Annotated in this window: 53 protein-coding genes and 1 riboswitch (1 of these 54 cut by a window edge); of the genes, 32 read left to right on the top strand and 21 right to left on the bottom strand. The window is 71.9% G+C overall.

Annotated elements, in window-relative coordinates; genetic code table 11:
- Together FED44_RS01080 and FED44_RS01075 are read right to left on the bottom strand one after the other, a co-directional pair.
- Positions 1-331, bottom strand: the 5' portion of a protein-coding gene (locus tag FED44_RS01080) for a C40 family peptidase (protein WP_167521353.1). 173 nt of this gene lie to the left of the window's left edge; only the first 331 of its 504 coding nucleotides appear in the window; its start codon is at positions 329-331; its stop codon lies beyond the left edge, outside the window.
- Between the two features lie 130 nt (positions 332-461).
- Positions 462-622: riboswitch (cyclic di-AMP (ydaO/yuaA leader) on the bottom strand.
- Positions 623-960: 338 nt separating this feature from the next.
- Entirely contained in the window at positions 961-2070 is a 1110-nt protein-coding gene (locus FED44_RS01075; protein WP_138459459.1) for a hypothetical protein, read from the bottom strand.
- 132 nt (positions 2071-2202) lie between these two features.
- Here FED44_RS01075 and FED44_RS01070 point away from each other — a divergent pair, with 132 nt between their 5' ends.
- From FED44_RS01070 to FED44_RS01060, 3 genes are all read left to right on the top strand, one after another.
- Complete coding sequence (locus FED44_RS01070) at positions 2203-2781, top strand: helix-turn-helix domain-containing protein (protein WP_138459458.1); 579 nt, start codon at positions 2203-2205, stop codon at positions 2779-2781.
- A gap of 153 nt (positions 2782-2934) precedes the next feature.
- Entirely contained in the window at positions 2935-3504 is a 570-nt protein-coding gene (locus tag FED44_RS01065; RefSeq protein ID WP_138459457.1) for a hypothetical protein, read from the top strand.
- A gap of 353 nt (positions 3505-3857) precedes the next feature.
- Positions 3858-5687, top strand: coding sequence for a family 43 glycosylhydrolase (locus FED44_RS01060; protein WP_138459456.1), 1830 nt, complete (start codon positions 3858-3860; stop codon positions 5685-5687).
- Between the two features lie 245 nt (positions 5688-5932).
- Here FED44_RS01060 and FED44_RS01055 read toward each other — a convergent pair whose 3' ends face one another.
- The gene (locus FED44_RS01055) at positions 5933-7141 is read right to left on the bottom strand and encodes an FAD-dependent monooxygenase (RefSeq protein ID WP_138459455.1); all 1209 of its coding nucleotides are present in this window, start codon (positions 7139-7141) and stop codon (positions 5933-5935) included.
- Between the two features lie 83 nt (positions 7142-7224).
- Here FED44_RS01055 and FED44_RS01050 point away from each other — a divergent pair, with 83 nt between their 5' ends.
- Positions 7225-7806, top strand: a complete 582-nt coding sequence (locus FED44_RS01050; protein WP_111700594.1) for a TetR/AcrR family transcriptional regulator — start codon at positions 7225-7227, stop codon at positions 7804-7806.
- Positions 7807-7861: 55 nt separating this feature from the next.
- Here the strand turns inward: FED44_RS01050 and FED44_RS01045 are convergent, their stop codons facing one another.
- The 10 genes from FED44_RS01045 to FED44_RS01005 all read right to left on the bottom strand — a co-directional run bounded on the left by FED44_RS01045 (position 7862) and on the right by FED44_RS01005 (position 14927).
- Complete coding sequence (locus FED44_RS01045; protein WP_138459454.1) at positions 7862-8509, bottom strand: GOLPH3/VPS74 family protein; 648 nt, start codon at positions 8507-8509, stop codon at positions 7862-7864.
- A gap of 14 nt (positions 8510-8523) precedes the next feature.
- Positions 8524-8796, bottom strand: a complete 273-nt coding sequence (locus FED44_RS01040) for a type II toxin-antitoxin system antitoxin (RefSeq protein WP_208758782.1) — start codon at positions 8794-8796, stop codon at positions 8524-8526.
- Positions 8797-8798: 2 nt separating this feature from the next.
- On the bottom strand, positions 8799-9725 hold the full coding sequence (locus tag FED44_RS01035; protein WP_111700597.1) for an SPFH domain-containing protein: 927 nt from the start codon (positions 9723-9725) through the stop codon (positions 8799-8801).
- 85 nt (positions 9726-9810) lie between these two features.
- Positions 9811-10800 carry an NAD(P)-dependent alcohol dehydrogenase gene (locus FED44_RS01030; protein ID WP_138459453.1) on the bottom strand — a complete coding sequence of 330 codons (990 nt, stop codon included), beginning with the start codon at positions 10798-10800 and terminating at the stop codon, positions 9811-9813.
- Positions 10797-11030, bottom strand: a complete 234-nt coding sequence (locus FED44_RS01025) for a helix-turn-helix transcriptional regulator (RefSeq protein WP_138459452.1) — start codon at positions 11028-11030, stop codon at positions 10797-10799. Before FED44_RS01025 ends, FED44_RS01030 begins: the two co-directional genes overlap by 4 nt.
- Positions 11024-11452: a hypothetical protein gene (locus FED44_RS01020; RefSeq protein WP_111700600.1), complete on the bottom strand. Its 429-nt coding sequence runs from the start codon at positions 11450-11452 to the stop codon at positions 11024-11026. The genes FED44_RS01025 and FED44_RS01020 overlap by 7 nt, the downstream gene beginning before the upstream one ends.
- A 126-nt stretch (positions 11453-11578) precedes the next feature.
- A complete protein-coding gene (locus FED44_RS01015; protein ID WP_138459451.1) occupies positions 11579-12787 on the bottom strand; it encodes a hypothetical protein in 1209 nt (402 codons plus the stop codon).
- Positions 12788-12808: 21 nt separating this feature from the next.
- Positions 12809-13450 carry a DUF6879 family protein gene (locus tag FED44_RS01010; RefSeq protein ID WP_138459450.1) on the bottom strand — a complete coding sequence of 214 codons (642 nt, stop codon included), beginning with the start codon at positions 13448-13450 and terminating at the stop codon, positions 12809-12811.
- Positions 13451-13574: 124 nt separating this feature from the next.
- The gene (locus tag FED44_RS37955; RefSeq protein ID WP_259402009.1) at positions 13575-13700 is read right to left on the bottom strand and encodes a hypothetical protein; all 126 of its coding nucleotides are present in this window, start codon (positions 13698-13700) and stop codon (positions 13575-13577) included.
- Positions 13701-13817: 117 nt separating this feature from the next.
- Positions 13818-14927, bottom strand: coding sequence for a HesA/MoeB/ThiF family protein (locus FED44_RS01005; protein WP_208758781.1), 1110 nt, complete (start codon positions 14925-14927; stop codon positions 13818-13820).
- Positions 14928-15120: 193 nt separating this feature from the next.
- Between FED44_RS01005 and FED44_RS01000 the strand changes: the two genes are divergently transcribed.
- Positions 15121-16137: a lytic transglycosylase domain-containing protein gene (locus FED44_RS01000; protein WP_138459449.1), complete on the top strand. Its 1017-nt coding sequence runs from the start codon at positions 15121-15123 to the stop codon at positions 16135-16137.
- A 166-nt stretch (positions 16138-16303) separates the two neighbouring features.
- A complete protein-coding gene (locus FED44_RS00995; RefSeq protein ID WP_244301714.1) occupies positions 16304-18805 on the top strand; it encodes a DUF6185 family protein in 2502 nt (833 codons plus the stop codon).
- A 34-nt stretch (positions 18806-18839) separates the two neighbouring features.
- Here FED44_RS00995 and FED44_RS00990 read toward each other — a convergent pair whose 3' ends face one another.
- Both FED44_RS00990 and FED44_RS00985 read right to left on the bottom strand, forming a co-directional pair.
- Complete coding sequence (locus tag FED44_RS00990; RefSeq protein WP_138459447.1) at positions 18840-20672, bottom strand: glycoside hydrolase family 6 protein; 1833 nt, start codon at positions 20670-20672, stop codon at positions 18840-18842.
- Positions 20673-20918: 246 nt separating this feature from the next.
- Positions 20919-21755, bottom strand: coding sequence for an SAM-dependent methyltransferase (locus FED44_RS00985; protein ID WP_138459446.1), 837 nt, complete (start codon positions 21753-21755; stop codon positions 20919-20921).
- Between the two features lie 97 nt (positions 21756-21852).
- Between FED44_RS00985 and FED44_RS00980 the strand changes: the two genes are divergently transcribed.
- The 3 genes from FED44_RS00980 to FED44_RS00970 all read left to right on the top strand — a co-directional run bounded on the left by FED44_RS00980 (position 21853) and on the right by FED44_RS00970 (position 24062).
- Positions 21853-22815, top strand: a complete 963-nt coding sequence (locus FED44_RS00980) for a carbamoyltransferase HypF (RefSeq protein ID WP_138459445.1) — start codon at positions 21853-21855, stop codon at positions 22813-22815.
- A 211-nt stretch (positions 22816-23026) separates the two neighbouring features.
- Positions 23027-23416, top strand: coding sequence for a hypothetical protein (locus FED44_RS00975; protein WP_138459444.1), 390 nt, complete (start codon positions 23027-23029; stop codon positions 23414-23416).
- Positions 23417-23597: 181 nt separating this feature from the next.
- Entirely contained in the window at positions 23598-24062 is a 465-nt protein-coding gene (locus FED44_RS00970) for a hypothetical protein (RefSeq protein ID WP_138459443.1), read from the top strand.
- Positions 24063-24248: 186 nt separating this feature from the next.
- Here FED44_RS00970 and FED44_RS00965 read toward each other — a convergent pair whose 3' ends face one another.
- A complete protein-coding gene (locus FED44_RS00965; RefSeq protein ID WP_111700609.1) occupies positions 24249-24602 on the bottom strand; it encodes a hypothetical protein in 354 nt (117 codons plus the stop codon).
- Positions 24603-24861: 259 nt separating this feature from the next.
- Here FED44_RS00965 and FED44_RS00960 point away from each other — a divergent pair, with 259 nt between their 5' ends.
- The gene (locus FED44_RS00960) at positions 24862-25293 is read left to right on the top strand and encodes a hypothetical protein (protein WP_244301649.1); all 432 of its coding nucleotides are present in this window, start codon (positions 24862-24864) and stop codon (positions 25291-25293) included.
- An 81-nt stretch (positions 25294-25374) separates the two neighbouring features.
- Entirely contained in the window at positions 25375-25779 is a 405-nt protein-coding gene (locus tag FED44_RS00955) for a hypothetical protein (RefSeq protein WP_138459442.1), read from the top strand.
- A gap of 4 nt (positions 25780-25783) precedes the next feature.
- On the opposite strand, the gene FED44_RS00950 is transcribed toward FED44_RS00955, so the two are convergent.
- Together FED44_RS00950 and FED44_RS00945 are read right to left on the bottom strand one after the other, a co-directional pair.
- Positions 25784-26137 (bottom strand): DUF742 domain-containing protein, encoded by a 354-nt coding sequence (locus FED44_RS00950; RefSeq protein ID WP_111700611.1) that lies wholly within the window; start codon positions 26135-26137, stop codon positions 25784-25786.
- Positions 26134-28242 carry a sensor histidine kinase gene (locus FED44_RS00945; RefSeq protein ID WP_138459441.1) on the bottom strand — a complete coding sequence of 703 codons (2109 nt, stop codon included), beginning with the start codon at positions 28240-28242 and terminating at the stop codon, positions 26134-26136. Before FED44_RS00945 ends, FED44_RS00950 begins: the two co-directional genes overlap by 4 nt.
- Positions 28243-28416: 174 nt before the next feature.
- Here FED44_RS00945 and FED44_RS00940 point away from each other — a divergent pair, with 174 nt between their 5' ends.
- From FED44_RS00940 to FED44_RS00930, 3 genes are all read left to right on the top strand, one after another.
- Positions 28417-29403, top strand: coding sequence for an EamA family transporter (locus tag FED44_RS00940; protein WP_138459440.1), 987 nt, complete (start codon positions 28417-28419; stop codon positions 29401-29403).
- Positions 29404-29473: 70 nt separating this feature from the next.
- A complete protein-coding gene (locus tag FED44_RS00935; RefSeq protein WP_244301648.1) occupies positions 29474-30088 on the top strand; it encodes a GntR family transcriptional regulator in 615 nt (204 codons plus the stop codon).
- A 55-nt stretch (positions 30089-30143) separates the two neighbouring features.
- The gene (locus FED44_RS00930; protein WP_111700615.1) at positions 30144-30515 is read left to right on the top strand and encodes a hypothetical protein; all 372 of its coding nucleotides are present in this window, start codon (positions 30144-30146) and stop codon (positions 30513-30515) included.
- Positions 30516-30525: 10 nt separating this feature from the next.
- Here FED44_RS00930 and FED44_RS00925 read toward each other — a convergent pair whose 3' ends face one another.
- Positions 30526-31470 carry an LCP family protein gene (locus FED44_RS00925; protein ID WP_167521351.1) on the bottom strand — a complete coding sequence of 315 codons (945 nt, stop codon included), beginning with the start codon at positions 31468-31470 and terminating at the stop codon, positions 30526-30528.
- A gap of 497 nt (positions 31471-31967) precedes the next feature.
- Here FED44_RS00925 and FED44_RS00920 point away from each other — a divergent pair, with 497 nt between their 5' ends.
- The 7 genes from FED44_RS00920 (at position 31968) to FED44_RS00890 (ending at position 40592) form a co-directional block, all read left to right on the top strand.
- Complete coding sequence (locus FED44_RS00920) at positions 31968-33437, top strand: sugar transferase (RefSeq protein WP_138459437.1); 1470 nt, start codon at positions 31968-31970, stop codon at positions 33435-33437.
- A 1-nt stretch (position 33438) separates the two neighbouring features.
- Positions 33439-34503: a glucose-1-phosphate thymidylyltransferase gene (locus FED44_RS00915; protein ID WP_111700618.1), complete on the top strand. Its 1065-nt coding sequence runs from the start codon at positions 33439-33441 to the stop codon at positions 34501-34503.
- Complete coding sequence (gene rfbB, locus FED44_RS00910; RefSeq protein WP_138459436.1) at positions 34500-35456, top strand: dTDP-glucose 4,6-dehydratase; 957 nt, start codon at positions 34500-34502, stop codon at positions 35454-35456. Before FED44_RS00915 ends, rfbB begins: the two co-directional genes overlap by 4 nt.
- Positions 35457-35534: 78 nt before the next feature.
- Positions 35535-36395 carry a dTDP-4-dehydrorhamnose reductase gene (gene rfbD / locus FED44_RS00905; protein ID WP_138459435.1) on the top strand — a complete coding sequence of 287 codons (861 nt, stop codon included), beginning with the start codon at positions 35535-35537 and terminating at the stop codon, positions 36393-36395.
- A 1-nt stretch (position 36396) separates the two neighbouring features.
- On the top strand, positions 36397-37653 hold the full coding sequence (locus tag FED44_RS00900) for an MFS transporter (RefSeq protein ID WP_138459434.1): 1257 nt from the start codon (positions 36397-36399) through the stop codon (positions 37651-37653).
- 39 nt (positions 37654-37692) lie between these two features.
- On the top strand, positions 37693-38838 hold the full coding sequence (locus FED44_RS00895; protein ID WP_138459433.1) for a hypothetical protein: 1146 nt from the start codon (positions 37693-37695) through the stop codon (positions 38836-38838).
- Positions 38835-40592: a WecB/TagA/CpsF family glycosyltransferase gene (locus FED44_RS00890; protein WP_138459432.1), complete on the top strand. Its 1758-nt coding sequence runs from the start codon at positions 38835-38837 to the stop codon at positions 40590-40592. The genes FED44_RS00895 and FED44_RS00890 overlap by 4 nt, the downstream gene beginning before the upstream one ends.
- Positions 40593-40621: 29 nt before the next feature.
- Here FED44_RS00890 and FED44_RS37950 read toward each other — a convergent pair whose 3' ends face one another.
- Positions 40622-41467, bottom strand: a complete 846-nt coding sequence (locus tag FED44_RS37950; RefSeq protein WP_208758780.1) for a glycosyltransferase family 2 protein — start codon at positions 41465-41467, stop codon at positions 40622-40624.
- Positions 41468-41502: 35 nt separating this feature from the next.
- Between FED44_RS37950 and FED44_RS00880 the strand changes: the two genes are divergently transcribed.
- The 11 genes from FED44_RS00880 (at position 41503) to FED44_RS00830 (ending at position 56299) form a co-directional block, all read left to right on the top strand.
- The gene (locus FED44_RS00880) at positions 41503-42102 is read left to right on the top strand and encodes an acyltransferase (protein ID WP_111700623.1); all 600 of its coding nucleotides are present in this window, start codon (positions 41503-41505) and stop codon (positions 42100-42102) included.
- Between the two features lie 117 nt (positions 42103-42219).
- Positions 42220-43233, top strand: coding sequence for a TolB family protein (locus tag FED44_RS00875; RefSeq protein WP_138459431.1), 1014 nt, complete (start codon positions 42220-42222; stop codon positions 43231-43233).
- Between the two features lie 394 nt (positions 43234-43627).
- Positions 43628-47344 carry a DUF4082 domain-containing protein gene (locus tag FED44_RS00870; RefSeq protein WP_167521350.1) on the top strand — a complete coding sequence of 1239 codons (3717 nt, stop codon included), beginning with the start codon at positions 43628-43630 and terminating at the stop codon, positions 47342-47344.
- A 69-nt stretch (positions 47345-47413) separates the two neighbouring features.
- Positions 47414-48445, top strand: coding sequence for a Gfo/Idh/MocA family protein (locus FED44_RS00865; RefSeq protein WP_111700626.1), 1032 nt, complete (start codon positions 47414-47416; stop codon positions 48443-48445).
- A 49-nt stretch (positions 48446-48494) separates the two neighbouring features.
- Positions 48495-49487, top strand: a complete 993-nt coding sequence (locus FED44_RS00860; RefSeq protein ID WP_138459429.1) for an NAD-dependent epimerase/dehydratase family protein — start codon at positions 48495-48497, stop codon at positions 49485-49487.
- Positions 49484-50665 carry a glycosyltransferase gene (locus FED44_RS00855; protein WP_138459428.1) on the top strand — a complete coding sequence of 394 codons (1182 nt, stop codon included), beginning with the start codon at positions 49484-49486 and terminating at the stop codon, positions 50663-50665. Before FED44_RS00860 ends, FED44_RS00855 begins: the two co-directional genes overlap by 4 nt.
- A complete protein-coding gene (locus FED44_RS00850; protein WP_208758779.1) occupies positions 50662-51792 on the top strand; it encodes a DegT/DnrJ/EryC1/StrS family aminotransferase in 1131 nt (376 codons plus the stop codon). The genes FED44_RS00855 and FED44_RS00850 overlap by 4 nt, the downstream gene beginning before the upstream one ends.
- Complete coding sequence (locus FED44_RS00845) at positions 51789-53042, top strand: glycosyltransferase family 4 protein (RefSeq protein ID WP_138459427.1); 1254 nt, start codon at positions 51789-51791, stop codon at positions 53040-53042. The genes FED44_RS00850 and FED44_RS00845 overlap by 4 nt, the downstream gene beginning before the upstream one ends.
- The gene (locus tag FED44_RS00840) at positions 53039-54517 is read left to right on the top strand and encodes an oligosaccharide flippase family protein (protein ID WP_208758778.1); all 1479 of its coding nucleotides are present in this window, start codon (positions 53039-53041) and stop codon (positions 54515-54517) included. The genes FED44_RS00845 and FED44_RS00840 overlap by 4 nt, the downstream gene beginning before the upstream one ends.
- Positions 54514-55167, top strand: coding sequence for an acetyltransferase (locus FED44_RS00835; RefSeq protein ID WP_208758777.1), 654 nt, complete (start codon positions 54514-54516; stop codon positions 55165-55167). Before FED44_RS00840 ends, FED44_RS00835 begins: the two co-directional genes overlap by 4 nt.
- 25 nt (positions 55168-55192) lie before the next feature.
- The gene (locus FED44_RS00830) at positions 55193-56299 is read left to right on the top strand and encodes a DegT/DnrJ/EryC1/StrS family aminotransferase (RefSeq protein WP_208758776.1); all 1107 of its coding nucleotides are present in this window, start codon (positions 55193-55195) and stop codon (positions 56297-56299) included.
- A 450-nt stretch (positions 56300-56749) separates the two neighbouring features.
- On the opposite strand, the gene FED44_RS00820 is transcribed toward FED44_RS00830, so the two are convergent.
- A partial coding sequence (locus tag FED44_RS00820) for an NAD-dependent epimerase/dehydratase family protein (protein ID WP_138459880.1) occupies positions 56750-57671 on the bottom strand: 922 nt, incomplete at its 5' end.

Raw genomic sequence — 57671 nt, 5'->3', positions numbered from 1 at the left:
CCAGGGAGACCTTCTTCTTTACGGCGTTGAGCATCGACCACGTCGTACGCGGGATCTTGACGCCGGCCTTGCGCCAGGCGAACTGGACCAGCCCGGAGCAGTCGAACGACCGCGGGCCCGTGGCGCCCCAGACGTAGGGGTCGCCGATTTGCTTTTTCGCCACCTTGATAGCGAGTTCGGCCTTCTCCTGCTGGACAGCGGCCTTGGTGAGCTTCGTGTTGACGGAGGCCTCCGCCGTGGAGGCCGTGGCGGCCCCTCCGGCGTACGGGGTGAACGCCGTGACGGGGGGCTCGGGCGGAATGGCCGTCGAGTCCGGGGGCGGGGCTGTCACGGTCCCCGTGACGGCGCCGGCGGGCAGGGCGCCGAAGCCTGTCAGGGAGAGGGTGAGCGCTGCGCTACCGAGCGTGACGCAGGCAGCGCGAAGCAGAGTGGTGGGGTTGGCGGACAGAGGGATCTCTCCTAGGGTCTTCCGCTTGCGCCTACCGGGTTAGCTGACGGATTCGGGCAGGGAAGTCGCCCTACAGCGCTTGCGCGCCGATTCACCCCGGACCTTCGGATGGAAGGTCGATTGGTTCCCCGGCTCCGAGCCTCCTTGCTGGCACGGATTCGGCATCACCGGCGCCCAGGGGGGCGGGAGAGGACATGGCGCCGGTGACAGTGGATGCGCTTTCCGAACACGGGCTGGCCGGGTTCGTTGGGCAAGGAAACTACCAAGACACGCCATATTGCCGCAAAGGGTGCAAATGGGATTATGATCGCATAAAGGGATCATAAAGCGAGGAGCCGCAGGTCAGGGCGGGTGTGACAGCCGGAGAACGTGACGCTCGTCACACCGGCCGATCGGCCTTCCGCAGGTCGCCAGGGCGCGTGCATCCGGCCGACGGGGTGTCTTCCGCCGGCCGCGGGCGATCCCGAAGCACCGGCCACGCCGTCGGTGCACGGCGTGGCGAGGTCAGGCGGTCACTGCGTACGCCAGAACGTGCCGTTGGCCGAGGGGTCGTCGGGATCGCCCTGCGGGACGGTGAAGCCCGCGCCCCACATCGTCGTCGTTCCCGGCCTGCGGGCGACGGAGAACACGACGGCGTCGGTGCCGGACTTCCGGAGGAGCCGGGCCTGTCGCCACGTCGAGCCCGTGACCTGCCACAGGGTGGGGTTCCAGTTGCCCTGCAAGACCCAGACGCCGCCCCTGCCGTCGGGCTCCACCTCGGTGTACGGCTGGGCGTTGGCGGAGCCGATGGAGACGGTCCACGACCTGCCGTTCCAGTGCATCACCAGGGTGCGGCCGAAGTCGACGTCGTCGCCCTGCTCGTCCGCGCCCTCCCAGCTGACCCCGCCGACGGCCCACACGTTCTTCGATCCCACGACCGCGATGTCCTGGATGGTCACGACGGCGTCCGGCGCGGGAAGGGTGAGGGCCGGAGCCGGGACCAGGGTCCAGGACGTCCCGTTCCACCGCATGATCGAGGGACGGTTGCCCTTGACGCCCGCCGCCCAGGCCACGCCGGCCTTGTACGCGTCGACGGCGGAGGCGCGGCCCGGCAGCCGGACGCTCTTCCAGGAGGATCCGTTCCAGTGCCTCGCCGTGGCGGACGTCCCGGCGACCGCCCAGATGTCCTTCGCGCCCGTCGCGTCGGCGTCCGTCGCCGAGAAGCCGCCGCCCAGGGAGATCGTGGTCCATCCGCGGCCGTTCCAGCGCGCGGCCCGGCCCTCGCCGAAGACCCACGCGTTCGTGCCGGAGGTGGCCGTCACGGCCCGCAGCTCGTACGGCGGGCTGTTCGGGATGACCCGCCAGGATCGGCCGTCGAACCGCTGGACGAGACCCCGCTGCCTGCCGTTCACGACCCGGTGCCCGGCCGCCCACACCGACCCGTTGCCCAGGACCGTCACGTCGTTGAGCACGTCGTCCCCGGGCAGCGTGTTCACCCTGACCGGCTTCCACGTGGGCGCGGGCGCCTCCGCCTGGTAGCCCTGATAGCCCAGGTGGCCCTGGTGGGCCGCACCGGACGCCGCCGCGGGCGGCACGCTCGCCAGGCCGAGAACCATCACCCCTGTGACGACTGCGGTACGCATGACGCTCCCCTCCGTTCGCCCATATGACGTCCGATCGAGGACATTCGTTCACCGGGCGGCCACGCGACTTCCGGCGCGGAGGCGATGGAATCGGCCTGCCCGCGTGCGAAAACGACAAGTAGGATTGCCGGTATGGCAAACGACGACGCCGCCGTCCTGGCCTCCGTCGGTTCGCGGCTGCGTGCGCTGCGCAGGCAGAACGGCAGCACGCTGAGCCGGCTCGCGGAGTCCACCGGCATATCGGTCAGCACCCTGTCGCGCCTGGAGTCCGGCGAACGCAAGCCCACGCTGGAGCTGTTGCTGCCGCTGGCGCGGGCCTACCAGGTGCCGCTCGACGAACTCGTCGGCGCGCCGCCGGTCGGCGATCCCCGGGTGCGGTTGAAGCCCATCAGCCGCTGGGACTCGACGATCGTGCCCCTGACCCAGCACCCCGGCGGGCTGCAGGCGTACAAGATGATCATTTCGGTGGAGCGCTGTGATCCCGAGCCGCGTACGCACGAGGGCTACGAGTGGCTCTACGTGCTCAACGGGAGGCTGCGGCTGGTGCTCGCCGAACACGACCTCGTCCTCAGGGCGGGGGAGGCCGCGGAGTTCGACACCCGGCTGCCGCACTGGTTCGGCAGCACCGGCGAGGCGCCGGTGGAGATCCTCAGCCTGTTCGGCACCCAGGGCGAACGCATGCACGTCCGGGCGAAACCACGCGGCGCGTAGGAGGCGCCCGCTGAACCGTCTCAAGGACGAACCGCGGCTTTCCGCGCATAATGGGGACACCTGCAGGCGATCAAGGAGCGACGATGCGGCTCGCGCGGTGGTCGAACGCTCCCGGCCGGGGACGATGACCGGGTGAGGAGAGGCCGATGGGCCATGGCGGCGGCTCTCGGGCTCGCCTGCCTCGGCGCGTGCGGGTCGGTGACGGCCTCCTCCGGTGTGGACATGGATCACCTGCGGGAGCTGGGGGTCGCGCCCGACCTCGTCTATCTCGTCGATCTGCCGGGATACGAGATGGCCGAGCAGTCCATGGGCGGGGTCGGCGAGGAGGGGTTCGGCGTCTTCTACACCGCGCCCGGCGGACGTCAGGTGGAACTGCGGGTCGACCGGGGTGCCTTCGATGACGACATGTGCCGGAGCACTCCGATCAACCTCGCCACGCCTCCGGACGCGCTGGTCCTCTGCATCCACGACGAGGTGGGCTGGTATCGGATGGCCGGTGACCGCCACGAGTACGTCGCGCCCAGGGGAGACGTCCTCATCAAGCTGAGCGGAGGGGTGACGGACGTCAGCCGGGCGGCGCTGAAGGCGGCCGTCGCCGGGGCGCGGCGCGCCACCGGAGACGGGAAGGCCGGCACCGCACCGCCCCGCGTGCCGGTAGAACGAGGCGACCTGCCCACGGTGGGCGACGGCGCGCCGGACAACGAGGTCGGCCCGGGTGGCTGACCGGCGGATGGGCGGGTTTTCCGCCGCGTCGCGGAGCTGAAAGTTTCACACCCCGCACGGGTACGGAGGTCCCGGTCGCGGCGCTCCGGACACAGTTCAGGGCGGGTGGCCCGGGCGCGTGGCGCCGCCGGGGCACGGGCCCGGAACCTTGACCATCCCGCCCGCATGGGATTGGCTCCGCGCCGTGGCGATGTCCACGGTCGCCGCGGCACGCGTTGACGGAGACGGATTCCGTACAAGCGGGCGAACGGAATCGTGCGCCCGTGATTGTTAACGCTAACAATTGAGTAGTACTTGTCGCCGCTGAACGTGTCGATGCGCAAGTCGCGTGGTCACTACCCCAGGAGGTGAGTATGGGATCGGCGTTCACCCTTCGGGCCCGGCTCAGGCGTGGTGTCGTCTGGATGGCGGGCCTGTTGTGCATGGCGGCGTTGCTGCCGGCCACGACGGCCAAGGCGGACAACCCCATCGTGCAGACGATCTACACCGCTGACCCGGCCCCGCTGGTCTACAACGGGCGGGTGTACCTCTACACCGGTCACGACGAGGACGGCTCGACCTACTTCACGATGAAGGACTGGCGGGTCTTCTCCACCACCGACATGGTGAACTGGACCGACCACGGCTCCCCGCTGAGCGTGGCCACCTTCAGCTGGGCGAAGTCGGACGCGTGGGCGGGCCAGGCGGTCTACCGCAACGGCAAGTTCTACTGGTACGTCCCCACGACCAACCGCTCGACCGGCCGGATGGCCATCGGCGTGGCCGTCTCCGACAGCCCCACCGGCCCGTTCAAGGACGCCATCGGGCGCCCGCTGGTCGAAAACGGGGAGATCGACCCGACCGTCTACATCGACGACAACGGGCAGGCCTATCTGTACTGGGGCAACCCGAACCTGTGGTACGTCAAGCTGAACAGCGACATGATCTCCTACTCGGGCAGCGCGACGAAGGTCACCTTGACCACGTCGGGCTTCGGCACCCGCACCGGGGACGCCAACCGGCCGACGCTGTTCGAGGAGGGGCCCTGGTTCTACAAGCGGGGCAGCCTCTACTACATGGTGTTCGCGGCCAAGTGCTGCTCGGAGTTCATCGCCTATTCGACCTCCTCCAGCCCGACCGGGCCGTGGACCTACCGCGGCACGATCATGTCGACGCAGGGCAGCAGTTTCACCAACCACCCGGGGATCATCGACTACAACGGCGGGTCGTATTTCTTCTACCACAACGGTGCGTTGCCGGGTGGCGGCGGATACACGCGCTCGGTGGCGGTGGAGAAGTTCACCTACGGCTCTGACGGGTCGATTCCGACGATCAACATGACCACGACCGGGGCGCCGCAGATCGGCACGCTCAACCCGTACGTCCGGCAGGAGGCCGAGACGATCGCGTGGGAGTCGGGTGTGGAGACCGAGGCCTCCACCGAGGGCGGCATGAACGTCGGGTTCATCGAGAACGGCGACTACATCAAGGTCAAGGGGGTCGCCTTCGGCTCCGGCGCGACGTCCTTCAGCGCCCGGGTCGCCTCCGCCAACTCCGGCGGCAAGATCGAGCTGCACCTGGACGGCGTCAACGGCACCCTGGTCGGCACGTGCAACGTCTCCGGCACCGGCGGGTGGCAGACCTGGACCACCGTCTCCTGCTCGGTGAACGGCGCGACCGGCACCCACGACCTGTACCTCAAGTTCACCGGCGGCAGCGGCAACCTGTTCAACGTGAACTGGTGGCAGTTCAGCGGCAACGGCCAGCCGTCGCCTTCGGCCACGCCCTCGCAGTCCCCGTCGCAGTCGCCCTCCCAGTCGCCGTCGCAGTCCCCGTCGCAGTCCCCGTCGCAGTCGCCCTCGCAGTCACCGTCGGCCACGCCCACGCGCACGCCGACTCCGCCGGTCACCGGCGCCTGCAGCGCGACCTACCGCACCACCAACACGTGGTCCGGCGGGTTCCAGGGAGAGGTCACCGTGACGGCCGGAAGCGAGGCGATCAGCGGCTGGACCGTCAAGTGGACCCTGGCCGGCGGCCAGACCATCAGCCAGGTCTGGAACGGCACGCTGACCACCAGCGGCTCGACGGTCTCCGTGAGCAACGCCTCGTACAACGGCTCGCTCGCGCCGTCCGCGTCGACGACGTTCGGCTTCCTCGCCAACGGTACGGCGTCGACTCCCACCGTCACCTGCACCGGCTCGTGAGACCGGCGGCGCCCTGACGGCGCCGCCCACCAGGAGGCGGCGGACCCACCGGACCCGCGCGAGCACCGGCCTCGCGACGGCGGATGTGGGTTCGCCCCCTCCTGTCGCCGGAGTCCGGGGCCGGCTCGGTGCGCCCGGTTCCGCCGTGGGGGCGCAGCCGGGCGCACCGTCATTCCGGGCGGCCCCAGAAGCCCCGCTGAGAAGCCCCGCCCGAGAGGCCCCGCCTGTCGGCCCGGCGGTACGGCTCACACCGACGGGACCCGGTAGTCCCGGATCGTGATCGCGGTCGCGGCCCGGCGGATCGGCCCGGTGACCCGCTCGATCATCCGGTCCTTCCCCGGCAGGTGCGGCATCAGCCGCAGCATCAGCATCTGGAACCGGATCTGCGCCGCGGACCTCAGCACCATGCCCTTGATGTTGGGGGCCGCGAGCTTCTGGTTCTCCTCGACGAAGTGCCGCATCTCACGCTCGTACGCGGCGAACCCGGCGGTGTGGTCTGCGGCCGCGGCGGCGAGGCTGCCCGCCAGCACGTAGGCGCCGACCAGGGCCAGGCTGGTGCCCTGCCCGGACGCGGGGGAGGGCCCGTAGGCGGCGTCGCCCACGAGGGCCACTCGGCCCGACGACCAGCCGTCCATGCACACCTGGCTGATCGAGTCGAAGTAGAAGTCCGGCGCGTCCCACATGGCGTCGAGGAGGCGCGGGACGTCCCAGCCCTGGTCCGCGAAGACCTCGGCGAGCAGGTTCTTCTGCCGGGTGACGTCCCGCCCGTCGCCGGCCCCCGGCGGGGAGGAGAACAGGAACATCGCCCTGGCGTCGGCGTCTCGCCGGGTGCCGTACATCCCGGCGCTCCGGCCCGGCGCGGGGTGCATCATCTCGGTGCGGTCCAGGCCGAGGTGGTTGGGCACCGTGAAGATCGAGATGTGGTGCCCGAGGTCGCGGACGAACCGGGACTCCTCGCCGAAGGCCAGCGCGCGGACGTTGGAGTGCAGGCCGTCGGCACCCACCACCAGGTCGAACGTCCTCGGGGGACCGCTCTCGAAGGTGACGCGCACCCCTCCGGGCGTCCGCTCCAGGGCGGTGACGGAGTCGTCGAAGACGTACTCGACACCGTCTCCGGCCGCGCCGTGCAGGATCCGGACGAGGTCGCCGCGCATGATCTCGACGTCGTCGCCCTCGCGGCCGCCGAACACCTCGGCGTTCATCGTCGCGACCTGCTTCCCCCGGGCGTCGACGAAGCGTGCGACGCGCATGTCCGTGCTGTGCCCGCGCACCTCGTCCAGCAGGCCCATGCGGCCGACGACGTCGAGTGCCGCGCCCCGGATGTCGATTTTGTAGCCGCCCTCCCGCAGGCGGGGAGCGCGCTCGACGACGGTGGGGGTGAACCCGTACTCACGCAACCAGTACGCCAGCGTCAGCCCGGCGACGCTTCCGCCGGAGATCAGGATGTTCGTCACGACTCGGACTGTACAAACGTCTCAATATTTTGTCTAGTACATATGTCTCAGACATCAGTCCGTGAATCGGTTAGGATCTGCGCATGGGAAACCGGGAAGACCTGCTCGCCGGTGCCAGGCGATGCCTGATGGAGAAGGGGTACTCCGGCACCACCGCCCGTGACATCGCGACCGCGGCCGGCACCAGCCTCGCCTCCATCGGCTACCACTTCAGGTCGACGAAGGCGCTGCTCAACGCGGCTCTCGTCGATGCGATGGAGGAGTGGGGCAAGGAGATCGAGCGGACCCTCGCCGCCGGACCGGCGCTCGGCGGGACGCCCGCGCAGCGGTTCGAGGCCACCTGGACCCGGATCATCGAGTCCTTCGCCAGGCTCAGGCCCCTGTGGGCCATCCAGTTCGAGCTCATCGCGCAGATGGACCGCCTGCCCGAGCTGCGGGAGGCCTTCGCGACGGCCAACCGCCAGGCGAAGCTGGGACTCGCGGCGCTCTTCGAGAACCTCGACCCGGCCGCGGACCCGCGGAAGGCGATGGCCGTCGGCGCGTTCTACCAGGCGCTGCTCGGCGGCATGGCGGCGCAGTGGCTCGTCGATCCCGACGAGGCGCCGTCCGCCGCCGACCTCGCCGAGGCGCTGCGCACGATCGCCCCAGGCCTCGCCGCACAGTGACGCCCCCGCCGGGACCGGCCGCCTCGGAACGCCGGGGCCGCGTCGTGCGGGCGGGTCAGCCGCCCCCGCTCATGGCGGCGGCGGACGCCGCGTGCAGTTGCTGGATGACCTTGCGCAGGGCGGGCGTCGCCGGTCCGCCGCGTTCGCCCAGCTCGGCGATGCGCTGCTTGTACGCCTTCCGCCTGGCACGTGGCAGCACCGTCCGGAGCTCTCCCGCGGCGGCCAGCGCGACCAGGGCGGCCTCCCGTTCGCCGACCCGGGACATGGGACCGTTGAGCGCGGTGGCGACCTGCGTCGTGAGCCGCTTCACCACGCGCGGATCGCGCACGCGCACCCGGGTCCTGTTGAAGACCAGGAGGAACGGCTGGCGCAGCTCCACGCGGACCCAGTGCCGCGTCTCCAGCTCGTCCCGGACCGCCCGGACCGTCGCGCGGCCGTCCTTGTCGATCCAGTGCCGCCACGGCTTGGGGCGGGACCCGGCGATCTGGTGCAGCAGGTCGTCCAGGACCGGATCGCCGAGCGGCTGCTCGCTCACCACCCGCACCTTGCCGCGCTCGTCGGCGATCCGGCCCTCGAGGAGCAGCTCGGTGAGCGCGGCGGCGCGGAGCAGGTACGGGAAGCGATAGTTCGTCACCACCCGCTCCTTACGGGGGTCGTAGCCGAGCAGGTAGAGCCGGGCCGGCAGGGAGCCGGGAACGTTCATGAGGTCGCCTTCTCTCAGTCGTCTCCGGGCGGAGCTCCGCCTTCGGGCTCGTCGGGCTTCTGGGAGGCCGCGGAGCCGTTGGGCGGAGCCGATGTCCTGGGCGGCCGGCCGCGCCGGGGGATGCGGGCGGCCTCGCGGGGAAGCCGCCCCGCGTCCGCCAGCGCCTGGCGGAGCAGGAACTCGATCTGCGCGTTGGTGCTGCGTAGTTCGTCACCGGCCCACCGGGCCAGCGCGTCGTGCACGGCGGGGTCCAGTCGCAGCAGGATGCTCTTCCGGTCGGTCGCCACGGTCAGCGGTAGAGGGAACCGGTGTTGACCACGGGCTGCACGTCCCGGTCGCCGCACAGGACGACGAGCAGGTTGCTGACCATGGTGGCCTTGCGCTCCTCGTCCAGTTCGATCACGTCGTGCTCGTCGAGGCGGGCCAGGGCGGCCTCGACCATGCCGACCGCGCCCTCCACGATCCGCTGACGCGCCGCGACGACCGCTCCGGCCTGCTGGCGGCGGAGCATGGCCTGCGCGATCTCGGGGGCGTACGCCAGTCGGGTGATGCGCGACTCGATCACCCGGACCCCCGCCGAGGCCACCCGGGCCTGGATCTCGGCCGACAGGCGGCCGGTGATCTCGTCGGCGTTCTGGCGCAGGGAGAGCACGTCGTCGTGCCCGTCGTAGGGGTAGCTGCCCGCGATGTGGCGGACCGCCGTCTCGGTCTGGAAAGCGACGAACTCCACGAAGTCGTCCACCTCGAAGACGGCCTTCGCGGTGTCCTCCACCTGCCAGACCACCACCGCGGCCATCTCGATCGGGTTGCCGTCGGCGTCGTTGACCTTGCTGACGTCGGTCTCGTGGTTGCGGATCCGGGTCGACACCCGGCGCTTCTGCGTGAAAGGCACCACGAACCGGAGGCCGGGCGTACGGACCGTGCCCACGTAGCGGCCGAGCAACTGGATCACGCGCGCCTCGCCCGGAGCGACCGCGGTGAGCCCGGTGAAGGCGACGACGGCCACCAGGAGGAGCAGCACCCCGGCGATGATCAGCACGGCCCCCGGGCCGCCGCTCCCGTCGGCCGCGATGCCGATTCCGACCGGGACCAGCACGAAGGGGCTCAGCAGGCCCAGCAGGGCCAGGATCAGCATCGGCCATCCCCCGGTTTCGCGGGCCGCTCTCTCGTGCGTCTGGGGGGCCGGCATGTCGACGGCGATCTGCAGGTCTGTCATGTGCACGCTCCTCGATGTCTAGCAAGACACTAGCAAAGTGATATCACTTTTGCCTAGAGCCGCCCACCGACGCTTCCGCCGTGCCTCAGGCCGTCCCGTTCACGGTGACGACGACCTTGCCGCCCGGGTGTCCCCCCATGAGGTGACGGATCGCGTCGGGCGCGTCGGCGAGGGGATAGACCCGGTCGATCATCGGGGTGACGGCGCCGGACTCGGCGAGCCGGGTCAGTTCCTCCAGGTCCTCGGCGCGCTCTCGCGTCATGACCGGGCGAAGCCGCTGCCCGGTGAACGGTGACAGCAGCGGCGCCCGGAACGTGCGTCCCATGCCCCCGGTGAAGCGGTGGGCCACGTGCCCGCCGCCGACGACGGCCAGCGTCCCCCGCGGTGTCAGGGCGCGCCGGAGCAGGGACAGCGGCCGGTTTCCGGCGGTGTCGACGACGACGTCGTAACGCGGCCCGTCCCGGTCGATCTCCTCCTGGGCGTAGTCGACGACGTCGTCGGCGCCGAGCGACCGCACGAAGCCCGCCTTCGCCGCCGAGCACACGCCGGTGACGCTCGCGCCGTACGCCCTGGCGATCTGCACGGCGAACGACCCCACGCCTCCCGAGGCGCCGATCACCAGAACCCGCTGCCCCGGGCGCACACCGGCGACGTCGCGCACGGCCTGCAGCGCCGTCATGCCGGAGACCGGCATCGCGGCGGCCTGCTCGAACGTGAGGCCGGCCGGTTTCGGCGCGAGCCTGTTCTGCCGCGCCCTCGCGAACTCCGCGTACGAGCCGCTCGTACAGGTGCCGTACACCTCCTGACCCGGCCGGAACCGGGTCACTCCGGCGCCGACGGCCGCCACCACCCCGGCCACGTCACGGCCCCGGACCACCACCTTCGGCCGGCGCAGCCCGAAGCCCGCGAGGCGCATGAGGTACGGCCGGCCGGTCATGAGGACCCACACGCCGGGGTCCACCGCGGCGGCGCGGACCTCGATGAGCACCTCCTCGGCACCGATCTCGGGGCGGTCGACGTCGCTCAGGCGGAGCACGTCCGCCGGGCCGTACGCGTCCTGGACGATGGCTTTCATGGCGTCTCCTCGGGGAGGTCGGGGTACTGGAACACGTCGTCGAGCGGAACGCCGAACACGCGGGCGATCCGGAAGGCCATCTCCAGTGACGGGGAGTATCGGCCCTGTTCGATGGCGATGAGGGTCTGCCGGGTCACGCCGACGCGCTCGGCGAGCTCGGCCTGGGTCATCTCGTCGTGCGTGAACCGCAGCGTGCGGATGCGGTTGGTCACGCGGGTCGGCTTCACCATTCCGGAAGGCTCCTGCGATAGGCGACGACCTTGGCGATCCCGGCGAGGACCGCCGACAGCACGAAGCAGAGGTAGACCACGTTGGCGATCCAGAACCGGTCCCACCCGGCCATCGCCATGAGCATCGCGGCCACCGCGCCGATCACGACGAACGCCTGGCCGACGTGGTCGCCGAACCGCCCGATCTCCCGGTCACGCGCGTCCTGCACGCGGGAGGCGCGGGGGTTCACGATCGCCATCCCGATCTCGGCCGCGATCGTGGCGGCGATGGCCCCGCCGACCGACCACAGCAGGGCGGCGGTGTACGGCGTGTCGGGTAACGGGCCCCCGTCCGCCCGTCTGAGGACGACGACGACGTACGCCGCGTAGGCGAGCACGGCGACGACCAGCCTGATCCAGGCGCGCTTCTCCAGGTGAGTCATGAGCGGCTCCTCTCGATGTACAACATCTTTGACATCTCCAAGGTAGCCAATCTTTGACCTCGTGTACAGAATTTTTTACACGAGTATCGATGGGAGCCCCTGCGCGACGGCCATGGCCTCGGGCGGCTACGGCCGCGTGCGGGTGCGGGGGAGTGTGCGGCGCAGGCGGGGGCCGTGCCTGCGCCACCAGGCCCGCGCCCAGGCCACCTGGAACGCGAGCGCGGCCAGCAGCACCGCCGCGGCGTCCAGGACGGAGAGGGGCGTGGCGGGGGTGCCGAGCGCGCGCACCGCCCGGCAGAGCAGGACGAGCGTCGCGGGCAGCGTGACCGCGAACGCCACTCCGAGGCAGACCACGGTGCCCACGACCATCAGCACCGCGTACGCCCGGAGGCTGCGGCGCTCCCGCCGGGGCAGGCCGGCGAGCGGGTCGGGCGTCGGTCTGCCGAGCAGCCGGAGCACCCGATGGCGCGCGTAGGCGGTGGCGTCGCCGTACATGTTCCGGCAGCCGGTCAGGTCCTGCAGCAGGAAGTACACGTCGGTGCGCATGAACACCAGGAACTGGGTGGTCAGCATGGACACCGAGGTCAGCGTGACGAGGGACAGCACGGTGTGGCGGCCCAGGACGGCGGCCAGGATGACCGCGGCCGAGCAGGCCGCCGCGTCGACGGCCATCCCGGCGAGATAGACCGTCAGGCGGACGCGCCGCTCGGCCAGCCAGATCCCGGACACCTCGGTCTGGACGGCCAGGAACTGCAACCGCGTGCCCAGGCGGATCCGGCCCGGCACCCCGGCCGCCCTGGCGGTCGACAGGTGCGCCATCTCGTGCAGGAAGATCAGCGTCCAGCCGACGGCGATCTCGGAGAGCAGGACGAGCGTGCCGTGCTCGCTCCACAGCAGGTCCTGCCAGCCCGGCAGCGTCTCCCGCCTGATCACCGCCGTCACCGTCCCGGCGGCGATCACGCCGGCCACCGCCGTGTGGAGCAGCGGGCTCAGCGTCCACCGCACGTGCCGGGCGCGCAGCCGGGGGAACGTCGGCGGCTCGGCCGGGGCGGCCGGCCTGCCCGGCTCGTCCAGGAAACCCAGCTCGCCGAGGGCGCGGACGAAGTCCCGGACGTCGAGGTCGGCGCCCGTCTCGCCGCGCAGCCGCCGTTCGGCCTCCTCGATGGTCGCGCCCTCCATCAGCAGCCTGATGGCCCGCATCCCCTCGTACGGCACCGCGGCGAACTCCTGCCCGTCCGGGCGGCCGACGATCCACTGGGAGCCGTCCCGCCGGAACGCGAGGTCGCGCAGCCGGACCCGGGTCCCATCCGCCGGCGGCCCGGCGTCCTGACTCATCGCGGCCTCCAGGCGCGGGGTTCAGGGGCGGTAGGTGCCGCGCGACCGGGAGGAGGCCGAGGGAGGCGGCAGCGGGAGGACCTCCCGCTCGACGTACGCCCGCACGTCCTCTCCCCGCTGGTAGAGCGTCTCGATCGCGGCGCGACAGGGGCCCGCGAGGTCCGGGTCGGTGATCCGCCGGGCGCCGACGTGCCCACCGATCTCGTCGTACAGCACCTCGTAGAGGAGCGACGAGCCGATCGCGACAAGCTCGGGGAGCGGCGCGGTGCGCTCGAACTCCCGTACGGCGCCGGCGGCGAGCACCCGTGGACGCTCCCCGGCCTCCGCCCTGACGGCCAGGACGCGCAGTTCCCACTGGAGATAGGGGGTGAGCGGGGTCTCCACGACACGGAGCCTGCGGGTCGCCGGGCGGGTGCGGTAGTAGCCGGTGAGGGGCTCCCGCATCTCCGCGATCAGGGCGAGGGAACGTTCCCAGTCACCGGCCATCATCGCCCGCCAGCTCGGGACGTCGGGTTCGCGGAACTCCTGGGCGCGTTCGAGCTTCCACACCACGCCGGTCGCCCGGGCGAACTCCTCGGCGAACTCGGCCTGGTAGGCGTCGGCGGGCAGCACCCGCGCCTCGGCCTGCCGTACGTCGTCAAAGATGGTGCGGGTGGATGCCACCCTTCCCTCCCTCGGGCCGTCCGTCGCGGTGCGGCGCGGGGCCGCGGGGCCGGTGCGGCACGACCGCCTGCGGCGTGCGGGCGCTCCCGCTGCGCGCCCGCACACCACGGTGGCGGCACCGGCGTCAGTTGCCGACGCTGTTGCTGGCGTTCGTCGTCTCGATCTTGTCGAGCAGCCGGATGGTGATTTTCGTCTTGACCGGCGGGGCCGCCTCGTCGGCGGTTTCGATCTCGTGCTCGTTGGGGGTCATCCGGTTCCTCTCGTGGGTGAGGGACGGGGATGTTCTCGCGAGAACGCGTTCATGATTCGCCGCCGATGGCACGCAGTCAATGATTCTGTCAATTCGTTGTGGTAATCGCTGTTTCGGTCATGCCGGCGAAATGCGCCCATTCGAATTGAAACGGGCGCGCACCCGGGTCCCGCAGACCGGGCAGCCGGGGCGGGGCGGATGGCTGACCCGCACATGGTGGTCCGCGGCGATCAGGTTGACTCCCCGGATGGTGCCGGCCGGCGGCGCGGACGCCCCGGTCAGCAGCGCGATCATCGCGTGGGCGACGAGCTGGCCGGACAGGCCCGCCGACGTGGCGATCACCCCCGGCCCGCCGAGGTCCACCGGCGTGCCCGGGCGGCGCCGGGCCTCCTCGCCGTCGCACAGGCACTCGTAGCAGGTGCCGGCGTCCGGGGTGAAGCAGCCCACGGTGACCAGCGGCCCGCTGTACCCGCCGCCCACCCACGGGATCCCCGCCGCGGCGCAGGCGCGGTTGGCCCACACCCTGATGCGGTGCCCGTCCGGCCGGTCGGCGCAGAGGGCGAGCGCGTCGTAACCCGCGATCAGATCGGCGAGTTCACGGCGGCTGCCGACGCACCGCCGGTCGCCGGTGACGGTGATGTCGGAGTTGACGCCGCGCAGCCGCGCGACGGCCGCCTCGGCCTTCGGCCGTCCCACGTCGGCCTCGCCGTACAGCACCTGACGGTTGAGGTTCGACAGCTCGACCAGGTCGGGATCCACGCAGTGGATCTCGCCCACGCCCGCGGCGGCGAGGGCCCACGCCGCGTGGCTGCCCGTGCCGCCCAGCCCCAGCACCACCACCCGCGCGCCCTTGAGCCGCAGCTGTGCCTCCCAGCTGTGCGGGCCCGGGCCGACCATCCGGAAGAACGCCTGGTTCCTGCTGTACCGGTCGATCTCCCGCTCGCTCAGCGCGGCGGGTGGCACGGCGGCGGCGTCCTCCACGTATCGGGTCGCGACGAGCTGCTCGACGACCGACTCGGCGTCCGGCAGCTCCGGATGGGCCAGGCGGAGCCGGTCCGCGATGTCCTCGCTGGAGCGGGTGCCGTCCATCAGGCACAGGGCGGTCCAGACCCAGCCGTACGGATCCTCGATTTCGGCGGCGATCCCGTAAATCTCGCCGCCGATGCGAATGGTGCCGTCCTCGTACCGGTGGGGCCGGTGCTCGAATTTCACCCGGGGCAGGCGCACGAGTCGAGCATTACTGCCAGGTTACTTATCCGGTCAACACCTGAGGTGGGAAAACGGGGAATGGGGTGCGGCCGGAAAAGGTTACGGCCGACTGTATCCCTCCCGTCGCCGCCGCCAGCCGGGGGACGGCGGCGCGCGGCGTCCCGGCGTCGGGACGACGTGAAACGGCGCCGCCGGGCATACGTTGGGACCGATGAACGATCAGCGTGCCCGTACCAGTCCTGTCCTGTCCCTCTCCGCGTCGCGGCGTCCGCGCCTGCTCGCCGGCCTGCTGGCAGGCGGGCTCGCCGGTCTGGTCTCGCTGTCCGGCTGCGCCGGCGCGCGGGGCGAGGGATCGCCGGCCGTCTCCGGCGGGGCCGAGGCTCCGGCCGCGTCCGTGACGCCGCCGGAGCCGCCTTCCGGAGGCCCGTCCGCGCCGGCGACGCCGGAGCAGCCGCCGCCCGCGAAGCCGCCCGCGCCCGACGCGAAGATTCCCAAGGATCCCGCCGCGCTGGCCGAGGCGCTGACCCGGACGACCGCGCTGCTGCGGGACGCCGTCGACGACTGGCGGCGCACGGGGGACCCCGCCAGGGGACAGGCCCCCGAGCCGGTGGTCCTGCTCGCCCTGTACGAGCAGCGCCTCTACCGTCATCTGGCCCGTAACCCCGGCGTCGCGTCGCGCACCTACGGGAAACTGTCCAAGGACCAGGCCGCGCGGGCGCGGGACAACGTGACGGCCGTACGCGAACTGCTCTCCCTGGCCCACCCCGTCAGCGGGCCGGTCAAGTTCCGCATCGAGCCGCCCGAACCGGCGGACGTCCTGCTCGACGGCTTCCGCCGGGCCGGGCGCCAGTTCGGGATCGACTGGCAGGTGCTGGCCGCGGTCATGCTCGTGGAGACCAAGTTCGGCCGCGTCCGGTCGCCGAGTTACGTCGGCGCCAAGGGGCCGATGCAGTTCATGCCCGGCACCTGGAAGGCGTACGGGATGGGCGGCGACATCGACGACACCCGGGACGCCCTGCTCGCCGCGGCCAACTACCTGCACGCGTCGGGAGCGCCGGGCGACTACCGGCGGGCGCTGTACGCCTACAACCACTCCCAGGCGTACGTGGACGCGGTCCTGCTGCACACCCGCCAGATGAAGCGCGACATCAGGAACTACTACGCCTACTACAACTGGCAGGTGTACGTCATCACGACGAAGGGCGAACGGCGCCTGAGCGGCCCCTGAGCGGCCCCTGAGCGGCCCCTGAGCGGCCCCTGAGCGGCCCCTGAACGGCCTCTGACGGCACGGCCGGCGACCGCACCGACATTCCGCCCTGGCTGTAACCAATGCCGCCTCCCGAGCGACTGATCCTTTGGAGCCCAATCGCGCGGGGAGGTCGGCTGTGCGGCAGATGACGACCGTCGTGGGAATGATCCCCGTCGCGATGGTGCTCAGAGTCGCCGTCCTGACGTCGGCGCTCCTCGCGGTGGTGGCTCTCGGTCCGCGCCCGGCGCTCGCCGCCGCTTCGGAGTGCGAGTTCGGGCCTCCCGGTTCCGCCTGGGTCGAGACGTCCGTGACCGTCGAGGAACGCGGCCACGACACCGCTGTGATGAGGAGCACGACGCGGGTCGGCGTGCCCCGCGACTGGCCGGGGGCCGCCGCCCTGTTCGCCGCCGACGGCGCCGACGGCTGCCTGCTTCTGGCCGGCGGTTCGTCGACGTCGACGGCCACGATGACGCCGGACGGCGCCGAGGTCGTGGTCCAGCGCACCCAGGAGACTCCTCTGCAGTCGTACGACATGGAGTGGGAGACGGAGGTCGCCGGGCTGTGGTCGAGCCGGACGTCCGGCCAGACCCGGTTCGTCGCGTTGCGGCTCTCACCGGCCGGTTTGCCGCCCGGGCTGGCCCGGGCGCGATGGCGGGCCGTGGCCGTGCGGGCGCCGGACTCCGAGGTGCGCGCAGTGATGCCCCTGCCGTCGGAGGTGCGGCCCGGTCACACATACGTGTGGCGGGACGCCGCCGCGCCACCGCGCGTCGAGGTCGCCCTCCGGATGTCCGCGCGGTCCGCGTTCCAGCGCTGGACCGGCTCTGGAGGACAGCAGGTGCTCACGGTCGCGACCTGCCTGGGCTTCGCGCTGCCGTACCTGCTGCTCGCCGGACTGCTCGTGCTGCTCGGCCGGCGCTCGGCCGACCGGGACGAGCGCGCCCTCGTAAGGATCGTTCTCGGCACCCTGGCGATGATCACCGCGGTGGAGGTGATCGCGGCCGTGCTCCTCCTCAGCGGGACGCTCTTCCTGGCCCACCTCATCGGCCTGACCGACGCGGGGGCCGTTCTCATCCTGGCGGCGCCGCTCGGCGCGGCCGCGTGGCGGCGGGCGCGTCCGCGAAGCCGGCGGGCCGGCCGGGCGCCCACCGGTGCCGGGCGCACCCGTTCAGGGCCCACCGGTCCGGCGTTCGCGGGAGTGGTGCTCGCGGGGGCGGCGCTCGTCGCCGTCAGCGGCTTCGCGCCCCTGGCCAGGCGGTACGTCCACGAGCAGGCGGCACCCGCGTGGATCGCATCGGCCGTCGCTACGGCGTCGCTGCTCACCGGAGCGGCGTGGGTGATCGCGGTGCGGGCGGCTCGCGTACCGGACAGGAGGACGCCCCGGGCCGTCCGCGCGCTGCTGCGATGGAGCGTCCCGGGGCTCGCGCTGACGACCCTGGCGTTCGTGGCCCACGCGGCCGTCACCGGCCTGCGGACCTGGGGATACCTGCCGGATGTCGTCGTTTCGCCCTTCTTTCTGCTGCGGAACCTCGCCTATCTGATGTGGCCGCTTGTGGTGCTCCTGCTTCTGCTGCTGCTGCGTCTGCACGGACGGCGCACGGAAGCCGTCGGGCCGCTCACCGCGTGGCTCGTCGCCTTCCTGTTCGTCGTGGGCACGATCAGATGGCCCAGCACGTACGCGGGGGTGCCCGTCCCGCTCGCCGCGCTCGCCGGTCTGACGGTGCTGTCTCTGCTGCTGCGGCTGACGCGACGGGCCGAGCCCGCGGACCCGGGCGTGTCGCGGCGGCGGCTCGCCGTGATCGTCGAGGAGCACCGGGCCCTGGAGGCGCGGGAGAAGGGCCTGCGCCGGCGCTGGGCCGCGGGAGACATGGACGACGCCGCCTACCACAGGGAGAACGAGCCGGTCGTGGAGCGCATCGGGCGGTTACGCGGGGAGATCGGCCTCGATCCCCGCAGAGAGGACGGCCTGACCCCGCTCGACCTCGCGCTGGCGCGCGGCCCGGGGAGCTCATGGTGGGCCAACGCGCGGCTCGCCTCGCGGTACGCGACCTACGTGGGCGCGCCCGCCGCCGTGTTCCTCATCTGGGCCACCTGGAGCACCGACAGCATGGGCCACGACGGCTGGCTCGACCGGCTCCGCGAGCCAAACGGGTTCTACGGGCTGGCCGGCGACCTGATCGGAGGGCTGCTGATCTGGCCGGTCGCCGGGTTCGTGCTGGGCGCGCTGTGGCGTCGCCTGCCCGGCAGGCGCGGTTACCTGAAGGGGGCCGTGCCCGTGCTCGCGTACGGCGCGGCCACCGGGGCGCACGCCGTGCTGAACAACCTCATCGGACAGGCCCCGGTGCGCGGTTCCCTCGTCCGGATCCTGCTGCTCTTCCTGGTCCTGACCGTGGTCGCCGTCCTCATGGACGCGCGCACGCTCCAGACCCGTCCGGGCGGCCTCGCGTCGCGGCTCACCCCCGTGGCCGTCGTCTACCGGCTCGGTACGGCGGGCAGCGGGATCGCGCTCATCGTCGCCCAGGCGGCGGCGATCCTGGGCCTGTGGACCCAGCTCAGGCACGGCATCGACATCACCTCCCAGGTCGACACCTCGACACAGGCGCCCCCGAGCACCGACGCCCAGTTGTTCCAGAGCCGTCCGGGCGGATAGCCGCCCGGACGTCTCGGGGGGCACCGGAGCGTGCTCAGAGGGCGGGGTAGGCGTTGTTCACCAGCATCACGAACTGCTCGTGGTGCCAGTCGCCGTAGAGCGGTGCGTTGGGAAGGGCGTTGGTCGGCCGTATCGTGTCCGACCAGGGCGTGAGGTTGCCCTTGGGGTCGCACACGCCGTCGAGCGGCTGGTCCGAGCCCGCGGGCGGAATCGGGCCGCCCGCTCCGTCCGACTCGCCGGGCCGCTTGATCCACAGGTAGGCGTCGACCCCGGGCACGGGCGCCGCGACCGGCCGCGTGCCCAGCCCCGCGCCGTTCTGGTTGCAGATGGCGCCCCGCGACGGGCGCCGGTCGACGCGGCTCTGGTCCACGTACGTGTTGAGGTCGAGCGAGGTGCTCACGGCCGTGGGCCTGCCCGGTCCGCCCCAGCCGTCGCGGGAGGTGTCGATCACCACGCCGAGCGAGCTCGGCAGGCCCTTGGCGACGAGGGCGGCGCGCATCGCGAGGGCGTAGTCCCGCTCGTCGAAGTGCGGGTTCCAGTCGTAGAACCTGCTCATGATGATCTGCTGGCCGGCCACGGTGCGGTTGGGGTCGGGCAGGAACGGTTCTGTGAGGGGGACGTAGTCGGCGACGTTCGTGGCGATGCCGTCGAGGCTGTTCGTCCCCGCCGCCGTGCCGCGCACGGTCTCGGTGATGAGGGTCGCCAGCTGCGTGAAGTTGGTGTCCCAGCCTGCGAGCGACGCGTTGCCGGCGTCCAGGTACGTGTAGACGTTGGGCAGCGGCGCGAACCTGTCGAGGGCGTACCGGATGCCCGCCGTGTACACGCCCGACTGCTGCGCCTGCACGCACCGCAGGGTGCCCGTGCCCACGATGAGGTCGATCAGTGCCTTCGGTTCGACGACCGTCGCGACGCGTAGGTTCCGGTACTCGGGCCTGGCGAGGAGGGCGGCGATGGCGTCGACGTACTCGGTCCTGTAGCGGTTGAGGCCGCCCTGCGCCTCGTGCAGCTCGGCGTTGGAGACCAGCGACCGGCAGTCGCGGTCGGGCAGGTCGTGCAGCACGAGCGTGACGTAGCCGGCGTTCTGCCGCACGGCCTCGTCGAGGTGGTCCTTGAGCGTCCTCGTCACGCCGGGGCCCCCGGTGACGTCGGCGATGCGGTCGAGCCAGACCGCGGTCGACGTCCTCTTCAGGCCGCGCATCCTGCCCGCGGTGGCGTCGTCCACCTTGGCGGCGGAGGACTCCACGTCGGCCGCCCAGTCCGGGTCGGCGTACCCGGTGACGCCGATGAACGGGTTGTCCACCGGAACGTCCGGGCTCGGGCTGACGCTCGGACTCGGTGAAGGGCTGGGTGAAGGGCTCGGTGAAGGGCTGGGTGAAGGGCTCGGTGAGGGGCTGGGCGAAGGGCTCGGGGAAGGACTCGGCGACGGGCTCGGAATGAGGATCACCTGGCACGGCACCCCGTTCACGGCGAAGTCCGTGGGCGGCGGGTTGCTTCCGGTCCAGGTGCCGTTGAAGCCGAGGTGGACGGATCCGCCGGAGGGCACCGAGCCGTTCCATGTCTCGCTCTCCGCGACGACGTGGTTGGCGGACTGGGTCCACCAGGCCGACCAGCCCTGCGTGAGCCTCTGGGAGCCTGGGAACGAGAACGTCAGCTTCCAGCCGTTCAGCGACTCGCCGGTGCTCGTGAGGGTGACGCCGGCCGTGAAGCCGCCCGAGCTCGTGCCCCATTGGGTGGTCGCGTAGGTCACTTTGCAGCCGACGGCGGCGTCGGCGGAGGTCGGGCCCAGGACGAGCCCCGCTCCGCCCAGGGCCGTGGCCGTGACGGCCGTCAGGAGTCCGCGTAGAAACCGGTTGCCGCCGAATGTCATGGGCGATCGTTCTCCAGGTGAGGTGAGCCGGGCGTGTCCCGGCGGCCGCTCCGGATGCCGGAGGGGCGCCGACGATCCCCAGACTCATCAATCGCCCGGCGCGTGTACACCGTCCGCGTCAGGGGAAAGCGCCCTTTCCGCAACGAACGGACGAGAGTGTGAGGGGACCTCGGAGAATCCGTACGAGACCCCTGCCGGCCCACTCCGGAGCCGGTGAAATATTCAGCGGCCGGGGCCGGCCGTCCGTCAGGGCTTGCGGCCGACGCCGCAGATCGCGTCCACGGCGCGGGGAGAGCTTTCGGCGTCCGCGACGTCGGGCCGCCAGCGGGGGATGGTGACCACTCCGGGGTCGACGAGCTCCAGGCCCTCGAAGAAGCGGGCGAGCGCCTCGGGGGCGCGCAGGTGGTAGGAACTCGCGGAGTTGGCGTTGTAGATCTCGATGGCCCGCACGAGCGCCTCGCTGGTGTCGGTGCCGTCGCTCACCGCCAGATAGCTGCCGGGCGGCAGGGCGTCGAGCAGGCGGGTCAGGACCGCCCACGGGTCCTCCTCGTCGCGAAGCTGCCCCAGGATCCCGAGCATCATCAACGCGACGGGCCGATCGAAGTCGAGCATGTTCCGGGCGGCGGCCAGGATCGTGTCCGTGTCGCGCACGTCGGCCTCGATGTAGTCGGTCCTGCCCTCCGGCGTGCTGGTGAGCAGCACCCGCGCGTGCACCAGGACGAGCGGGTCGTTGTCGACGTAGACGATCCGGCTCTCGGGGGCGACGCGCTGGGCGACCTGGTGGGTGTTGTCGGCGGTCGGCAGGCCGGTGCCGATGTCGAGGAACTGGCGCACACCCGCCTCGGCCGTCAGGTAGCGCACCGCGCGGACGAGGAAACGCCGCTGCTGACGGGCGATCCGGGCGATGTCAGGGAACATCCGCATGATCATGTCGCCGGCCTCGCGGTCGACGGCGTAGTTGTCCTTGCCGCCCAGGAGGTAGTTCCAGACGCGGGCCGAGTGCGAGGCGGAGGAGTCGATCGCGGGCGATCCTGGTCCGTCGGTCACCGTGGTTCTCCGGTCTGCTGTGCCGATCGAGATCATCAGTCTCGCGCCAGGGGTCGAGATGCGCAATATGTGACATCTGTGGCTATTGGTGTCTCTGGGATTAGTGTCGATCATCCGGGGCAGTGCGGACGCCATGGGCATCTTGACTTCTCCCGGCGGGCGGGCCGCCGGTGCTTCCGCGACGGCGGGAACCCTGCCGGTGGGCATCGACGGGTACGGCCTGGAGCACCGCATCTGCCCCGGCTGCGTACGCGACCTGTTCGACCCGCGCGGGCGCAGGCATCTCTACCCGCTGGTCCGTTGCCGTGAATGCGGGCCCCCCGCCGGCGAGCCGCGCGTACGGCCGCTCGCCCTGTGCGAGGACTGCCGGCGCGAGTGCGACCGGCCCGGTTCGCGGCGCGGCCCGGACGACGCCGCGGGATGCGCGGCCTGCGGCCCCGCGCTGCGCTGGGACGGGCTGCTCGGCCGGGACGCACTGGCGGAGGCGGTCGCGGTGATCGAGGCCGGGGGAGTCGTGGCGCTCAGGGACGGTTTCGCCGATCAGATCGTCTGCGACGCCGGGGCCGAGCCCGCGCTCGCCCGGATGGACGGCGCGCCGGGTCCGGTCCGCGTGCTGGTGCGGCACGTCTCGGCGGCCCGGGAGCTGGCGAACCTGTCCTTCCTCGACATCCGCGCGCTCGCCGAGCGCTCCCAACCGGCCACACTGGTCCGGCTGCGCGAGCCGCGACTGCCCCGGGCGGTGCGCCGGGCGACGCCCGACGTCGACCTCTTCCTGCCCCGCACTCCGCTGCAGCATCTGCTCACGTCGCGCTTCGAGGGCCCGCTCGCTGTCTGGGACCGATGCGGCGAGCGGGAACTGCCGTACGACGGAACGCTGACCGTGGGCCTCGACCTGGGCCTCGATCTGAGCGTCGATCTGAGCGTCGGTCTGAGCGTCGGTCACGGGCTCGATCAAGGGACGGGTCTTCCGGCGCGGCCCGCCGCCACGGCGCTGCCGACGTCTTCGCCGGCGTGGCCCGTGTGGACGTCTCCGAGGCAGGACGGCAGGCCGGACCCGTCGCCCGCTCCCGTGTCACCGGTCGCCCAGGTGTCGTAGAAATGGTGATTCTGCGCGTATTTGCCGGATAAGCGGAATTGCGGCAAAAGCTGAGTCATCATCCATGCCGCGCTTGGCAGGGCCGGAACCGAGGCCATCGAATGGGGTATGAGGGCATCGTTGCTTATGTCCACGACGAGACCCGTCGCCGGATGGCCTTGGTGAGTAGGTGCGTTTCCAGATGTCCCGCGACTGTACGGCCCCTTCGCGAATGATTCCGGCACTCGCGGCCGGCCGCCTGACACTGGCCGTCCTCGTGGCCGCGCTCGCCTCGGCCGCCACCGCGCGGGAGGCGAGTGCGAGCACGGCTCCGCTGCGCCCGGGCGTGGTGACGCACGCCGCCGGACACGGACGTGGGCACGGAGGCGGTGAGGGGCAGGTGGCGGCCGGAGGGGTGGCCACGGCCAGGCAGTTCGGCTCCGGGAACGGCAGGTTCAACCAGAATCTCAACGGCGTCTACAGCCCGACCTTCATGATGGGCCAGCAGCAGACCGGCATCACGGTCGGCGGCCGCATCAACACCCAGGGCGCCTTCTGCGGCCCCGGCCCGAAGCGTTGCAAGATCTGGCAGAACATGCCGGTCAACGCCTTCGGCTGGTGACGTTTCCCGCCGCGCGTCGGCCGCGAATCGATCGACCGGACCGTGCGCCGACGAATATGGCAATGATGGCGTAAGACGCCGCGCGTGCCGGACGCTGGGAAAAGGCGGATCACTAGCCTGAGTAACGGCCCCGCACGAGGAGGGGCCGCAGGAGCGGTCCGGCTGACGGGAGCGGCGCGCGATGAGGTGTCGGTGGTACGGCAGGCCGGTTCTGCGGAGCGGTCCGGGGCTTCTCGCCTGTGCGTCGCTCGTGCTGACTCTCGCCGTCGCGGCGCCCGCCGCCGCTGCGGCCGGTCATCCGCGGGAGTCGCACCGGGACCGGGGAGCGTCGGCGGGAAGGGATGAGGCGCGGCCGGCGCTCTCGGCGTCGAGCCCCATCAGCAACCGGGGCACCCAGCAGGTCTCCGTCAACGTCGCGAACGAGGGAATCGGCATCCAGAACGCGTTGTGCCGGGGGAGCCGGGCGTGTGACATCGCCCAGGTGCTCGCCGCGCCTTCCGGGGAGGACCCGCCCGCCGGGCACCCCGCCCCGCGGGCGCTCTCGCGTCCCAAGACCATGGCCCGCCGGGCCGCCCACGCCCTGACGCACACTCTGACGCACACGGCGGCGCACGCCGGAAGGCGCATGTCCCACGCCTCGCGGTGAGCCTCCCGGCGCGGTCCGCGCCCGCTCTGGCGCATGCGGGAAGACGCCTGTCACGCGCCCGGGTTGATTCACTGCGGTGCGGCTCCGCGCCCCGCCGGTGGCCTGTCCTGGAGTCGGGCCTGCGCCGGTTCCTCGGCGCGGGCCGCGTCCGCGGCGCGCTGTGTGGCGCGCCGCGGGCGGGCCATGTCAGCTGGTGTACGCGCAGATGGCGTAGACGCTGATGCCCACGCTGTCGTAGCGGGGCTGCCGGCCGAGGGCGATCCAGCCGGTGCCGTCGGCCGTGGGGAAGCTGCCCACGAGGACGGCGTCGTTGCCCTGCGCCTCGCCGCCGCCGCCCACGACCCGCTTGCCGGCCGGGCAGTACACGGTGCGCCGGGTGAAGTTCGGCACGTTCGCGTTGGGCAGGGCGACGACCTGGTAGCCGGTGAACGCCGACCCGGAGGGGTCGGTCGGTCCGGTGCCGGCCAGGGCGGCCGCGCTCGTACCCGTCAGTCCGGCGAGAACCAGGGCGCCAGTCGTGACTGCGTGAACAAATCGCACGTAAAAGCTCCGTTGTGTCGAGAATGACCGGATTTGGACCGAGGAAAATGAGTTTGAACGGCGGAAGGCCGTCCCCTTCGGTTCCGGGACCACATCTACCCGCGATCTTCTTCGACCACACTAGGCAATATTCCGTTTACCCAACGTGGCGACTTCTCCGATCTCACAATGACGTGAGGTCACGGTCGTCCATTGTGGTCCGGCGGGGCACCTGGGGCGGATTGTCGCTCGTGGGTACGTTCCTCCTCGGGGGGATCGCATGAGAAAGATCGTCGCTGTCTCCGTGCTCGCCGCCATGACGACGCTCGGCACGGCCGCCGCGGTCGCGGCGGTCGCCGCCGGGACCGGCGTACGCCCGGGGACCGGCCTGCGCAGCGCGTACCGGCAGGCTCCCGCGCCGCCCGAGGGAGGGATCGAGCGGCAGGAGGTCAGCCAGGAGCAGTACGACGTCCTCGTCGGCCAGTGCCGGTACCCGAAGACGGGGCAGGCGCGTGCGCGGTGCCGGGCGCAGGTGCGCGCGAAGTACGTCGTGGGGGCGTTCAACCCCGCCCTCGACTGCCGCACGTACTCCGGGGTCTCCGTCTGCGGGCCCCTCGAACTCAGCGCCGCCCAGCGGGCGTGCGTGGAGGAGTCGGTGGGCGGCGGGCTGACCCGCCGGCGTGCGGAGGTCGAGTGCTATGCCTTCCGCTGACGACGGTTTCCCCTGGGGAAATTTCCGGGCCAACCTAAATATTCGGCCAAACCGCTACCGGCGGTGATCTACCCTGCGGGGGTGGACGCCAAAAGTCAGGGCGCCGCCGAGCTTCTGCGGGCGTTGCAGCGCACGGCGGCGCGGTTCAGCGAGATGGGACGGTCCCTCTCCCGTGACTTCTTCCCCCATGTCCGCGTCGAGATCATCTCCGACCTGGCCGGGCCCGCCGTACGGCTCGGCGTGGCGCTGGAGCTGCCCGGGCACGACCTCGTGTTCGAGACCGCCGTCACGGTCGGCGACGGCGCGTTCGGCGTGCGGGGCGAACTCGTGCTGGACGGAGAGGAGGCGATCCTGGTCCTGCCGCCCGTCGAGATCGCCGATCCGGTGCAGTGCGCGGCCCTGCTGGACCGGTACGCCGACGAGCTGACGACCCCGGCCCGCTGGCACGTGCAGCGCCTCGTGGAGTCCTGCGCGACGGACTCCTGAGGCGTCACAACGCCTGCAGCCCCTGGATGACCTCGCGCAGGAGACGCTCCTCGGGCAGCTGGGCCACGGTCGCCGGCGGCCGTGCCGTGATCAGCCCCTGGTCGCGCAGGTCGCTCAGCAGGATGCGTACGACGTTCAGCGAGAGGCCCAGCTCCGAGGCCAGGTCGGCCACGGAGGAGGGCCCCCGGCACAGCTGCAGGATCCGCCAGTGCTCGGGGGCCAGACCGGAGACCCCGCGGTACGCCGCGGGGGCCGTCCTGATGATCGTCATCAGGTCGAACTCCGGCCCCGTCGGACGGGTGCGTCCCCGGGTGATCGTGTAGGGGCGCAGCAGGGGCCCCTCCTCCTGCTCGGTCACGAGTCCTCCTGGGCGCGCTGCCAGCCGGACCGGAACGAGGAGAACACGTCGCTCCGCTCCTCCCTCGGATCCTCCCTGAGCTGCGGAGCGATGTTGGCCTGGCGTACCCGTTTGGGCAGCGAGCCGTGGTCGCCGCCGACCGGCGGCGTGAGGGCGAGCGCCGGGGCGACGTGCTCCGGCTGAGAGAGAGGCTCCACCACCGGCTCGTGGATCCCGCCCTCCACCACGACCTCCTGCGGGAGCAGCAGGACGGCGCTCGTCCCGCCGTACGGCGAGCTGCGCAGGGAGACGCGGATGTTGTGCCGCCGGGCCAGCAGGCCCACCACGAACAGGCCGAGCCGGTCGCTGTCGGCGAGGTCGAACTCCGGCGGGTCGGCGAGGCGTTGGTTGAGTCGCTCCAGCTCCTCCGGAGGAATGCCGAGCCCGCGGTCCTCGACCTCCAGCGCGAAACCGCGGCCGACCACCTCGCCCCGGACGTGCACCCGGGTGTGCGGCGGGGAGAAGACGGTGGCGTTCTCGATCAGCTCGGCCAGCAGGTGGATCACGTCGGTGACGCTGCCGCCGGCGAGGGAGTACCCGTGCGGCACGGTCACGTCCACCCGCAGGTAGTCCTCGACCTCCTCGATCGCGGCGCGCACCACGTCGTACAGGCGGACCGGGTTGCGCCAGCCGCGCCCGGGCACCGCCCCGGACAGGATGATCAGACCCTCCGCGTGGCGGCGCATGCGGGTGGTGAGGTGGTCCACCCCGAACAACCGCTCCAGCAGGTCGGGGTCGGCGATCTCCTTCTCCAGGCTGTCGAGCATGCCGAGCTGGCGCTGCAGCAGCGACTGGCTGCGGCGGGCCAGGTTGAGGAAGACCTTGTTGACGCCCTTGCGCAGCTCCGCCTGGCCCACCGCCGCCTCCACGGCGGTCTGCTGCACGGAGGTGAACGAGTTGCCCACGTTCTCGACCTCGACCGTGTCGCTGCGCCCCACCACGGGCGGCGTCTCCGCCGCCATGTCGACGTCGTCGCCGCGCCGCAGCCTCCGCACGAGGTCGGGCAGGCGCCGCTCGGCGAGGTCGCGGGCCGCGCGGTGGAGGGCGGTGAGCTCGCCGGTCAGCGTGCGGGCGAACCGGAAGGAGACGAACAGGGTCGCGAGCACCGCGGCCAGGCCGAGGCCGCCGACGATCCCGATGCGCCAGAGCACCGCCTGCGCCAGCGGCATGGCCCGGGCGGCGGTCATGTCGGCCGCGACGTTGGTCGTCTCGGTGAGCTGGCTGGTCAGGGCCTGGGCCGTCGTCGGCCAGGCGATCGCGTCGGGGGGCAGCGGCTGCCCGGGCCGCACGCTGGCGATCACGTCGTTCTCCAGCGAGAGGAACGCCGAGTAGACGGGGGCGGCGTTCAGGGCGCCGAACTGCTTGAGCAGGGTGGCGTCGAGCTGGCTGGTGCCGAGCTGGTAGAGCAGGCGGCGCTTGCCGACCATGCCGGAGAAGGCGTCCCGCTCGTCCTGCGACATCCGTCCGGCCGCCTGCGCGCCCAGCACGAGCGCCGACTGCTGGCTCACCACCTCGCGGCTGCGGACGAGGAGGATGAGCGCCTTGGTCTGCGCGACGATGTCGATGTCGGGCGAGATCATGAGCCGGTCGTAGACCTGGTGGGCGGTCTCGATGACCGAGCTGTACTCCTCGATCGCCTCAAGGCGGGTCAGCGTGTGGTCGTCGATCTGGCCGCGCAGGACGTCGAGCCCGCGGACCTGCCGGATCAGGTCCTGGACCCGGCTCCACATGGCGGGCGGCGTCTCGTCCCGGGCCTGCGCCGACAGGCGGGTCATGTCGGCCGCCCAGCCGTCGGTCCTGCGCCGCTGACCCTGGAGGTCGGTACGCAACGAGGTGGTGCGCCACGCGAGGTAGCTCACGGACACGAACCGCTCGGTCTGCAGTGCGTTGATCGTCTCGCTGACCGGATAGACGACGTTGTCGTACACCTTCTGGATGCGCAGGAGCTGCTGCCCCTGCTCGATCGTCACGGTGGCGGCGAACCCCCAGATCACCACCAGAGCGGTCACCGGCACCAGCAGGATCGCGAAAATCTTGAAGCGAATGGACCGTTTCCGACCAGCCATGGCCCCGCCCGTCGGTTACACACATGTTAATTAGTGGCGAAACCCTAGCAATCCGTGAGACGGCCCACCAGGGATCGTTCCTAACGACTTGGGCCACAGCCCCGTATCAGGACAGTCTCGACGTTGAGGGGCAAAGACCTTGCCGATTCTGTCTGATTGTCAGACAATCGAGCCATGTACTCGCGATCCGGTCCGCTCGCCGTCGTCGCCGCGGCCGTGCTGTGGGGGACCGCGGGCACCGCGGGAGCCCTCGCCGCCGCCGACTCCGTCTCTCTGGCCGCCGCTCGCCTGGTGCTGGGCGGCGCCGTGCTGGCCGCGCTGGCGATCTCCGCGCGCCGCAGCTCCCTCCGCTCGCGCCCTCTGGACCGTTCCCGCGAGCACGTACGGAGCGCCGGGCGAAATCTGGCGCAGTCGGTCCGCGCGCACTGGACACTGGCTCTGGGGGCCGCGGCCGTGGCGGCCTACCAGCTCTGCTACTTCGCCGCGGTCCACCGTACGGGGGTCGCGATCGGCACGGTGGTGGCCATCGGCAGCGGCCCGGTCTTCACCGGGATCCTGTCCTGGCTCGTGGGGCACGAGCGGCCGAGCGGGCGCTGGGCCCTCGCCACGGCCGCCGCCGTCGCCGGATGCGCGGTGCTCGTCACCGGCGGGAGAGCCGGAGGGGAGGCCGGCGGCGCCGACGCCGCGGGGATCGGGCTCGCTCTGCTCGGCGGGCTCCTATACGCCTTCTACGCGGTCGTCGCGTCCCGCGCGATCGGCGGGGGGACGGATTCGGGGACCGTCATGGGCGTGCTCTTCGGCGGCGCGGCCGTCCTCATGCTGCCGGTCCTCGTGCTGAGCGGCCCGGTGTGGCTCGCCCGGCCGGGCGGCCTGCTGACCGCGCTCTATCTCGGCTGCGCCACGACGGCCCTCGCCTACCTCCTGTACGGCCGGGGCCTGCGCACGACCCCCGTGGCCACGGCGGCCACGCTCGCGCTGGCCGAACCGGCCGTCGCGGCCCTGCTCGGCGTCGTGGCGCTGCGCGAGCACCTGTCCGCGGTCTCGTGCGCCGGCCTGGCGCTGCTCGCCGCGGGCCTCGCCGTGGTCGCCCTGCCCGCCCGCGCGCGCACTCCGGACGTCCCCGTGCCGGGGACGCCGAGGGCGACGGCCGGGCGGCACTGACGGGCTCGGCCGACGGGCCCGGCCCGGCGAGTAGGCCCGGCGAGTAGGCCCGATGAGTAGGCTCGGCCCCGTGACCACCCTGAGGCCCGTCTCCACCGTCGAGGCGCTCGCCGCCGCGCTGCGCGAGCGGGTGCTGTCGGGGGACGTCGAGCCGGGAGCGGCGCTGCCCGAGCAGGAGTTGTCCGCCCGGTACGGCGTGGCCCGCCCCACGGTCAGGGAGGCGCTGGCGCTCCTCGTCCACGAGGGGCTGCTGCGGCGCGAGCGCAACCGCAGCGCGTACGTCCCGGTGATCACCCCCGCCGACCTGGCCGACCTCATGTACGTCAGGAGGCCGCTGGAGGAGCTCATGGCCGAGGCGGTGGCCGGTCGCCGGGTGGGCGCCGCGGAGGAGGCGCTGGGCCGTCTGTCCGGCCTGCCGCATGGCGCGCCGTGGGCGAGTGTGGTGGCCGAGCACATGGCGCTGCACGAGGCGCTCGTCGCCGCCGCCGGGAGTCCTCGCCTGGAGCGTCTGTACGGCACGCTGGCGGCCGAGACGCGGCTCGGTCTCGTCCGGCTCAGGCACGCGTACGAGGACCCTCGTGAGCTCGCGGCCGAGCACGCGGCGCTGCTCCGCGCGATCGCGGAGGGACCGGCCGAGGCGGCCGTACGGGCGGTGCGCGACCATCTGCGGTGGCGGCACGGCTGAGCGCGCTTCTGAACGGTCTTGCACGGGGCCGCTGTGAGTCGTCACAATCGCGCCCATGCACGGCAACCCAGTGCCGGACACCTATGTGTACGTCACCGAAGAAGGCGTGACGCGTCACTATGCCGACGGCAGCGTCGAGGCTCTCGCATGGGAGGACGTCGTCGAGGTCCGCGTCGGCGGTCACGATCGCCGGGATCCGTCCGGTCAGCCGGACGACGTCTTCATCGTCCTGCTGGACCGGGAGGGCGAGGGCTGCGTGGTCCCGCACTCGGCGACCGACGCGAGCTTCCTCGCCCGGCTGCGGTACCTGCCGGACTTCGACCTCGACCGGCTGAGCACGGCGGTGGCCGGCGCGCGCGCCGACTACGTCGTGGTGTGGCGCAGCCCGGAGCCGCCCTCGCCCCTGCCCGACCTGGAGTACGACTGAACGAGCGGGGTCACCTGACGAAGGAGGACTCGTTCAGCCCGCCCCGGTCGGCGAAGTAGCGCTCCAGCGTGTCGTTCCGCAGGGCGTCGGTGAGCTTGGCGCCCTCCTTCGCGTTCAGGCGGACGACGCTCGCCCCCTTGACCGTGCCCGTGCCGGCGACGGGGTAGGTGGCCGACAGCAGGTCGCCGCCGCGTATGTCGCGGAGTTCGAGCGCCAGGCCCCTCAGGGTCTTCATGTCCACCCCGGCGTCCACCGACAGGGATCGCGTCAAAGCCTGGAGGAACTTGTCCACTGCGAACGGATTGGTCAGCATTCCCTTGCTGACCACCTTTTCGGCCACCGCCCGTAAGAAGGCCTGCTGCCGTTTAATGCGGTCGAAATCCCCACCGGGTAGTCCGTAACGCTGGCGGACGAATAGCAACGCGCGCTCGCCCTCCAGATGTACGTTTCCTTGCGGCCAGGTAATTTTGTTCGCGGGGTCGTGCACCTGGCGGGCCACATAGACGTCGACGCCGCCCAACGCCGTGCTCATGTCGATGAAGCCGTCGAAATCCAGCGCGACGAAGTGGTCGATCCGGACCTTGACCAGTCGCTCCACCGTCCGGACGAGCAGGCGCGGGCCGCCGTACGCGTAGGCTGCGTTGATCTTGTCGTGCCCGTGGCCCGGGATGGTCACATACGAGTCACGAGGTATGCCGATCAGGAAGATTCGCTTCCGGTCGGCGGGGACATGCGCGATCATCAGGCTGTCCGACCGCTGGAAGCCGCTCTCCCCCGGCCGCTTGTCCGCGCCGACGACCAGCCAGTTCTGGGCGGTTCCAATGGCTCTGGCCGGTCGGTCCGACTCCTCGGGGAACACCTGCTGCACCCGCCGGAGGTTGGCGTCGTACACGTGCTGGCGCTGCATCAGCACCGCGAAGAGGGCCGCCGGCGGGAGGAGGAGCGCGAGGGTCACGGCGATCAGCACCTTGCGCCGGCGCGACGTCCGCGGCGGTGGAGTCACTGTGAGAGGTAACTGACCGGATGTCGTCACGAGTCGTCCAATGCTCGGTTCCACGCGGCGGACGTGTTCCGAAGCGGACATCCACCGGTCGCCGCGGTCGGGTCGTGGTGGGAAGCGAATCGCTCGGCCGGCCGTACTCCGGCTCCGGCCTTCACCCGCTGTCCCGCCCTCGCCACGCGGAGATCATAGACGAGGATCTGATGTATAAGTCAGTGGTGTTGTGCGATGACCGACGCGAGGGGCATATTGGAACGTTCCCGTCAAGTCCAAAACGCGAATTCACCCGGCCAACTGTGGACAGATCACGTACATTCCGTACTGAGCGGTCGCTGTCTACCATCAGGCTCGTGCATGCTCCCCGTCCCTGAAAAAAGATGAGTTGTGCGTCAACCTGTGTGACGAGGGGTGCGTCATCTTCCTGCGCAGTCTGGCTACTTGGGCGTGGTGACATGGAATCGCGGTTAGAGTTGGCGGAACTGGGGGTGATTCCCCGCGGCCTCGGCGTCCGGCTCCCGGCAAGGGTGTCGGAGCGGTCCTTTCGCAGGCTCCTCACGGCGGGGGATTTCCTGTGCGGGGCCCTGGCCTTCTGCGGAGTCGAGCTGACCCGGCTCCAGCTGGGGGCCTACATCCCGGTTTACGACCTCGTCTTCGGCGCCACCCTGACGCTCGGCTGGCCTCTGGTCGTCGGCCTCGCGGGCGGGTATCGGGCACGCGCTCACGGCGAGGGCACGGCGGAGTTCCGCTCGGTGGCCCAGGGTGGGCTCGGGCTCACCGCGACCGTCGCGATCGGGGCATATCTGACGCAGACCATGGTGGCCCGGAGCTACGTCATGGCGATGCTGCCGCTCGCCACGGTGCTGACGCTGTTCTTCCGGCACCGGATGCGGAAGAGGCTGCACCGCCTGCGCTCCAGGGGCGAGTACATGCGGCGGGTCGTGGCCGTGGGACACCGGCAGTCCGTCCAGGAGCTGGTGCTGCAGCTGCGGCGGCAGCCGTACCACGGCATGCGGGTGGTGGCCGCATGCCTGCCGAACAGGCAGTTCCGGAGACAGCGCTCCGACATCGACGGCGTGCCCGTGCTCGGGGACTTCCGGGACGTGGCCGCCGTGGTCGACAAGGTCGACGCCGAGGCGGTCGCGGTCCTCGCGTGCCCCGAACTCCACGGCGCCGCGCTGCGCCGCCTCGCCTGGGCCATCGAGTCCGGGGGCACCGACCTCTTCGTCGCTCCGGCCCTGATGGACGTCGCCGGCCCGCGCATCAGCGTCCGCCCGGTCGCGGGAATGCCGCTGCTGCACGTCGAGCACCCCGAGCTCGAAGGATCGCGACGGCTGGTCAAGAACGCCTTCGACAGGATCGTGGCCGCGGCCTTTCTCCTGGTCCTCCTCGTCCCGATGCTGGTCATCGCGGCGCTCGTCCGCGGGACCAGTCCCGGTCCCGCGCTGTTCCGGCAGACGCGCATCGGCCGGTACGGCCGGGAGTTCGACATGCTGAAGTTCCGCACCATGGTCGTCGACGCCGAGCGGCTCAAGCTGGTCCTGGAGCAGTCCAACGAGTCGGACGGCGTGCTGTTCAAGATTCGGAACGATCCACGGATCACGCGGGTCGGGCACCTGCTCCGCCGCTACTCCCTGGACGAGTTGCCGCAGCTCATCAACGTGCTGCGAGGAGAGATGTCGCTGGTCGGGCCGCGTCCGCCGCTGCCCGCCGAGGTCGACCAGTACGGCACGGACGTGCACCGGCGCCTGGTCGTCCGGCCGGGCATGACGGGGTTGTGGCAGGTGAGCGGCAGATCGGACCTGTCCTGGGAGGAGTCGGTCCGGCTGGACCTGCGCTACGTGGAGAACTGGTCGCTCATGATGGATCTTCAGGTGCTGTGGAAGACGTGGTCCGCGGTGACCGGGGGAAGAGGGGCCTACTGACATGAAGGCCCTCGTGCTCGCCGGCGGAGCCGGGACGAGGTTACGACCCATCACCCACACACGGGCGAAGCAACTGGTTCCGGTGGCCAACAAACCCGTCCTGTTCTACGGCCTGGAGGCGATCGCGGCCGCGGGGATCCGGGAGGCCGGCATCGTGGTGGGCGACACCCGCGCCGAGATAGAGGCCGCGGTCGGGGACGGCTCGGCCTTCGGGCTCGACGTCACCTACCTGAGCCAGGAGGCGCCGCTCGGACTGGCGCACGCGGTGCTGATCGCCCGCGACTACCTGGGCGACGACGACTTCGTCATGTACCTCGGCGACAATTTCGTCGTCGGCGGCATCGACGGGGTGGTCCGGCGCTTCCGTGCCCGGCGCCCGAGCGCCCAGATCATGCTCACCCAGGTCTCCGACCCGCGTCAGTTCGGGGTCGCAGAACTGGACGCGCGGGGACGCGTCGTCGGACTCGAGGAGAAGCCCCGCGCTCCGAAGAGCGACCTCGCGCTCGTGGGGGTCTATCTGTTCACCCCGGTCGTGCACGAGGCGGTCGCCGAACTCAAGCCGTCCGGGCGGGGCGAACTGGAGATCACCGATGCCATCCAGTGGCTCATCGACACCGGGCACGACGTCGAGCCCGAGGTGATCTCCGGGTACTGGAAGGACACCGGCAACGTCGCCGACATGCTGGAGGTCAACCGCCTCGTGCTCGAAGCGGTGGAGCCCCGGGTGGACGGCGAGGTCCGCGACTGCGAGCTCATCGGCAGGGTGGTGGTGGAGGCGGGCGCGTCGGTCCGCGGTTCCCGTATCGTGGGTCCCGCGATCATCGGCCCCCGGACCGTCGTCACGGACTCCTACGTCGGTCCCTTCACCTCGGTGGGGGAGGACTGCCGGTTGACGGACAGCGAGATCGAGTACTCCATCGTGCTTGCCCGTGCGTCGATCCAGGGGGTGCGACGGATCGAGGCCTCGCTCATCGGACACGACGTCGAGGTCACTCCGGCCCCCAACACGCCCAAGGCGCACCGGCTCGTGCTCGGTGATCACAGTAAGGTGCAGATCTCCCCATGAGAGTGCTCGTCACCGGCGGCGCCGGCTTCATCGGCTCCCACTACGTCCGGATGGCCGCCGCCGAGACCAATGACAAGATCACCGTGTTGGACGCGCTCACGTACGCGGGCAACCCGGCGAACCTGGAGCCCGTGTCAGGGCGCTTCGACTTCGTGCACGGCGACATCTGCGACGCGGAGCTGCTGGCGCACGTGGTTCCCGGCCACGACCTCGTGATCAACTTCGCCGCCGAATCCCATGTCGACAGGTCGATCGCGGGCGCCGCGCCGTTCGTGCGGACGAACGTCCTCGGCACGCAGACGCTGATGCAGGCGTGCCTCGACGCGGGGGTCGGGAAGGTCGTGCACGTCTCGACCGACGAGGTGTACGGGTCGATCGACTCCGGGTCCTGGGACGAGTCCGCGCCCCTGCGCCCGCGCTCGCCGTACGCGGCCGCGAAGGCGGGGGGAGACCTGGTCGCCCTGGCCTACGGGGTGACCTACGGGCTTCCGGTCTCCGTCACCCGGTGCGGCAACAACTACGGGCCCTACCAGTATCCGGAGAAGGTGATCCCCCTCTTCATCACCAACCTGCTGGAGGGGCTGAAGGTGCCCCTCTACGGCGACGGGGGCAACATCAGGGACTGGATCCACGTCGACGACCACTGCCGGGCGATCCGGCTCGTGACCGAGGTCGGGCAGCCGGGTGAGGTCTACCACGTCGCCGGCACGGCGGAGCTGACGAACCTGCGGCTCACCGAGAAGCTGCTCGCCGCGCTCGGGGCGGAGTGGGAGAGGGTCGAGCGGGTCGCCGACCGCATGGGCCACGACCGCCGCTACTCCCTGGACGACACGAAGCTGCGCGCCCTGGGCTACGAACCCCGGATCGCGTTCGACGAGGGCCTCGACGCCACCGTCCGCTGGTACGTCGAAAACGCGGACTGGTGGCGCCCCCTCAAGCAGGCCCGGCCCTGACACCGACGACGACACCGCCAACGACGACGCCGCCCACGACGACACGGCACCGACCCGAGCACCCCGAGAGCGAACCTGATGACCCCCCGATGGCTGATCACCGGTGCCGGCGGCATGCTCGGCAGCACCCTGGTCGCCGTGCTGCGGGCCGGACGGCACGAGGTCGTGCCGCTGGACCGTGCCCGGCTGGACCTGCGCGACCCGGCGGCCGTGCGGCCGGCCGTCCGCGAACTGCGGCCGGACGTGGTGGTGAACTGCGCCGGCTGGACCGCCGTCGACGACGCGGAGATCCATGAGGAGGAGGCGCTCGCCGTCAACGGCGACGCCGTGCGGGTCCTCGCCGAGGCGTGCGGGGAGGTGGGCGCGCGGCTCGTGCAGCCGTCCACCGACTACGTCTTCGACGGCACCGCGCGGCGGCCGTACGCGGAGGACGCGCCGACGGCTCCGCTGAACGCCTACGGGCGCACCAAGCTCGCGGGCGAACAGGCGGTCCTCAAGACGCTGCCCGACTCCGGCTACGTCGTGCGCACGGCGTGGTTGTACGGCGCGACCGGCGGGAACTTCGTCCGCACCATGATCCGGCTGGCGGGCGAGCGGCCGACCGTCGACGTGGTGGACGACCAGTTCGGCCAGCCGACCTGGACGGACGACCTGGCCCACCAGATCATCCGGATGATCGGGGCCGGCGCGCCCCCCGGCGTCTACCACGGCACGAGCTCCGCGAGCACCTCCTGGCACGGCCTGGCCCGCGAGGTGTTCACGCTGCTCGGCGCCGACCCGGACCGGGTGCGCCCGGTGGCCTCCGCCGCCTTCCCGCGACCGGCTCCCCGGCCCGCCTTCGGCGTGCTCGGCCACGCCGCCTGGTCCCGGGCGGGGCTGGCGCCGATCCGCCACTGGCGGGACGCGCTGCACGCCGCCTGGCCCTCGCTGGTGGCCTGACATGTACCTGTCCGAGGCGCGAACGGGGGACACGCGGCCCCGGGACGAACGGCCGTCCGGACGGCGTCCGCTGCGGGTCGTCACGGGCAACGTCCTGGCGATCGGGATGGTCAGCCTGCTGACGGACGTCTCGTCCGAGATGGTCACGGCGATCCTGCCGCTCTACCTCGTCTTCGGCCTGGGCATGAGCACGGTGCAGTTCGGGATGCTCGACGGGGTGTACACGGGCGCCACCGCCGTGCTGCGCCTCGCCGGGGGACACGTCGCGGACCGGTTCCGGCGGCGTAAGGCGGTCGCCGGAGCCGGCTACGCCCTTTCGGCGGTGACCAAGCTCGGGTTCCTGCTGGCCGGCAGGTCGGCGCCCCTCCTCGGGCTCGTCATCGGCGTCGACCGGGCGGGCAAGGGCCTGCGGACGGCCCCGCGTGACGCGATCATCTCGCTGAGCGCGCCGTACGAGGCGCAGGGCCGCGCCTTCGGCGTGCACCGCGCGCTCGACACCGCGGGAGCCCTCGCCGGTCCGCTCGTCGCCTTCGGCGTGCTGGAACTGGCGCTCAACTCCTATGACGCCGTCTTCGTCACCAGCTTCTGCGTGGCCGTCCTCGGCGTGCTGGTGCTCGTGCTGTTCGTCCGGGAGCCGGACGGGGTGGCGCGCGGGCGCGCGCGGGTCTCGCTGGCCCAGGCCACGGCGCTGCTCGGTCCCGGGCCCTTCCGGCGGGTGCTCCTCGCCGTCGTGCCCCTGTCGCTGACGACGATCAGCGACGCCTTCCTCTATCTCCTCGTGCTGGAGCGGCTCGACGTCGCCGCGCGGTGGCTGCCGCTGCTGCCGGTCGTCGTGTCCGCGTCCTATCTCCTCGCCGCCGTGCCCGCCGGCCGGCTCGCGGATCGTCTCGGCCGGCCGAAGGTCGTCCTCGGAGGGTACGGCGCGCTGCTCGCCTGCTACCTCCTGGTGCTCGCCGCGGACCATCCGGTGGTGTCCGTGGCCGTGCTGCTTCTGCGAGGGCTCGGCTACGCGGCGACGGACGGCGTGGTCAGCGCGCTCGCCGGGCCGCTCCTCCCCGAACGGCGCCGGGCCACCGGGCTCGCCGTCGTGCAGACCGGCCAGGCGCTCGCCGCGATGGCCGCCTCCTGGATTTTCGGCGTCCTGTGGTCCTGGCTCGGGCCGCGGGCCGCCGTGGGCGTCATGGCGGCCGGGCTGGCGATCACGCTCGTGGCCGCCTTCCTCGTTCTCCCCAGAAATGGAGGTACCGGTGAAGAGTAGACATCGCGGTACGTCGTACGGCCGCCGGAGGGCTGAGCTGTGACCCGTCTCGATCGGCTCCGCGCCGCCGACCCCGCCGCCGCCGACCTCGTCGACCGCATGGTCGCCCTGTCGATCCGCGGGCTTCCTCCGGGCTACTCCGACGGAGAGTTCGTGTTCACCCGCCGTGGCCGGCGCGGACCCGACGGACGGTGGACGGCGGTGCCTGAGGGGCGCAGCATCAGGTACAGCGCCATCGTCGCGCTCGGCGTCGCGGCTCTGCCGGAGGACGGGCAGCGCGCCGCGCTCGCCGGCGACACCGCCCTCGACCTGACCGGGCACCTGGTCAAGCGCCTGCCGGAGGTGACCGGACTCGGCGACGTGGCGCTGATCTGCTGGGCCGCGGCCGAGAGCGGGCACGGCGACCTCGGCCTCGCCCTCGCCCGGCTGGCCGAGGTCGAGGACGCCCTCGACGGACCGGTCCCGACGGTCGAGGCCGCGTGGGCGCTCTCCGCGCTGGCCGCGGCGACGGCGGCCGGGGAGACCTCCGGCCTCGGCGAACGCCTCCGGAAGGCTCGCGGGCGCCTCCTTGCGGGGCTCGGCGAGGACCGGCTCTACCGTCATGTGATCGGGTCCGCGCCCTGGTACCGGGCTCATGTCGGCTGCTTCGCCGACCAGGTCTACCCGCTGCAGGCCCTCGCCCGGCTGCACGTCGTGAGCGGCGGCGACCCGGAGGCGCTCGCCGCCGCCGAGCGCGTGGCGGCGGGCATCTGCGGGGTCCAGGGACCGCAGGGCCAGTGGTGGTGGCACTACGACGCCCGTACGGGTGAAGTGGTCGAGGGCTACCCGGTGTACAGCGTCCACCAGCTGTCCATGGCGCCGATGGCGCTGCTCGACCTCGCGGACGCGGGCGGCACGTCGCACCTCGACGCGATCCGCCTGGGGCTGGGCTGGATGACCGGGCGACCGGAGACCGGCGAGGAACTGATCGTCGAAGAGCTCGGCCTGACCTGGCGTAAGGCCGCCCGGGAGGATCCCCGCAAACTCGTCAGAGGCGTACGCGCGATGTCCACGGCGGTCAGCAGGGGCACGCGGATCGGCGTGCTCGACAGGGTCTATCCGCCCGTGGCGGTCGACCACGAGTGCCGGCCGTACGAGCTGGGGTGGCTGCTCTACGCCTGGTTGTTCGAGGAGCTCGCGAAGTGAGGGCGCCCGCCGTGGTCTTCGGGACGCCGATCGATCCGCTCACGCTGCGGGACGCGGTCGAACGGTGCGTGTCCGCCGTCGAGACGCGCTCGTTCCTGTCGATCGGCATGGTGAACGCTGCGAAGCTCGTGCACATGCGGGCCCAGCCGGAACTGCGGCGGTCCGTCGTCCAGTGCGACATGATCCTGGCCGACGGGCAGGCGGTCGTGTGGGCCGCCCGGCTGCTCGGCCGGTCCCTGCCGGAGCGGGTGGCCGGCATCGACCTGTTCACGTCACTGCTCGGGGAGAGCGAGCGCCGCGGCCACCGGGTGTTCTTCCTCGGAGCGACCCGCGAGGTGCTCGACGCGTTGCTCGCGGAGATCCGCCGGCGCCACCCCGGTCTGGTCGTGGCGGGAGCCAGGGACGGCTACTTCTCGGACGAGGAGGCGGGCGCCGTGGCCGAGGAGATCCGCGCGGCGGGCACCGACCTGCTCTTCCTCGGCATGTCGTCGCCCAGGAAGGAGAGGTTCCTCGAGACCTGGGGCGAACGCACCGGCGCCTGCGTGGTGCATGGCGTGGGCGGCTCCTTCGACGTGCTGGCAGGGGTCGTCAGGCGGGCTCCCCTCGCCTGGCAGCGGGCCGGGCTGGAGTGGCTCTACCGGCTGCTCCAGGAGCCCCGGCGATTAGGGCCGCGCTATCTCCGCACGAACGGGGCGTTCATCCGCATGACCGCGCTGGAGCGGATGAGGGGGGCGAGCGCTGCGGCGCCGAGGCCCGCCCGGCCGGATCTGGGCGTCTCGGTGATCGTGGTGACCTACCGCAGCGCGGGTTACGTGACCGGTTGCCTGAAAGCCGTGGACAGGGCGCTCGAACACGCGCGGGGCGAGGGGATCACGGGAGAGCTCGTCGTCGTGGACAACGCCTCCGGCGACGACACGGTGGACGTGGTGCGGGGGGCGGCGCCCGGCGCCCGCATCGTGGCCCGCGAGGAGAACGACGGCTTCGCCGGGGGATGTCACGCCGGCGCCCGGATCGCGAGGGGCGGGCATCTGCTGTTCGTCAACCCCGACGCGGAGCTGGAGCCCGGCGCGGTCACCGCGCTGCTCGAGGCGGCGCGGCGGCACCCCCACGCAGGGATCATCGGCGGCAGATGCGTCACCGAGAGCGGGGAGAGCGACCCGCGCTCGTGGTGGGGCCGGCCGACGCTGTGGTCGGCGCTCTGCTTCGGCCTGGGCCTGAGCACGGCCTTCCCCGGCCACCGGCTTCTCGACCCCGAGACGCCCCGGCCGTGGGCCGCCCCGGCGCCGGGCGGCGCTCCGGAGGAGTCGCGCGTGCCGATCGTCACGGGGGCGATGATGCTGGTGGACCGGCATGCCTGGGACGAGCTCGGCGGGTTCGACCGCGCGTTCTTCATGTACGGCGAGGACGCCGACCTCTGCCTGCGGGCGGCGCGGATGGGCTACCACCCGATGGTCACCTCCACGGCGGCGTTCGTGCACCCGGGCGGCCTCTCGTCGAGCAGTCTGCGCAAGCAGGTCATGCTGCACACGGGGAAGGTCACCCTGATCCGGCGGCACTTCACGCCCGGCACGCGGTGGGCGGCGGTCCTGCTGCTGAAGTCGGGGGTGCTCCTGCGGGCGGTGCTGAGCAGATGGATGAGCCCGCCCGACGCGACCAGGCAGGGGCGTCCCACGTCGCGCCGGGACGACTGGCGCGCGCTGTGGGCCGCCAGGGCGCAGTGGACGCGGGGATGGCCGTCCCGATCGCCGTCATGACCGGCCTCCGCGACGCCGGCGGGACGGCGTCAGCGACTGCTGTCGTCCCTGAGCCAGGTGGTGAAGTCCCCGCGCCGTACGGCGCGACGGGCACGGGTGCGGGCGAGCAGGGTCACCGCGAGGAACACGGCGAGGTGGGGGACCAGCCGGGGGGAGCGGGCCATGCCCACGAGGTCGCGCACCCCGGTCCGCGCCGTCCGCCCGCCCGGGCTTCCGTCCAGCTCCGCCACTCCGGTCACCGCGCGGACCCGCCGGCGGATCAGGTCGCCGAGGGTGCGCGGCGGGTGGACCACGACCCTCGCCGTCCCCGTCACCGCCCGCTCGTGCGGCTGGAACGCCAGGGAGGCCGCCAGGTCGTCGGCCATGACGGAGGGGAGGGCGTCGAGCCGCGCCTGACCCTCCTCGCCGACGGCGATGACGCCCCGGCCGAACAGCCCCGCCCGCACCTCGGGCAGGCGGCTCCAGACGGCGTAGTAGGAACGCACCGGCCAGGGCCGGTCCGCCAGCGGGAGCGCGCGCTCGGGTGCCGTGGCGAGGACGCCGTCGGCCCTCAGCGTGGCGCACATCGCCCGCGCGTCGGTCGTGCCGAGCTCGACGTCCGCGTCCACGTAGAGGATCGGGAAGACGCAGGCCGCGGCGGCGCCCTTGCGCAGCGCCTCGCGCTTGGACGGCACGGGCGTCTCCAGCACGCGGACCCCCGGGAAGCCGCGGGCGACGTCCGCGGTGCCGTCCGTGCAGCCGTTGGCGACCACGACGACGTCCATCTCGCCCGGCTCGGCGTCACGGAGCAGCCCGGAGAGCAGCCGCCCGATCACGGTGGCCTCGTTGTGCGCCGGGACGACGACGGTCATGGCGGCCGGGACGGTCTCGGTCATGGACCGGATTATTCACCGAACACCCGAGGAGTGGCATGACTACCGAGGAACCCGTTATCGCCCCTTCGGCGGACGTCGACCCGAGCGCGGCGATCGGCAGGGGGACCCGGGTCTGGCATCTCGCGCAGGTCCGCGAGAAGGCGCGGATAGGCGTCTCCTGCATCCTCGGACGGGGGGCGTACGTCGGCCCCGGCGTCGTGCTGGGCGACAACGTGAAGGTCCAGAACTACGCGCTCGTCTACGAGCCCGCGGTGCTGGAGGACGGCGTCTTCATCGGCCCGGCTGCCGTGCTGACCAACGACCTCTACCCGCGCTCGGCCGACCTGACCGGACGGCTCAAGCGCGACGGGGACTGGGAGGCCCGCGGCGTCCAGGTGCGGGAGGGGGCGGCCGTCGGAGCGCGGGCCGTGATCGTCGCCGGACGGACGATCGGCCGGTACGCGCTGGTCGCCGCCGGCGCGGTGGTGACCCGGGACGTGCCCGACTTCGCGCTGGTCGCGGGCAACCCGGCGCGGCGGATCGGATGGGTCGGGCGAGCGGGCCGGCCGCTCACGCCGTCCTCGGACGGCGGATGGATCTGTCCGGAGACGGGCGAGCGGTACGTGGAGGACGCGGGGCTGCTCGCCCTCGCCTGAAACAGGCGGCGGAAAGCGCCCGATCAGCACTGAAACAGCCCTGGCGGCCGTCGGGCAGGGCACGGCGAGCGCTTCGCGAGACGCCGGATGCCAGGGGCGGAAAGCGGAGAAGTGACGATGAGCACGCGGACGCGTCTGGTGGCCTTGGCGGCCGCGACGGTCCTTCTGGCGGTCGCGGCGTGGGTCTACACGGCCAACGCGGCGAAGCGGGTGCGGCAGGAGACGACGGCGGCCGCGGCGTCCTCCCGGCCCGGCCGGGTCGACCTCGACGGGCGCGGCCGGTTGGTGTTCGTGACCGCCGGGGCGGGTGGCGGAAAGGTGGCCTCCACCGGCCTGCCGTCCGGTCCGGTGCCCGCGGACGGACCCCGGGAGGTGTCGGGGCTGGAGTGCGTGCGTTTCTACACGGCGGCCGGTTCGGGCGTCTGCCTGACGGCGGTGCGCTCGGCGGTGGCCAGGTTCTACGCGGTCATGGTGGACGCCCGGCTGCGGGAGACGCGGCGGATCGAGCTGCCGGGGGCGCCGAGCCGCGCCCGCGTGTCGCCGACCGGCCGCATGGTCTCCTGGACGGTCTTCGTCAACGGGGACTCCTACGCCGGCCTTGGCTTCTCGACCCGCACCGGCGTCCTCGACACCAGGACCGGCGCCCTCGTCGAGAACCTGGAGGCGTTCACGCTGGTGATGAAGGGCAAGGTGCACCGGCCGGCCGACCTGAACTACTGGGGGGTCACCTTCGACCACGACGACAACCGCTTCTACGCGACGGTGTCGACCGGGGGCTCCACCTATCTGGTGCGGGGCGACTTCGCGAGGCGCCGGATGGAGACGGTGCGGGAGAACGTCGAGTGCCCGTCGCTGTCCCCGGACGGGACGCGGGTCGTCTACAAGAAGCGGGTCGCCGACGGCACCGCGATCTGGCGGCTGCACGTCCTCGATCTGCGCAGCGGACGCGACGTCGAACTGGCCGAGACCGCCTCCGTCGACGACCAGGCGGCCTGGCTCGACGACCACGACGTGATGTACGCACGGGTACGCGGCGAGAACACCACCGACGTCTACACCGTGCCCGCCGACGGCTCCGGGGCGCCCCGTCCGCTCCTGCGCGACGCCCGTTCCCCCGCCGTGGCGGGGTGAGCGATGGATCGCTCCATCTGGTCCCTCATACCGGTAAACCGATGTGGCTCAGGTGACGTCGATTATGTGGGTTTTCTCTGGTGTACGTCCGGCGTCCGATGCGCCTGCGGCACCTACTTTGTAAGGAACGTCAATGAGACTTCGAGTCGCCATCCTCGGCGCGCTGTTCGCCGTGTTCGCGATTCCCGTTCCGGCGCAGGCCGCGGGGGCCTGCGGCCCAGGTGGAAACGCGATTACCTGCGAAAATGAGATTTCGGGGACATCTCCGGACGAATGGGATTCAGAGCGCGATACATCCGACGGATCCACTATTGAGGGATATTCCGACCAATTCAGCGTCGCCTCCGGCGCCACGGTCAACTTCAAGATCCGTACGAGCGCCACGGCGTTCACGGTGAAGATTTACCGGCTCGGCTACTACCAGGGCAACGGCGCGCGGTTCGTCACGGAGCTGACGCCGAACGTCGCCGTCGCCCGGGCCAACCCGGCCACCTGCCCCACCAACGACACCACCGGTCTCACCGAGTGCTCCTGGAACACCGTGGCGAGCTGGGTGGTCCCGTCCGGCCAGATCTCGGGCATCTACTTCGCCCACCTCGTGCGTACGGACGGCACGACCGACGGCAACAAGATCGTGTTCGTGGTGCGTAACGACGCCAGCACCAGCGCCCTGCTCTTCAAGACCTCCGACACCACCTGGCAGGCGTACAACGACTGGGGCGGCAACAGCCTGTACTCTGGCAGTGCCAACACGGCCACGGGCCGCGCCGTCAAGGTGAGCTACAACCGCCCGTTCCACAACCGTGTCGGCACGACCGCCCGGGACTACCTGTTCAACGCCGAGTACCCGATGGTCCGCTTCCTGGAGCGCAACGGGTACGACATCAGTTACGTCGGCAGCATGGACGTGGCCCGGAACCCCGGCGCGCTGCTGCACCACAGGACCCTGCTGTCGGTCGGCCACGACGAGTACTGGTCGGGGGCCGAGCGCGACGCCTTCACCGCGGCCAGGGACGCCGGGGTCAACCTCGCGTTCTTCAGCGGCAACGAGGTCTTCTGGAAGACCCGGTGGGAGAACGGCGCCGGCGACGCCCCGTACCGGACGCTGGTCAGCTACAAGGAAACCCACGACAACGCGAAGACCGATCCGTCCGGGACCTGGACGGGCACCTGGCGCGATCCGCGCTTCAGCCCGCCGGCCGACGGCGGCAAGCCGGAGAACAGCCTCACCGGTACGTTGTGGACGGTCAACTGCTGCACCTACGCCATGACCGTCCCCGCCGCCGAGGGCAGGCTGCGGCTCTGGCGCAACACGAACCTGGCCACTCGCGCCCTGCTCGGTCAGCCCACGACGTTGCCCGACGGCACGCTCGGATACGAGTGGGACGAGGACGTGGACAACGGGTCGCGTCCCGCCGGTCTGTTCCGCATGTCGAGCACGACGGTGGACGTCCCGGCGAAGATCCAGGACTGGGGCACGAACGTGGCGGACGGCACCGCCACCCACAGTCTGACGATGTACCGCGCGGCGAGCGGAGCCCTCGTGTTCGGCGCGGGCACCGTCCAGTGGGCGTGGGGCCTCGACGCCGAGCACGACGGCGACACCCCGGCCGCCGACCCGAACATGCAGCAGGCCACGGTCAACGTCCTGGCCGACATGGGCGTGCAGCCCGCCTCGCTGATGCCGGACCTCGACGCGGCCGCCGCGTCGTCCGACCACACCGCCCCGACGTCGACGATCACCAGTCCGCTGCTCAACGCGTCGCTGAACAGCGGCGCCACGGTGACCGTCACCGGGACCGCGTCCGACTCGGGCGGCGGCAGGGTCGGCGGCGTGGAGGTCTCCACCGACGGCGGCGCAACGTGGCATCCCGCGAACGGCCGTGAGAGCTGGTCCTACACCTGGACGGCCACCGGGTCCGGCACGGTGAACATCAAGAGCCGGGCGGTCGACGACAGCGCCAACCTGGAGACACCCGGCGCCGGGCGCAACGTGACCGTCAAGTGCCCGTGCAGCCTCTACCCGCCCTCCTACGTCCCGTCGATCCCGACGGGCACCGACACCTCGGCCCTGGAACTCGGCGTGAAGTTCCGCCCGTCGGTCAACGGCTGGGTCACCGGCGTCAGGTTCTACAAGGGCACGGGCAACAGCGGGACCCACACGGGCTCCCTGTGGAAGACCGACGGAACGCTCCTCGCCACCGGCACGTTCGTCAACGAGACCGCGACCGGATGGCAGACGCTGGTCTTCCCCGGCGCCGTCACCGTGACCGCGGGCACCACCTACGTCGCCTCCTACTACGCGCCGGCGGGGCGCTACTCCTCGACCCCCGGAGCCTTCTGGGGCCAGTCGTATTCGCGGGCGCCGCTGACCGCGCCCAGCACCGCGGAAGCCGACGGCAACGGTGTCTACCGGATGGGCGCCGGATTCCCCAACAGCTCCTACCGGGGCGGCGACTACGGCGTGGACGTCGTGTTCGCCACCCAGGACACGTTCCCGCCGAGCGTCGTCAACGCGACGCCGTACGCCGGCTCCTCCAGCGTGCCGACGAACGCGACCCCGACGGTCACGTTCAACGAGCCGATCCAGAGCGGCTTCGGGACGCTCACGGTCAAGGGCCCGGGCGGCGTCACGATCCCCGGCACGGCGTCACTCGACGGCTCGGCCGCCAAGCTGACCTTCACCCCGTCGGGGGCGCTCGCCGCGAACACCGGCTACACCGTGGCCGTCAGCGGGACCAAGGACACGGCGGGCAACACCATGCAGGGGACCTACAGCTTCACCTTCGTCACGGCGAAGGCGACGCTGCCCCCCGGGCAGTGCCCCTGCTCCATCTGGGACGACCTCGCCCTTCCCGCGACGGCGAGCACGAACGACCCCAGCGAGGTGGAGCTCGGTGTGAAGTTCCGCGCCTCCGTCGACGGTCTTATCACCGGCATCCGCTTCTACAAGGGCGTGGCGAACACCGGTACCCACATCGGGACCCTTTGGTCGGCCGCGGGCACCGCCCTCGCCTCGGCCACCTTCAACAACGAGTCGACCCTCGGCTGGCAGGAGGTGACCTTCTCCTCGCCGGTGCCGGTCACCGAGGGCACCACCTACGTCGCGTCGTACCACACCATGGCCGGCAACTACGCGGTGACGAGTTCCGGGCTGTCCTCGGCCGTCACCCGGGGGCCGCTCACGGCGCTGGGCAACGGCCAGGAGGGGGGCAACGGCGTGTACGCCTACGGCTCCCGGCGGTTCCCCACCGGGTCGTGGGGGGCCTCGAACTACTGGGTCGACGTGATGTTCTCGGTGCCGCCGGACGTCGCCGCGCCGACCGTCGCGCGTAAGGCGCCGTCCGACGCCGCCACCGGCGTCCCGGCCTCCACCGCCATCAGGGCGACCTTCAGCGAGGCCGTGCAGACCGGCACCCCGGTGATCACGGTGGAGGGGCCGGGCGGCGTGCTGGTCAGCGGCGGCGCCTCGCTCGACCCGGCCAGGAAGGTGCTCACCTTCACACCGGCCGCCGCCCTGGGCGACGGCAAGCAGTACACGGTGCGGGTGAGCGGAGCCAAGGACGACGCGGGCAACACCATGGTGCAGACCCAGTGGTCGTTCACGACGACCGGAGCCTGCCCGTGCTCCATCTGGGAGAGCGACGCCGTTCCCGGCAACGTGGCCGAGAACGACGCCTCGGGCATCGAGGTGGGCGTCAAGTTCCGGTCCGACGTGGCCGGTGAGATCACCGGGATCCGCTTCTACAAGGGCCCGGGCAACAGTGGAACGCACATCGGCAGCCTGTGGGCGGCCGACGGCACGCGCCTCGCCACCGGCACCTTCTCCGCCGAGACGTCCGGCGGCTGGCAGACGCTGCTGTTCACCACCCCGGTGCCGATCGCCGCGGGCACGACGTACGTCGCGTCCTACTACGCGCCGAACGGCCACTACTCGGGAGACGGGGGTTACTTCAACTCCGGTCCCGCCGTCAACGGCCACCTGACCGCGCTCGCCAACGGCGGCGGATCCGCCGGAAACGGCGTGTACGCCTACGGCGGCGCGTCCCAGTTCCCGCAGAACACCTACAACGGCGCCAACTACTGGGTCGACGTCGTCTTCCACCCCTAGGCAGAGGCGGCGGGCCGTGCCGGGAAGCGGCGCGGCCCGCCGCCCTGTGTCTCGACAGAAGGGACAACAGTGTCTTCACCGATCGGGCTGGCCGTCATCGGCGCCGGGTACTGGGGGCCGAACCTGGTCCGCAACGCGCAGGCGACGCCCGCACTGCGGCTGGAGTGGCTCTGCGACCTGGACCTCGGCCGAGCCCGGTCGGTGCTCGGGTCCTACTCCACGGTGCGGGCCACCGCGTCCGTCGAGCAGGTGCTCGCGGACCCGTCCGTGGCCGCCGTCGCCATCGCGACCCCGGCGGCCACCCACTTCGAACTCGTCCGCGCCGCGCTCGAAGCCGGCAAGCACGTGCTGGTGGAGAAGCCCCTCACACCGGACGCGGAGGAGGCGGGCAAACTGGTCGAGCTGGCCGAGGAATCGGGCCTGGCACTCATGCTCGACCACACCTACTGCTACACCCCCGCCGTCCGGCACATCCGTGAGCTGGTCCGCGGCGGCGGCGTGGGCGACGTCCAGTTCATCGACTCGGTCCGCATCAACCTCGGGCTGGTCCAGCCCGACGTGGACGTCCTGTGGGATCTCGCGCCCCACGACCTGTCCATCCTCGACTTCGTCCTCCCCGACGACGTGCGGCCGATCGCGGTGGCGACGCACGGCGCGGATCCGATCGGAGCGGGCCGCACCTGCGTGGCCTACCTGACCCTCTGGCTGTCCACCGGGAGCATCGCCCACATCCACGTCAACTGGCTGAGTCCCACGAAGATCCGGACGATGGTGCTCGGCGGTTCGCGCCGCACGGTCGTCTGGGACGACCTGAACCCCTCCCAGCGGGTCGGCGTCTACGACCGGGGCGTGGACCGGCGACCCGGCGAGCTCGGCCCCGACGAGCGCCACCGGGCCCTCATCTCCTACCGGCTGGGTGACATCCATGTGCCGGCCCTGCCCGAAGGCGAGGCCCTGCGCGGGGTGATGAGCGAGTTCGCGAGCGCCATCGCCGAGGGCCGGGCGCCGCTGACCGACGGACGTTCCGGGCTGCGGATCCTGCGTTTGCTGGAAGCGGCGTCCCGCAGCCTCAACAATGGTGGCGTACGGGTCGAACTGTGATCATCCCCCCGTCCCCACTCGGTGATCCGACCAATCGAATGAGGAGTCAATGACACACGCGTACCCGGCACTGACCGGCAGCCGATGCCTCGTCACCGGAGGTGCGGGAACGATCGGATCGGCCGTCGCCGACCAGCTCGCGCGGGCCGGAGCCGGCGAGATCGTCGTCCTGGACAACCTCGTCCGCGGCCGCAGGGAGAACCTGGCGCAGGCGGGCGGGGCGGTGCGCCTGGTCGAAGGCGACATCCTGGACCGGGACCTGGTCAGGAGCCTCACCGAGGGCGTGGACTACGTCTTCCACCTGGCGGCCATCCGCATCACCCAGTGCGTGGAGGAGCCCCGCCTGGCCAACGACGTCCTGGTCAACGGCACGCTCAACGTGGTCGAGGCGGCGGTGGACGCGGGCGTGCGCAAGGTCGTGGCCTCCTCCTCCGCCTCCGTCTACGGCCTGGCCGAGGTCTTCCCCACCTCGGAGAACCACCACCCGTACGACAACGACACGCTCTACGGCGCGGCGAAGCTGTACAACGAGGGCATGCTGCGCAGCTTCCGGGCCACGCGCGGCCTCGACTACGTGGCGCTGCGGTACTTCAACGTCTACGGCCCCCGCATGGACGTCCACGGGCTCTACACGGAAGTGCTCATCCGATGGATGGAGCGGATCGCCGGAGGGCAGCCGCCGCTGATCCTCGGCGATGGCAAGCAGACGATGGACTTCGTCTACACCGAGGACATCGCGAGGGCCAATCTGGCCGCGGCGGCGGCCGACGTGAGCGGCGAGGTCTTCAACATCGCCGGCGGCACCGAGATCAGCCTGACCGGCCTCGCCGAGGCCCTGCTCCGCGTGATGGGCAGTGACCTGCGGCCGGAGTACGGGCCGCCGCGCCAGGTGAACAACGTCACGCGGCGGCTCGCCGACATCTCCCGCGCGGTGGAGCTCCTCGGCTGGAAGCCGGAGATCGGCCTGGAGGAGGGGCTCTCCCGCCTCGTCGCCTGGTGGCGGGAGGCGACGGACGCGGCGGCGGGTGGCCGGGCGCGGTGAGCGAAGGGCTCCTCGTCTACTTCGCGGGAAGCCACTACGACGGCTCCGTGGCGGGGACCGACCGCCACATCGCCGACCGCCTGGCCACCGGACGCGACGTGCTCTACGTCAACCCGCCCGTCGCGGTCGCGGCCCGCAGGCGGAGGCCGGAGCTGGCGGGCACGCTGGCACGCCCGCCGCTGGACGCGGCGGGTCCCGGCCTGACCCTGCTCACCGTCCGGGTGCCGCCCGCGCGCACCCGGCCGGGCGTCTACCCGCTCGGCGTCGCGCTGACCCGCCGTGCGGTACGGCGGGCGCTGCGCGGCCTGGGACGGCGGGCCGACGCGGTGATCGCCGCGAACTACGACGACGTCCTCGGCACGGCCGAGGGCGCGCGCACCCTGTTCTACGCCACCGACGACCTGGTGGCCGGCGCCCCGATGATGGGACTGCCGGTGCGGACCATGATCAGAGCCGAGGCGCGGCAACTGCGCAAGGCGGACGCGGTCGCGGTGGTCAGCCCGGCGCTGCGCGACCGGTTCGCCGCGCTCGGGCGGGCCGCCGAGCTGGTCCCGAACGGCTGCGACGTGGCCGCCTACGCCGATGCGGACGACGCGCCGCCTCCGCCGGACGTGCCCTTCACTCCGGCGGACGGCCCGGTCGCGGGGTTCGTGGGCAACATCAACGAGCGGACCGACATCGCGTTCCTGGAGGCGGTGGCCGCCGCCGGACCGCTGCTCCTCGTCGGCCCCCGGAAGCCGGGCTTCGCCCCCGGCCGGTTCGACGAGCTGATCCGGCGGCCCACCGTCCGATGGGTGGGGCACAAACCCTTCGCGGAGCTTCCGTCCTACCTGCGGATGATCGACGTGGGACTGACGCCGTACGCCGACACCCCGTTCAACCAGGCCAGTTTTCCGCTGAAGACGCTGGAGTACCTGGCGGCGGGCCGCGCGGTCGTCTCCTCCGAACTGCCGGCCACCGCGCTGCTGCGGAGCGAGCCGGACGGCCGGGAGCTGATCAGGACGGCCCGCTCGCCGGAGGAGTTCGCCCGGGCCGTCGCGGAGGCGGGGCGGGAGCCGCGCACCCCCGGCCTGGCCGGGCGCCGCAGGGCCTTCGCCGCGCGGCACGACTGGTCGCAACGCGCCCTGGCGCTGGCCGGGCTGCTCGACAACGAGACGAGGGAGGTGTCACGGGCGTGATACCCGTGATGAAGCCGTGGTTCGGGCCGGAGGAGGCGGCCGCGGTCGCCGCGGCGGTGGAGTCCGGCTGGGTGGCCCAGGGGCCGAGGGTCGCGGAGTTCGAGGCGGCGTTCGCGGCGAGGATGAGCGCCGCCCACGGCGTCGCCCTGTCCTCCTGCACGACCGCGCTCCACCTCGCACTGCTGCTCGCCGGGGTGGAGGAGGGCGACGAGGTCGTCGTGCCCTCGCTCTCCTTCATCGCGACGGCCAACGCCGTCCGCTACCTCCGCGCGGTTCCCGTCTTCGCGGACGTCGAGCCCACCACCGCCAACCTCACCCCGGAGACCGTGGAGGCGGCCCTGACCGGCCGTACCCGCGCGGTGATCCTGGTGCACCAGGCGGGCACTCCGGCGGACGCCGACGCGGTGCGCGCGGTCTGCGAGCCGCGGGGGATCGCCGTCGTCGAGGACGCCGCGTGCGCCGCGGGCTCGGTCTACAAGGGCCGTCCGGTCGGCGCGGACGCGCTGGTGGCCGCGTGGTCGTTCCACCCGCGCAAGCTCCTCACCACCGGCGAGGGCGGAATGATCACCACGGGGAACGGGGAGTGGGCGGCCCGCGCCAGGCGGTTGCGCGAGCACGGCATGAGCGTCAGCGCGGCCGACAGGCACGCCGCCGGCGCCACCCCCATCCTGGAGCAGTACCTGGAGACCGGCTTCAACTACCGCATGACCGACATGCAGGCCGCGCTGGGCCTGGTCCAGCTGGCCAAGCTCGACGCGATGGTCGCCCGCCGCAGGTCGCTGGCCGCCCGCTACCACGACCTGCTGAGCGACATCCCGGGCCTGTACGCGATCCGCGACCCGCGGCACGGCGAGACCAACTACCAGGGCTTCTGGGTCCTGCCGCCCGAGGACTTCCCGGTCGGCCGCGACGAGCTGCTGCGGCTCCTCGGCGAGGCGGGCGTGTCGGCCCGGCGCGGCATCATGGCGGCTCACCTGGAGCCCGCGTACGCCTCCGACGCGAAGGCCGACCTGCCGGTCACCGAGCGGCTCACCCGCGACTCGCTGATCCTGCCGCTCCACCACGACCTGACCGAGCGGGACCAGGAGGTCGTGGTGGGAGTCATCAGGGCGGCGAGCCGGGCATGAGGATCCTCGTCTACCCCCACACCATGGAGGTCGGGGGCAGCCAGCTCAACGCCATCGAGCTCGCGGCAGCCGTACGCGACCTCGGACACGAGGTCATGCTGGTGAGCGATCCCGGGCCGCTCGTCGAGCGGGTCAGGGCGGCGGGGCTGGAACACGTCGAGCTGGACCCGGCGAGGCGGCGCCCCGACCCGCCCACCATCCGGATGATCAGAAGGCTGGTCGCCGAGCGGGGCATCGACGTCGTGCACGGATACGAGTGGCCGCCGGGACTGGAGGCGTACTTCGCCACGTTCGGCAGGTCGTCCGCCGCGGCCGTGTGCACGGTGATGTCCGCCGGCGTCGCGCCGTTCCTGCCCCCCGAGCTGCCGCTCGTCGTGGGTACAGAGGAACTGCGGGAGCTGGAGGCCGGGCGCCGCCGGTACGTGCGTCTCATCGAGCCGCCGGTGGACGTCGTCGCCAACGCGCCCGGCGTCCCCTCCGGGGAGTTCACCGCCCGCTTCGGCCTGGGAGACGACCGGCTCAACGTCGTCGTGGTATGCCGCCTCGTGCCGGAGCTCAAGCTGGAGGGCCTGCTGACGGCCGTCGACGTCGTGGGCCGCCTGGCCGCCGAACTGCCGGTCCGGCTGGTCGTCGTCGGCGACGGCGCGGCCCGCGACCAGGTGGAGCGGCGGGCCGCCGAGGCCAACGCCAGGGCGGGTGAGCGGGTCGTCGTGCTGACCGGCGAGCTGTTCGACCCCCGGCCGGCGTACGCGTGCGGCGCGGTCGCGATCGGCATGGGCGGGTCGGCGCTGCGCGCCCTCGCCTTCGGCTGCCCGCTCGTCGTGCAGGGCGAGGCGGGGTTCTTCGAGACGCTCACCCCGCGGACCGTCGACCGCTTCCTCACCGGCGGCTGGTACGGCCTCGGGAACGGCGCCGCCGAGGGTCCCCGCAGGCTGGAGGAGGCGCTTCGCCCGCTGCTGACGGACGCCGGACTGCGGACCGAGCTCGGCGCCTTCGGCCGCTCGCTCGTCGTGGAGCGTTTCAGTCTCCAGAGCGCGGCCCGCGTGCAGGAGGGCGTCTACCGGGACGCGCTGACCGGGGCGGGCCCGCGCGGCTCGCTGCGCTCGGCGCTCGGCTCGTCGGCCGCCGTGGTCGGCTACAAGGTGCGCCGCAAGTACGCGCGGGCGCGGGGCCGGGCGCCCGCCGACGACTTCAACGCCGTGGCGGCGGCCCGTGCCACCCCCCGGGAGCCGATGGCGGACAAGCGGTGAGCCGGTTACGGAGCATCCGGGTGCGGGACGGCGACTCTCTGTTCGGGCAGGCGTCCCGGGCCCTCGGCTGGAGCCTCGTCAACACCGTCGTGGGAAGGCTCAGCACGCTCGCCATCGGCATCGTGCTCGCCCGGCTGCTCGGGCCGGCCGAGTTCGGCACGTTCGCCGTCGCCATGGTGGCCCTGCTGGCCGTGCTGAGCTTCAACGAGCTGGGGGTGAGCCTGGCCATCGTCCGCTGGCCGGGGGACCCGAAGGAGATCGCTCCCACGGTCGCGACCATCTCCCTCGTCTCCAGCGGCCTGATCTACCTCGCCTGCTTCGCCGGCGCGCCGGCGTTCGCCGCGGCCATGGGCAATCCGCAGGCCGCGCCCGTCGTGCGGCTGCTCGCCCTCAACGTGCTGGTGAGCGGGGCGGTGGCAGCCCCCGCCGCCATGCTCCAGAGATACTTCAGGCAGGACAGGAAGGCCGTCGCCGACCAGGTGAACAACTGGCTGGGCGCGCTCGTGTCGATCGCCCTCGCCCTGGCCGGATGGGGCGCGATGAGCCTCGCGGTCGGGCGCCTGGCCGGGGCCGCCGGGTCGGCCCTCCTGTACATCGGGTTCGCGCCCGGCGGGCTCCGGCTCGGGTTCGACCTCTCGGTGGCCCGCAGGCTGCTGCGGTTCGGCCTGCCGCTCGCGGGGTCGAGCATCGTCGTCTTCCTCGTCGCCAACCTCGACCAGTTCGTCGTGGGGCATCTGCTGGGGGCCACCGCCCTCGGCTTCTACGTGCTGGCCTTCAACCTGTCCAACTGGCCGGTGAGCGTGTTCTCCCAGCCGGTGCGCAGCGTGGCCCCCGCCGCCTTCGCCCGGCTGCAGCACGACCCGCCGGCGCTGCGCGGGGCCTTCACCTCCACGGCCGGGCTTCTCGTCGCGGTGACGGTGCCCGTGTGCCTGCTGCTGGCCGGGGCCGCCGGGCCGCTCGTCCGGTTCGTCTACGGACCGGTGTGGGAGCCGGCCGCCTCCGCCCTGGTGTGGCTGGCCGTCTTCGGCGCGTTGCGGATCGCCTACGAGCTCGTCTACGACTACTTCGTGGTGCTCGCCTGCTCACGGGTGGTGTTCACCGTGCAGGTGATCTGGCTGATCCTGCTCGCCCCGGCGCTCGTGGTCGCGGTGCGCGCGTACGGCTTCGCCGGGGCGGGCGTCGCGCACGTCGCCGTCGCGGTGCTCGTCGTGCTGCCCATCTACCTGCGCGAGCTGAGGCGGGTCGGGGTCGGCGCGCTGGGCCTGGCGGCGAGCGTCGCGCCCGGCGTCGCCGGCGGCCTGCTCGCCGGGCTGGCCGCCGCGCTCATCGCCTGGCTGATCAGGATCGACGTGGTGGCCCTGCTCCTGGCGGGGTCCGTCACGCTGGCGGTGGTCGGCGCGCTCGTCTACCTGAAGAGGGGGGCGCTGCGCGGCCTGCGGGGCGCCGGCGCGGTGGCGGCGGAGGCTGCGACGTGATCCCCGAGGATCTGGTGCTCGTCGGGGCGGGGGGTTTCGCCAGGGAGACCGCCCAGCTGGCGCTGGCGTCCGCCGGCCGCTGGCGGCTGCTCGGCTTCCTGGACGACGACCCGGCCCGCCATGGGACCCTCGTGGACGGCCTGCCCGTCCTCGGCGGCGTCGCCGCGCTGCCGGACCACGCCCGGCTCGTCGTCTGCACCGGCAGGCCGGACGACTACGCCAGCCGCCTCCGGATCGTGGCACGGCTCGGCCTGCCCGCGGAACGGTACGCCACCCTCGTGCACCCCACCGCCGTGGTGTCCGCAACCTCCCGGGTGGGTCCCGGATCGGTGGTGCAGGCACAGTGCGTGCTGACCGCCTCGGTCGAGGTGGGCGCCCACGTCGCGGTGATGCCCCACGTCACCCTCACCCATGACGACGTGGTGGAGGACTTCGCCACCATCGCCTCCGGCGTACGGCTGGCGGGCGGGGTGCGGATCCGCCGCGGCGCCTACCTGGGCGCCGGGGCGCTCGTCCGGGAGAACCGTACCGTCGGGGCCTGGTCGCTCGTCGGCATGGGATCGGTCGTGACCAGGGACGTGCCCGAGGGCGAGGTGTGGGCGGGCAACCCCGCCCGGTACCTCCGCCCGGCGCCCGTGAATCCAACGTGACAGCCACATGGCAGAAGGAGCTTCTGTGATCCCGTTCGTCGACCTGCGGGCCGCTCACGAGGAGGTGGCGGAGGAGATCGACGCCGGCTTCGCCCGCGTGCTCGGCTCCACCGCCTTCATGCAGGGGCCGGACGTGGCCGCGTTCGAGGAGGAGTACGCCGCCTTCAGCGGCGTCGCGCACTGCGTCGGCGTCGCGAACGGCACCGACGCGATCGAACTCGCGCTGCGAGCGCTGGGGGCGGGACCCGGATCGGAGGTGGTCCTGCCCGCCAACACGTTCGTGGCCACCGCCGAGGCGGTGCTCAGGGCGGGGGCACGGCCGGTCCTCGTCGACGCCGAGCCGGCCCGCCTGCTGATCGACCCGGACCGGCTCGCCGCCGCGATCACCCCGAGCACCGCGGCGATCGTCCCCGTCCACCTGTACGGCCGGCTGGCCCGGATGGACCGGATCGCCGAGGTCGCCGGGGACGTTCCGGTCCTGGAGGACGCCGCCCAGTCCCAGGGCGCGACCCGCGACGGAGTCGGCGCCGGCGGATTCGGAGCCATCGCCGCCACCAGCTTCTACCCCGGCAAGAACCTCGGCGCGTACGGCGACGCGGGCGCGGTCACCACCGGCTCGGCCGAGCTGGCCAGAAGGGTGCGCCTGCTGGGCAACCACGGCAGCGTCGTGAAATACCGGCACGAGACGCTCGGCTTCAACTCACGCCTCGACACTCTCCAGGCCGTGGTGCTGCGTGCGAAGCTGCGGCGGCTCGCCGAGTGGAACGACCGGCGGCGGAGGGCGGCGGCCCGTTACGGCGAGTTGCTGGCCGACCTCGTGGACGCGGGGGTGACGATCCCGGCCTCTCCGGAGGAGGCGCTGGGCACCGACCATGTCTGGCACCTCTACGTGATCCGGGTGCGCGACCGCGACCGCGTGCTCGCCGGTCTGCACGAGCAGGGGGTGCAGGCCCAGATCCACTACCCGGTGCCGGTGCACCTCCAGCCGGCGTTCGCGGACCTCGGGTATCGCGCGGGCGACTTCCCGGTGGCCGAGCGCGCGGCCGGAGAGATCCTCTCCCTGCCGATCTTCCCGCACATCACTCCGGAACAGCAGGAGGAGGTGGCCGGGGCGCTCCGCAAGGCGCTGTGACCATCGCCGCGTTCGGGAACCGCACGGCGAGCCGGTCGGCCGCTGCCTTGCCGCGGTGGGAGGAGCCCTTGTCGACCACCCAGAACACCCGCTTGGCGGAGGCGTAGGGTTCGGCGGTCATGACCTTCTCAACGAGGTGAGGTTGCCCGTCCCAGACCCGCTGGTAGAGGTCCAGCAGGCGGGCGGCCCTGGTGGCGAAGTCGGGGTCGCGGATGAATATCCACGAGGCCTACTGCCAGGGCTCGACTGTGCCTGCGGCCTCTACCTCAGCCAACGCTGACCCATGCACCCCCGACGGACTTACGAACGAGACCACTTAGTCATTTCATGGACCAATAGCACAAGGCACGGCATCGAATTCGGTTCTTCGCCTCTTGACTGTTGGGCGATCGCACGTCTGGTTACCACAGTCGGCGAGGGCGTGCGACCGCGGCGCGCGAGGTCGTCAACTCACGAGTAGCTCATCTCCGCCAGGCCCTTCTCCAGCGTCACGTCAGGCGAGTAGCCCAGTTCCTTCCTGGCGGCGGTGATGTCGTAGGAACGGTCATGGCCGGTGAAGCTGACGAGCCAGTTCGTCAGCGGCGGCGCCGTCTTGCGGCGAAGCAGGCGTGCGGTGCGGTCCATCATCGCCGCCATGGGCGCCGCCATCGCCAGAGGGACGCTGCGGCTCTTGGACAGATCCACGCCGCGGGTCGCCAGTAAGGGGGTGAAGAAGTCGCGGATGGGGATCGGCGTGCCGTCCGTCACGTAGTAGACCCCCTTGTGGCGGCCCCGCGTGAGCGCGAGGATCGCGGCACCGGCCAGGTTCTCGACGTGTACGAAGTCGACGATGTGCCGGCCGTTGTCGATCCAGGCGAACCGTCCGGCCTCGGCGACCCTGACCATCTCGTTGATCGTCGTCATTCCGCGGCCCCAGATGAACGGCGGGCGGAGCACCACCAGTTCGGTCTTCCCGCTGCGGGCTTTCAGGAGCGCGCGCTCGGTGGCCAGCTTGACGCGGCTGTAGGCGATGTTCGGCCGGCCTTCTGGCGTCGACTCGTCGACGACGGGACGGCGTTGACTGCCCGTGGAGACGGACGCGGCGCTGATGAGCACGAAGCGTCGCACCCCGGCCGCGACGCTCGCGGCGTGCAGGGCGGCCGTCGGCACGTGATTGGCCTGTTCGAAGAGCGAGTCGGGCCCCCAGAACTCCATGTGAGCCGCGACGTGCACGACCGCGTCGGCCTCGCGCAGCCTGGCGAGCCACGTCGGCCCGGGGGAGTCGGCCCGGCCGAGTTCGGCGAGATCGCCGGGCACGGGTTCGGCTCCAGCGGCGCGTACCCGCTGGATGCTCGGGCCCGATCTGGCCAGTGCCATGACCTCATGTCCTTCG

Origin of the sequence: Microbispora triticiradicis, assembly GCF_005864065.1 — a bacterium.
GTDB lineage: Bacteria > Actinomycetota > Actinomycetes > Streptosporangiales > Streptosporangiaceae > Microbispora > Microbispora triticiradicis.
The sequence above is the reverse complement of the archived record's forward strand: the minus strand, read 5'-3'. Positions and strand labels throughout refer to the sequence as shown.

Bases quoted from the DNA above. Each gene is read 5' to 3' on its own strand.
- FED44_RS01075 (WP_138459459.1), bottom strand. From the start codon at position 2,070: ATGCGTACCGCAGTCGTCACAGGGGTGATGGTTCTCGGCCTGGCGAGC.
- FED44_RS01070 (WP_138459458.1), top strand. From the start codon at position 2,203: ATGGCAAACGACGACGCCGCCGTCCTGGCCTCCGTCGGTTCGCGGCTG.
- FED44_RS01065 (WP_138459457.1), top strand. From the start codon at position 2,935: ATGGCGGCGGCTCTCGGGCTCGCCTGCCTCGGCGCGTGCGGGTCGGTG.
- FED44_RS01060 (WP_138459456.1), top strand. From the start codon at position 3,858: ATGGGATCGGCGTTCACCCTTCGGGCCCGGCTCAGGCGTGGTGTCGTC.
- FED44_RS01050 (WP_111700594.1), top strand. From the start codon at position 7,225: ATGGGAAACCGGGAAGACCTGCTCGCCGGTGCCAGGCGATGCCTGATG.
- FED44_RS01045 (WP_138459454.1), bottom strand. From the start codon at position 8,509: ATGAACGTTCCCGGCTCCCTGCCGGCCCGGCTCTACCTGCTCGGCTAC.
- FED44_RS01035 (WP_111700597.1), bottom strand. From the start codon at position 9,725: ATGACAGACCTGCAGATCGCCGTCGACATGCCGGCCCCCCAGACGCAC.
- FED44_RS01030 (WP_138459453.1), bottom strand. From the start codon at position 10,800: ATGAAAGCCATCGTCCAGGACGCGTACGGCCCGGCGGACGTGCTCCGC.
- FED44_RS01025 (WP_138459452.1), bottom strand. From the start codon at position 11,030: ATGGTGAAGCCGACCCGCGTGACCAACCGCATCCGCACGCTGCGGTTC.
- FED44_RS01020 (WP_111700600.1), bottom strand. From the start codon at position 11,452: ATGACTCACCTGGAGAAGCGCGCCTGGATCAGGCTGGTCGTCGCCGTG.
- FED44_RS01015 (WP_138459451.1), bottom strand. From the start codon at position 12,787: ATGAGTCAGGACGCCGGGCCGCCGGCGGATGGGACCCGGGTCCGGCTG.
- FED44_RS37955 (WP_259402009.1), bottom strand. From the start codon at position 13,700: ATGACCCCCAACGAGCACGAGATCGAAACCGCCGACGAGGCGGCCCCG.
- FED44_RS01000 (WP_138459449.1), top strand. From the start codon at position 15,121: ATGAACGATCAGCGTGCCCGTACCAGTCCTGTCCTGTCCCTCTCCGCG.
- FED44_RS00995 (WP_244301714.1), top strand. From the start codon at position 16,304: ATGACGACCGTCGTGGGAATGATCCCCGTCGCGATGGTGCTCAGAGTC.
- FED44_RS00990 (WP_138459447.1), bottom strand. From the start codon at position 20,672: ATGACATTCGGCGGCAACCGGTTTCTACGCGGACTCCTGACGGCCGTC.
- FED44_RS00985 (WP_138459446.1), bottom strand. From the start codon at position 21,755: ATGATCTCGATCGGCACAGCAGACCGGAGAACCACGGTGACCGACGGA.
- FED44_RS00980 (WP_138459445.1), top strand. From the start codon at position 21,853: ATGGGCATCTTGACTTCTCCCGGCGGGCGGGCCGCCGGTGCTTCCGCG.
- FED44_RS00975 (WP_138459444.1), top strand. From the start codon at position 23,027: ATGATTCCGGCACTCGCGGCCGGCCGCCTGACACTGGCCGTCCTCGTG.
- FED44_RS00970 (WP_138459443.1), top strand. From the start codon at position 23,598: ATGAGGTGTCGGTGGTACGGCAGGCCGGTTCTGCGGAGCGGTCCGGGG.
- FED44_RS00960 (WP_244301649.1), top strand. From the start codon at position 24,862: ATGAGAAAGATCGTCGCTGTCTCCGTGCTCGCCGCCATGACGACGCTC.
- FED44_RS00945 (WP_138459441.1), bottom strand. From the start codon at position 28,242: ATGGCTGGTCGGAAACGGTCCATTCGCTTCAAGATTTTCGCGATCCTG.
- FED44_RS00940 (WP_138459440.1), top strand. From the start codon at position 28,417: ATGTACTCGCGATCCGGTCCGCTCGCCGTCGTCGCCGCGGCCGTGCTG.
- FED44_RS00930 (WP_111700615.1), top strand. From the start codon at position 30,144: ATGCACGGCAACCCAGTGCCGGACACCTATGTGTACGTCACCGAAGAA.
- FED44_RS00920 (WP_138459437.1), top strand. From the start codon at position 31,968: ATGGAATCGCGGTTAGAGTTGGCGGAACTGGGGGTGATTCCCCGCGGC.
- FED44_RS00915 (WP_111700618.1), top strand. From the start codon at position 33,439: ATGAAGGCCCTCGTGCTCGCCGGCGGAGCCGGGACGAGGTTACGACCC.
- rfbB (WP_138459436.1), top strand. From the start codon at position 34,500: ATGAGAGTGCTCGTCACCGGCGGCGCCGGCTTCATCGGCTCCCACTAC.
- rfbD (WP_138459435.1), top strand. From the start codon at position 35,535: ATGACCCCCCGATGGCTGATCACCGGTGCCGGCGGCATGCTCGGCAGC.
- FED44_RS00900 (WP_138459434.1), top strand. From the start codon at position 36,397: ATGTACCTGTCCGAGGCGCGAACGGGGGACACGCGGCCCCGGGACGAA.
- FED44_RS37950 (WP_208758780.1), bottom strand. From the start codon at position 41,467: ATGACCGAGACCGTCCCGGCCGCCATGACCGTCGTCGTCCCGGCGCAC.
- FED44_RS00880 (WP_111700623.1), top strand. From the start codon at position 41,503: ATGACTACCGAGGAACCCGTTATCGCCCCTTCGGCGGACGTCGACCCG.
- FED44_RS00875 (WP_138459431.1), top strand. From the start codon at position 42,220: ATGAGCACGCGGACGCGTCTGGTGGCCTTGGCGGCCGCGACGGTCCTT.
- FED44_RS00860 (WP_138459429.1), top strand. From the start codon at position 48,495: ATGACACACGCGTACCCGGCACTGACCGGCAGCCGATGCCTCGTCACC.
- FED44_RS00845 (WP_138459427.1), top strand. From the start codon at position 51,789: ATGAGGATCCTCGTCTACCCCCACACCATGGAGGTCGGGGGCAGCCAG.